The sequence below is a fragment of the Microbulbifer discodermiae genome, from assembly GCF_040742695.1.
In the GTDB taxonomy this organism is placed as follows: Bacteria; Pseudomonadota; Gammaproteobacteria; order Pseudomonadales; family Cellvibrionaceae; genus Microbulbifer.
In genome coordinates, this window is the sequence record NZ_JBFLAB010000021.1 from 1 (window position 1) to 56,291 (window position 56,291).

General features: G+C 55.8%; 58 protein-coding genes and 1 tRNA gene (1 of these 59 running past the window's edge). 7 read left to right on the top strand and 52 right to left on the bottom strand.

The window, feature by feature from the left end; translation table 11 throughout:
• Nucleotides 1-312: 312 nt before the first annotated feature.
• The 3 genes from AB1S50_RS09460 to AB1S50_RS09470 form a co-directional block, all read right to left on the bottom strand.
• The gene (locus AB1S50_RS09460) at nt 313-2,964 is read right to left on the bottom strand and encodes a TonB-dependent receptor (protein WP_367150370.1); all 2,652 of its coding nucleotides are present in this window, start codon (nt 2,962-2,964) and stop codon (nt 313-315) included.
• A 477-nt stretch (nt 2,965-3,441) separates the two neighbouring features.
• Nucleotides 3,442-4,026: a MarC family protein gene (locus AB1S50_RS09465; protein WP_367150371.1), complete on the bottom strand. Its 585-nt coding sequence runs from the start codon at nt 4,024-4,026 to the stop codon at nt 3,442-3,444.
• 273 nt (nt 4,027-4,299) lie between these two features.
• Entirely contained in the window at nt 4,300-5,199 is a 900-nt protein-coding gene (locus AB1S50_RS09470) for an AraC family transcriptional regulator (RefSeq protein WP_367150372.1), read from the bottom strand.
• Between the two features lie 134 nt (nt 5,200-5,333).
• On the opposite strand from AB1S50_RS09470, the gene AB1S50_RS09475 reads away from it, so the two are divergent.
• Entirely contained in the window at nt 5,334-5,720 is a 387-nt protein-coding gene (locus AB1S50_RS09475; protein WP_367150373.1) for a hypothetical protein, read from the top strand.
• A gap of 594 nt (nt 5,721-6,314) precedes the next feature.
• On the opposite strand, the gene AB1S50_RS09480 is transcribed toward AB1S50_RS09475, so the two are convergent.
• The 27 genes from AB1S50_RS09480 to AB1S50_RS09610 all read right to left on the bottom strand — a co-directional run bounded on the left by AB1S50_RS09480 (nt 6,315) and on the right by AB1S50_RS09610 (nt 32,936).
• A complete protein-coding gene (locus AB1S50_RS09480) occupies nt 6,315-7,478 on the bottom strand; it encodes a metallophosphoesterase (protein WP_367150374.1) in 1,164 nt (387 codons plus the stop codon).
• A 24-nt stretch (nt 7,479-7,502) separates the two neighbouring features.
• A complete protein-coding gene (locus AB1S50_RS09485; protein ID WP_367150375.1) occupies nt 7,503-8,051 on the bottom strand; it encodes an HAAS signaling domain-containing protein in 549 nt (182 codons plus the stop codon).
• Nucleotide 8,052: 1 nt separating this feature from the next.
• Nucleotides 8,053-8,412: a PadR family transcriptional regulator gene (locus tag AB1S50_RS09490; RefSeq protein ID WP_367150376.1), complete on the bottom strand. Its 360-nt coding sequence runs from the start codon at nt 8,410-8,412 to the stop codon at nt 8,053-8,055.
• Between the two features lie 595 nt (nt 8,413-9,007).
• Nucleotides 9,008-10,060: a tyrosine-type recombinase/integrase gene (locus AB1S50_RS09495; protein ID WP_367150377.1), complete on the bottom strand. Its 1,053-nt coding sequence runs from the start codon at nt 10,058-10,060 to the stop codon at nt 9,008-9,010.
• A 210-nt stretch (nt 10,061-10,270) separates the two neighbouring features.
• Complete coding sequence (locus tag AB1S50_RS09500; RefSeq protein ID WP_367150378.1) at nt 10,271-10,627, bottom strand: MarR family winged helix-turn-helix transcriptional regulator; 357 nt, start codon at nt 10,625-10,627, stop codon at nt 10,271-10,273.
• Between the two features lie 679 nt (nt 10,628-11,306).
• The gene (locus AB1S50_RS09505; RefSeq protein ID WP_367150379.1) at nt 11,307-11,828 is read right to left on the bottom strand and encodes a hypothetical protein; all 522 of its coding nucleotides are present in this window, start codon (nt 11,826-11,828) and stop codon (nt 11,307-11,309) included.
• A gap of 68 nt (nt 11,829-11,896) precedes the next feature.
• Complete coding sequence (locus tag AB1S50_RS09510; RefSeq protein WP_367150380.1) at nt 11,897-13,285, bottom strand: DUF3560 domain-containing protein; 1,389 nt, start codon at nt 13,283-13,285, stop codon at nt 11,897-11,899.
• Between the two features lie 239 nt (nt 13,286-13,524).
• Nucleotides 13,525-13,719, bottom strand: a complete 195-nt coding sequence (locus AB1S50_RS09515; protein WP_367150381.1) for a hypothetical protein — start codon at nt 13,717-13,719, stop codon at nt 13,525-13,527.
• 541 nt (nt 13,720-14,260) lie between these two features.
• Nucleotides 14,261-14,347 (bottom strand) — tRNA-Leu (locus tag AB1S50_RS09520).
• Nucleotides 14,348-14,409: 62 nt separating this feature from the next.
• Entirely contained in the window at nt 14,410-14,619 is a 210-nt protein-coding gene (locus tag AB1S50_RS09525) for a hypothetical protein (RefSeq protein ID WP_367150382.1), read from the bottom strand.
• A gap of 182 nt (nt 14,620-14,801) precedes the next feature.
• Nucleotides 14,802-16,469 (bottom strand): phage terminase large subunit, encoded by a 1,668-nt coding sequence (terL, locus tag AB1S50_RS09530; protein ID WP_367150383.1) that lies wholly within the window; start codon nt 16,467-16,469, stop codon nt 14,802-14,804.
• Between the two features lie 215 nt (nt 16,470-16,684).
• On the bottom strand, nt 16,685-16,909 hold the full coding sequence (locus tag AB1S50_RS09535) for a hypothetical protein (protein WP_367150384.1): 225 nt from the start codon (nt 16,907-16,909) through the stop codon (nt 16,685-16,687).
• A gap of 2 nt (nt 16,910-16,911) precedes the next feature.
• Nucleotides 16,912-17,157, bottom strand: a complete 246-nt coding sequence (locus tag AB1S50_RS09540) for a hypothetical protein (RefSeq protein WP_367150385.1) — start codon at nt 17,155-17,157, stop codon at nt 16,912-16,914.
• Nucleotides 17,150-17,392, bottom strand: coding sequence for a hypothetical protein (locus AB1S50_RS09545; protein WP_367150387.1), 243 nt, complete (start codon nt 17,390-17,392; stop codon nt 17,150-17,152). Before AB1S50_RS09545 ends, AB1S50_RS09540 begins: the two co-directional genes overlap by 8 nt.
• A gap of 15 nt (nt 17,393-17,407) precedes the next feature.
• Nucleotides 17,408-17,656, bottom strand: a complete 249-nt coding sequence (locus tag AB1S50_RS09550; RefSeq protein WP_367150450.1) for a hypothetical protein — start codon at nt 17,654-17,656, stop codon at nt 17,408-17,410.
• On the bottom strand, nt 17,646-18,296 hold the full coding sequence (locus AB1S50_RS09555; RefSeq protein WP_367150388.1) for a 2OG-Fe(II) oxygenase: 651 nt from the start codon (nt 18,294-18,296) through the stop codon (nt 17,646-17,648). The genes AB1S50_RS09550 and AB1S50_RS09555 overlap by 11 nt, the downstream gene beginning before the upstream one ends.
• Nucleotides 18,293-18,592 (bottom strand): hypothetical protein, encoded by a 300-nt coding sequence (locus AB1S50_RS09560; protein WP_367150390.1) that lies wholly within the window; start codon nt 18,590-18,592, stop codon nt 18,293-18,295. The genes AB1S50_RS09555 and AB1S50_RS09560 overlap by 4 nt, the downstream gene beginning before the upstream one ends.
• A complete protein-coding gene (locus AB1S50_RS09565; protein ID WP_367150392.1) occupies nt 18,592-20,868 on the bottom strand; it encodes a tail fiber domain-containing protein in 2,277 nt (758 codons plus the stop codon). Before AB1S50_RS09565 ends, AB1S50_RS09560 begins: the two co-directional genes overlap by 1 nt.
• A 12-nt stretch (nt 20,869-20,880) precedes the next feature.
• On the bottom strand, nt 20,881-21,072 hold the full coding sequence (locus AB1S50_RS09570) for a hypothetical protein (RefSeq protein WP_367150393.1): 192 nt from the start codon (nt 21,070-21,072) through the stop codon (nt 20,881-20,883).
• Between the two features lie 10 nt (nt 21,073-21,082).
• Complete coding sequence (locus AB1S50_RS09575; protein WP_367150394.1) at nt 21,083-21,553, bottom strand: hypothetical protein; 471 nt, start codon at nt 21,551-21,553, stop codon at nt 21,083-21,085.
• A gap of 1 nt (nt 21,554) precedes the next feature.
• Entirely contained in the window at nt 21,555-24,035 is a 2,481-nt protein-coding gene (locus tag AB1S50_RS09580; RefSeq protein ID WP_367150396.1) for a phage tail fiber domain-containing protein, read from the bottom strand.
• A gap of 36 nt (nt 24,036-24,071) precedes the next feature.
• Nucleotides 24,072-27,497 carry a hypothetical protein gene (locus AB1S50_RS09585; protein ID WP_367150397.1) on the bottom strand — a complete coding sequence of 1,142 codons (3,426 nt, stop codon included), beginning with the start codon at nt 27,495-27,497 and terminating at the stop codon, nt 24,072-24,074.
• Between the two features lie 8 nt (nt 27,498-27,505).
• On the bottom strand, nt 27,506-29,167 hold the full coding sequence (locus AB1S50_RS09590) for a hypothetical protein (RefSeq protein ID WP_367150398.1): 1,662 nt from the start codon (nt 29,165-29,167) through the stop codon (nt 27,506-27,508).
• A 10-nt stretch (nt 29,168-29,177) separates the two neighbouring features.
• Nucleotides 29,178-29,660, bottom strand: coding sequence for a virion core protein, T7 gp14 family (locus tag AB1S50_RS09595; protein ID WP_367150399.1), 483 nt, complete (start codon nt 29,658-29,660; stop codon nt 29,178-29,180).
• A gap of 2 nt (nt 29,661-29,662) precedes the next feature.
• The gene (locus AB1S50_RS09600; RefSeq protein WP_367150401.1) at nt 29,663-30,127 is read right to left on the bottom strand and encodes a phage protein Gp13 family protein; all 465 of its coding nucleotides are present in this window, start codon (nt 30,125-30,127) and stop codon (nt 29,663-29,665) included.
• The gene (locus AB1S50_RS09605) at nt 30,124-32,334 is read right to left on the bottom strand and encodes a phage nozzle protein (RefSeq protein ID WP_367150402.1); all 2,211 of its coding nucleotides are present in this window, start codon (nt 32,332-32,334) and stop codon (nt 30,124-30,126) included. The genes AB1S50_RS09600 and AB1S50_RS09605 overlap by 4 nt, the downstream gene beginning before the upstream one ends.
• Before the next feature lie 2 nt (nt 32,335-32,336).
• Complete coding sequence (locus AB1S50_RS09610; protein WP_367150403.1) at nt 32,337-32,936, bottom strand: hypothetical protein; 600 nt, start codon at nt 32,934-32,936, stop codon at nt 32,337-32,339.
• Between the two features lie 39 nt (nt 32,937-32,975).
• Here AB1S50_RS09610 and AB1S50_RS09615 point away from each other — a divergent pair, with 39 nt between their 5' ends.
• On the top strand, nt 32,976-33,275 hold the full coding sequence (locus AB1S50_RS09615; protein WP_367150448.1) for a transposase: 300 nt from the start codon (nt 32,976-32,978) through the stop codon (nt 33,273-33,275).
• A gap of 161 nt (nt 33,276-33,436) precedes the next feature.
• Nucleotides 33,437-33,994 carry a hypothetical protein gene (locus AB1S50_RS09620; protein ID WP_367150404.1) on the top strand — a complete coding sequence of 186 codons (558 nt, stop codon included), beginning with the start codon at nt 33,437-33,439 and terminating at the stop codon, nt 33,992-33,994.
• Nucleotides 33,995-34,241: 247 nt separating this feature from the next.
• Here AB1S50_RS09620 and AB1S50_RS09625 read toward each other — a convergent pair whose 3' ends face one another.
• The 5 genes from AB1S50_RS09625 to AB1S50_RS09645 all read right to left on the bottom strand — a co-directional run bounded on the left by AB1S50_RS09625 (nt 34,242) and on the right by AB1S50_RS09645 (nt 38,404).
• Nucleotides 34,242-35,198, bottom strand: coding sequence for a major capsid protein (locus tag AB1S50_RS09625; protein WP_367150405.1), 957 nt, complete (start codon nt 35,196-35,198; stop codon nt 34,242-34,244).
• 217 nt (nt 35,199-35,415) lie between these two features.
• Nucleotides 35,416-36,321 carry a capsid assembly protein gene (locus AB1S50_RS09630; RefSeq protein WP_367150406.1) on the bottom strand — a complete coding sequence of 302 codons (906 nt, stop codon included), beginning with the start codon at nt 36,319-36,321 and terminating at the stop codon, nt 35,416-35,418.
• Nucleotides 36,321-36,575, bottom strand: coding sequence for a hypothetical protein (locus AB1S50_RS09635; protein WP_367150407.1), 255 nt, complete (start codon nt 36,573-36,575; stop codon nt 36,321-36,323). Before AB1S50_RS09635 ends, AB1S50_RS09630 begins: the two co-directional genes overlap by 1 nt.
• Nucleotides 36,568-38,091: a portal protein gene (locus AB1S50_RS09640; protein ID WP_367150408.1), complete on the bottom strand. Its 1,524-nt coding sequence runs from the start codon at nt 38,089-38,091 to the stop codon at nt 36,568-36,570. The genes AB1S50_RS09635 and AB1S50_RS09640 overlap by 8 nt, the downstream gene beginning before the upstream one ends.
• 10 nt (nt 38,092-38,101) lie before the next feature.
• Nucleotides 38,102-38,404 (bottom strand): hypothetical protein, encoded by a 303-nt coding sequence (locus AB1S50_RS09645; RefSeq protein ID WP_367150409.1) that lies wholly within the window; start codon nt 38,402-38,404, stop codon nt 38,102-38,104.
• Nucleotides 38,405-38,563: 159 nt separating this feature from the next.
• On the opposite strand from AB1S50_RS09645, the gene AB1S50_RS09650 reads away from it, so the two are divergent.
• Nucleotides 38,564-39,613, top strand: coding sequence for a hypothetical protein (locus AB1S50_RS09650; protein ID WP_367150410.1), 1,050 nt, complete (start codon nt 38,564-38,566; stop codon nt 39,611-39,613).
• Nucleotides 39,614-40,001: 388 nt separating this feature from the next.
• On the opposite strand, the gene AB1S50_RS09655 is transcribed toward AB1S50_RS09650, so the two are convergent.
• The 17 genes from AB1S50_RS09655 to AB1S50_RS09735 all read right to left on the bottom strand — a co-directional run bounded on the left by AB1S50_RS09655 (nt 40,002) and on the right by AB1S50_RS09735 (nt 52,461).
• On the bottom strand, nt 40,002-40,778 hold the full coding sequence (locus AB1S50_RS09655; RefSeq protein ID WP_367150411.1) for a hypothetical protein: 777 nt from the start codon (nt 40,776-40,778) through the stop codon (nt 40,002-40,004).
• Between the two features lie 178 nt (nt 40,779-40,956).
• Complete coding sequence (locus AB1S50_RS09660; RefSeq protein ID WP_367150413.1) at nt 40,957-41,424, bottom strand: hypothetical protein; 468 nt, start codon at nt 41,422-41,424, stop codon at nt 40,957-40,959.
• Nucleotides 41,421-41,864 (bottom strand): 3TM-type holin, encoded by a 444-nt coding sequence (locus AB1S50_RS09665; protein WP_367150414.1) that lies wholly within the window; start codon nt 41,862-41,864, stop codon nt 41,421-41,423. The genes AB1S50_RS09660 and AB1S50_RS09665 overlap by 4 nt, the downstream gene beginning before the upstream one ends.
• The gene (locus AB1S50_RS09670; protein ID WP_367150415.1) at nt 41,864-42,307 is read right to left on the bottom strand and encodes a GIY-YIG nuclease family protein; all 444 of its coding nucleotides are present in this window, start codon (nt 42,305-42,307) and stop codon (nt 41,864-41,866) included. Before AB1S50_RS09670 ends, AB1S50_RS09665 begins: the two co-directional genes overlap by 1 nt.
• A 16-nt stretch (nt 42,308-42,323) precedes the next feature.
• The gene (locus AB1S50_RS09675) at nt 42,324-44,297 is read right to left on the bottom strand and encodes a DNA polymerase (protein ID WP_367150416.1); all 1,974 of its coding nucleotides are present in this window, start codon (nt 44,295-44,297) and stop codon (nt 42,324-42,326) included.
• A 75-nt stretch (nt 44,298-44,372) separates the two neighbouring features.
• Nucleotides 44,373-44,588 carry a hypothetical protein gene (locus AB1S50_RS09680; protein ID WP_367150417.1) on the bottom strand — a complete coding sequence of 72 codons (216 nt, stop codon included), beginning with the start codon at nt 44,586-44,588 and terminating at the stop codon, nt 44,373-44,375.
• Nucleotides 44,589-44,629: 41 nt separating this feature from the next.
• Nucleotides 44,630-45,124 (bottom strand): dATP/dGTP diphosphohydrolase domain-containing protein, encoded by a 495-nt coding sequence (locus AB1S50_RS09685; protein WP_367150418.1) that lies wholly within the window; start codon nt 45,122-45,124, stop codon nt 44,630-44,632.
• Entirely contained in the window at nt 45,121-45,267 is a 147-nt protein-coding gene (locus AB1S50_RS09690) for a hypothetical protein (RefSeq protein WP_367150419.1), read from the bottom strand. Before AB1S50_RS09690 ends, AB1S50_RS09685 begins: the two co-directional genes overlap by 4 nt.
• A complete protein-coding gene (locus AB1S50_RS09695) occupies nt 45,264-45,440 on the bottom strand; it encodes a hypothetical protein (protein WP_367150420.1) in 177 nt (58 codons plus the stop codon). The genes AB1S50_RS09690 and AB1S50_RS09695 overlap by 4 nt, the downstream gene beginning before the upstream one ends.
• Complete coding sequence (locus AB1S50_RS09700; protein ID WP_367150421.1) at nt 45,440-45,655, bottom strand: hypothetical protein; 216 nt, start codon at nt 45,653-45,655, stop codon at nt 45,440-45,442. The genes AB1S50_RS09695 and AB1S50_RS09700 overlap by 1 nt, the downstream gene beginning before the upstream one ends.
• Nucleotides 45,656-45,892: 237 nt before the next feature.
• The gene (locus AB1S50_RS09705) at nt 45,893-47,539 is read right to left on the bottom strand and encodes a toprim domain-containing protein (RefSeq protein ID WP_367150422.1); all 1,647 of its coding nucleotides are present in this window, start codon (nt 47,537-47,539) and stop codon (nt 45,893-45,895) included.
• Nucleotides 47,540-47,834: 295 nt separating this feature from the next.
• A complete protein-coding gene (locus AB1S50_RS09710; protein ID WP_367150423.1) occupies nt 47,835-48,260 on the bottom strand; it encodes an N-acetylmuramoyl-L-alanine amidase in 426 nt (141 codons plus the stop codon).
• On the bottom strand, nt 48,241-48,783 hold the full coding sequence (locus tag AB1S50_RS09715; protein ID WP_367150424.1) for a RusA family crossover junction endodeoxyribonuclease: 543 nt from the start codon (nt 48,781-48,783) through the stop codon (nt 48,241-48,243). Before AB1S50_RS09715 ends, AB1S50_RS09710 begins: the two co-directional genes overlap by 20 nt.
• Nucleotides 48,668-49,324 (bottom strand): ssDNA-binding protein, encoded by a 657-nt coding sequence (locus tag AB1S50_RS09720; protein WP_367150425.1) that lies wholly within the window; start codon nt 49,322-49,324, stop codon nt 48,668-48,670. Before AB1S50_RS09720 ends, AB1S50_RS09715 begins: the two co-directional genes overlap by 116 nt.
• Entirely contained in the window at nt 49,324-49,488 is a 165-nt protein-coding gene (locus AB1S50_RS09725; protein WP_367150426.1) for a hypothetical protein, read from the bottom strand. The genes AB1S50_RS09720 and AB1S50_RS09725 overlap by 1 nt, the downstream gene beginning before the upstream one ends.
• A 316-nt stretch (nt 49,489-49,804) precedes the next feature.
• Entirely contained in the window at nt 49,805-49,972 is a 168-nt protein-coding gene (locus AB1S50_RS09730; RefSeq protein ID WP_367150427.1) for a hypothetical protein, read from the bottom strand.
• A gap of 29 nt (nt 49,973-50,001) precedes the next feature.
• On the bottom strand, nt 50,002-52,461 hold the full coding sequence (locus tag AB1S50_RS09735) for a DNA-directed RNA polymerase (protein ID WP_367150428.1): 2,460 nt from the start codon (nt 52,459-52,461) through the stop codon (nt 50,002-50,004).
• Between the two features lie 423 nt (nt 52,462-52,884).
• Here AB1S50_RS09735 and queA point away from each other — a divergent pair, with 423 nt between their 5' ends.
• The 3 genes from queA to secD all read left to right on the top strand — a co-directional run.
• On the top strand, nt 52,885-53,931 hold the full coding sequence (gene queA, locus AB1S50_RS09740) for a tRNA preQ1(34) S-adenosylmethionine ribosyltransferase-isomerase QueA (RefSeq protein ID WP_367150429.1): 1,047 nt from the start codon (nt 52,885-52,887) through the stop codon (nt 53,929-53,931).
• A gap of 147 nt (nt 53,932-54,078) precedes the next feature.
• Complete coding sequence (tgt, locus tag AB1S50_RS09745; protein ID WP_367150449.1) at nt 54,079-55,197, top strand: tRNA guanosine(34) transglycosylase Tgt; 1,119 nt, start codon at nt 54,079-54,081, stop codon at nt 55,195-55,197.
• Nucleotides 55,198-55,386: 189 nt separating this feature from the next.
• Nucleotides 55,387-56,291, top strand: partial view of a protein translocase subunit SecD gene (gene secD / locus AB1S50_RS09750; RefSeq protein ID WP_367150430.1) — the 5' portion only. It continues 964 nt past the right edge of the window; the window shows 905 of its 1,869 coding nt (coding positions 1-905); it begins with the start codon at nt 55,387-55,389; the stop codon falls past the right edge of the window.

Sequence of the window (56,291 nt, forward strand, 5' to 3'; positions counted from 1 at the left end):
CCCTGCTGAAGCGAGGTGCTGCGAATCCAGCTTTCCAGGGTCGCTGCATCATGAGCGGTAATTGTAAAAACGTCCGGAGTATCCATGGGGCAAGTATACATGAAATCAAATCACGTAACCTTATTTTCCGCATAGCCCACTAGGTTGCTGCGCAATGCCAGCGCTAAGCACTGAATTTAAGGCTATCTTACATAATTGCGAGGGATTTCAAGGACTCTGTACATAGCTACGGATGCTTTAGATTGGCCGGTTTATAAACAAAGAAAAAGGGGCGCTAAAGCGCCCCTTTAGTTGACGATTGCTGCAAGTTGTCTAGAACTCGTAACTCACGCCAGCCCATGCATAGCGGCCTCTGAAGTCATAGGCGCTGTTCCAGTCGCCGAAGCCGGAGACATCTTCAGGCTCTTCGTCGGTGACATTATCAATACCTGCGGACAAACGCACCGCATCGGTTACAGTCCAACCTGCATTGAGGTCGAGATAGGTTACGGCGTCTATCGGCCGGAATGAACTTTCCCCATCGCTCAGATACCGGATATCAGTACCAACCTGCCAATCGTTGCCGTACCAAGTGGCACTGGCGAGGCCTCGCCAGTCTACATACAGGCCGCTGGTTGTGCCGACGAAGTTGACCAAATCAGTCTCAGTGCCGGATTGTTCATTGAACTCCTCGTACTCCAGCAGGTGCGTGGCCTGAGCACGCAGATCCAGCTGTCCTGCGTTGAAGTAGAAGCTCTTGGACACATCCAGGTCGATACCGCGGGTATCAGTTCGGCCAATGTTCAATTGCGCACCTTCGAGCTGGATAATCTGGTTGCCAGCACCGCGGGTAACAAATTGACAGGCGTCGGCAATCCCCTCCCGATAACAGTCGTCGAGAATACGCTGTAAATCGGGGGAGGTGATGGTATCGTCGATATGAATATCAAAATAATCCAGTGTGACAGACAGATCTTCTACAAAGCCCGGTGTCCACACTATACCCGCAGTGAAGGTTTTGGCTTCTTCTGGTTGGAGATCTTCGTTGCCGCCGATATTGGTCGGTACCTGGTTACCGGCCTGGGTGAACCCAGGATTAACAGCTGAGCAGTTGGCACCCTGACCTTCGCCATTGGCCGGACTGGTATCACAAGGATCGATCAGGAATTCAAAACTTTGAGCCGTACCGCTGAACAGCTCGTAAATGCCAGGTGCACGAAAGGCGGTGGAGTAGCTGGCACGAAAACGCAGATCTTCGATTGGCGCATATACCAGCCCAAACTTCCCGGTGGTTTCGCCGCCAAAAGTGCTGTAGTCAGAGTAGCGCACTGCTACATCTGCTGACAGCTCCTTCGCGAACCTGGCATCCTCAAAGATCGGTAGGTTGAACTCTGCAAACACCTCAGAAACATTGTAATCGCCGCCAGTGGCATCCTGCTGGTTACCAAAAGTATCGCCGCTTTGGGTTTCCGGGCTCGGATTGAACTCTCCGGACTCTTTCCGGTACTCCAAGCCAGTGGCAAAACCCAGTGCGCCGCCCTGGAACTGTATCGACTCAATGTCACCGGACAGGGATGCCCCAACATTGATCAGTTCATATTCGTTGTCTTCGCGGTCGTTGTAGCGGAAGTAATCGATAATCTCGGGGCTTATTCCTCCGGCAAGCTGGACGTCCAACCCTGCCTCGCCACTTAGGACTTCATCCAGTCGAGCCCTGTTATAGGAGTTGCCGATGGAGTTTTCACCCTCATTTCTGCCATAGCTGGCGAATGAGTCCCAGTTCCAGCCATTGGCCAGATCACCACGGAGACCGCCTACGAAGCGGTAGGTATCAGTGGTTTGTTCTGAGTTGCGGGTGCCGCCGGTTACCGGCCGGATACGAAAGTCGTTGAACCCTTCAACCCAACTGTTGCCAGGGAAGGGGTTCACTGCGTCATCAGGATTGCTTCCATTGGCCACCCAGGCATTGAATGCTTCCTGCCATGTACTTTCCAATTGGTTCTGAATCTCGACTGGCAGGTGTTGCTCCGGATTTATGACAAGGCCCGTGCTGGAAAGCATTGGTTGTGCGGCCAATTGCTGGTTGGTGGTTTTGTTGGTGTAACTGAATTCACCGTAGGCCTCAACCGAATCAGTCAGAGAATAATTACCAGACAAGCTGAAACTGGTGCGATCCAGGGCACCGGATAGCCACATAAATTGGCCAATATTGTAGGGCGAATAGGGGTTCAGACTGGTGCCATCGTCACCGACAGAAAAGTTGCCGTAATTGGTAAAAATATTGCCGTTAGGGGCTATAGAGCTAAACAGACTGGCCCACTCGCGGTCGTTATAAGTGATTTCATCCCGTGTGCTATGAGTGATGTTGCCAATTATGTTGCCGCGCTCACCTTCGTTCCCGAACGTAATCGAGAGTTCGCCATTCTCGCCGCCACCCTCTTCAGTAACGCCGCCACGGGCACTTATGCGTACGCCATCATATGAATCTTTCATGACCACATTGATGACACCCGCTACTGCGTCCGAACCATATACCGCGGAAGCACCATCGGTGAGGACTTCGATGCGATCTATCATGTCCACTGGGATATTGTTCATATCCACTGCGGAACTGACACCCGAAGCAGACGACACGAAACGGCGCCCATTGACCAGAACCAGAGTGCGTGCAGAACCCAAATTACGCAGATCGACAAATGCTAGACCCAGGCCGCCGTTGTTGTCGTTCGCATTGATTCCGGCGTTGCCCAGGGAGGGCAATTCGTTCAACAGCTCATCGATGGTGCCGACACCGGACCGTTGAATCGCCTCAGAGTCAACCACTGTGATCGGCCCAGTAGTAGATAGAGGGTCACGTGCGATGCGCGAACCGGTTACTACAACTTCTTCCACAGCAGGTCCAGAAGTAGAGTTTTGAGCCATCACACCGGTAGCGGTCACAGTGCTAAGAGTTGCGACAGCAACGCTCAATTTGGTTTTGATCATACTGCGTCCTTATTAAACTTAAATAAATTTAAATTAAATTGTGCTTATGAAGTATTTATCGCGGATGCGGACTTTAATGCATTAAGGGTAAATAAGGAACTAAACTGACTATATTGCGGTCAACTTACGAACACCAAGCTGGATAAAAATTAAACTAAACGGTCATTTTGCGTTCTTAACTAGGTAGATTTATCCTACTTTTTGTATCTAGCAGTTAATTTTTTACAAAAAAAGGTGAATTTTGTGACAATACATTTATATTGAAGTGAGTGAAGGAGGTGAGGTTAAAAATTGATCTATTTGTCTATTTATTAATCTATTTCTAAGCATCTGCAACAATAAATACAATAGGCCAATACAACTGGCTGTCAGTGGCACAAATCCATTGGGTGTTAGTTACACCTGGGGGCAGGAAGAAAGTATCTATGGGGGCCTTTCGCCTCTGCTCAGTGGAATGGACGTGGTTGTGGGAGGGAATCAGGCAAGGGACTCTTTTACCCCATCGAGAAATAGTTGCACCGCCAGCATCACCAGCACCATGCCCATCAGGCGCTCTACCGCGATTAATCCTCGGCCACCCAGCAGTCGTGCCAGGGGTGCCGAAGCCAGCAGAATAAGTGCCGATACCGTCCAGGCTCCCAGCAGCGCCAGGGTCCATTCGAGCAGCCGCTCCCCCTCGCTGTTGGTCATCAGCATCAGGATTGCCATGGTGGACGGCCCCGCCACCAGGGGCACTGCCAGGGGTACGAAGAAAGGTTCACCCTCCAACCGTTCGCCCATGATGCCCCCTTCGGAGGGGAATACCATGCGGATGGCGATCAGAAACAGAATGATGGCGCCCGCTATACGAATGGCTTCCTGTGAAAGGCCGAGCCAGGCCAGCAGAAACTGCCCGCCATACAGGAAAACCAGCAGCACCAGTAGCGCAAAGATCAGTTCACGCATAATGACGTAGGGCTGGCGCTTGGGGGGGACACTCTTCAGTGCCGCCAGGAATATGGGGATATTGCCCAGCGGATCCATGACGAACAGCAAAGTGAGAAAGGCAGTTAGAGTATCCATTTATCCATCAACTTGAGAAGGTGCCGGCGGTAATGCCCCGGTTTCCTGGCAGGCGAAATTGCGCCCCGACCGGTAGTGTTCCAATTTTAACAGACCACAGGGTCCGGCGTGGTGCCGTAAGCTAAGGTTCACCCGCCCCCAGGTGGAGCGAGATCTGGTTGGCCATAAGCGTCAGGCCTGCAGTGTGGAAAGTATTGATGTACCGTGCCCGCTCGGCAGCCTTGACCATAGGTTCCGCCACGCCCAGGGCAATGGTCTTCAGGCTACCTGTCGCTATTCACACTCCCGCTTGCGATATTGGCCCGGCGAGCATCCTGTCACCTGCTTGAACGCCTTGCGAAAGGCGGCCTCGGATTGATAGCCAGCCTGCCCTGCAATATCCGCAATGCTGCGCTGACTGGTCAGCAGAATCTGCTGGGCATCGCGCATACGCCACTGTGTAAGGTATTGCATGGGCGTGATATTGACCAAGTCGCGGAACCGATTGACAAACGCCGTCCTTCCCATGGCAACGGCTTGGGCCAGAGAGTCCAGTGTCCAGGGTTGCTGCGGCTCATTGTGAATCAGGTTGAGGGCCTTGCCGATTTTCGGGTCTGCCAGGGCGCCCAACAGGCCCCGTTGCTCGGCCTGGTGCATTTGCAGGCGTAAAACCTCGATAAACAGCAGGTAGGCCAGGTGATTTGCAGCTGCGAAACAGCCCATTTCCCTTGTCTGAAGTTCGTTGATCAAGAGGCCGACAATGGTACGGATCTGCGGCTGGGAACTCTGAACCCCAAAATCGAGAATCACCGCCGGCGGCATGGCATCCAGTAATGGCCAGGCAATTCGGCTGCTGAACTCAAAGAAACCACAAACCATATTGGCGGAAACCGCCTGGCCCTGGTCGATCGGTTGATTGGCTTTGTCCTCCGGGGGCTCTTTTGACTCGCTGGACACCACATGTTGATGGTCGTAGGGAAACAGCACCAAGTCACCAGCCGTCAGCAGGGTCGGCTCCTGGCCGGGCCGATGCAGCCAGGCCTTGCCCACCGTCAGTAAATGGAAGGGCATCCGACGCGACCCCGAGGTATCGATTGCCCAGTGGCCGCAGAAGTCCCCATGGGCATAGACATCTACCTTCAACCCCAGGCCCTGCAGGATCCTGCTCAGGGCGTCCCTATCATCAAGGTACATAATAGCTCTCGAAATCGTACGATTTGACCGAAAAAGTGAACAAAATAGCATTTTAAGTTCATATGATCCTACTTTATAGTCCACTCTGCAACCTGGTTGCCAACACTGACTATCTGTATTTGGAGGAACTAAGCATGACAATCAGAAAGATCTTTGCCCTGTGTGTCCTGGCTAGCGGCCTATTGATGGCTGCGGTCGGCTATGCCGGCACACCGCAAAAAAACAGCGAAGGCGTGACTGTGATTCATCTTGATGAATACAACGGCTATTTCGAAGCCAAGGAAACCGTCGCTGGTTTGGAGGCTGGTGAGTACGAATTTGTTGTCACCAACAAAGCTAATAAACTGGTAGGATTTCAAATCCAAAACTACAAGACACACGCCCAACTGGACATGTTCCCACTGGAGCCAGGCGAGACACGCAGATCGCGGGTTACCATCACCGAGCAAGGGGTTCGTTTCCGTTGCCCCATCAACCCCACGCCTTGGTATGACCTGGACGTTGTCAAAGCGGCGAAATAATCCTAAAGCATATCTAGGGCCTGTTCACACTAACTGAGATAGCCCTACTGCTACTGGTTTTGTGGCCTGCAAGGCAGGAATTGCGCAGTGTGGTGGGTCCACATAAGCAATTTCTAACGCCGCAGGGCGCGAAACCAGCGGCAGTCCTTCGGGTTGTGCTGGAAAAGACGCCACTCTTCGTTGCTCGTCGCTCATTTGGAAAAACCAAACCGCGCTCCTCTTGCCTCGATTGGCCTCTTTTCTGTCACAACAGGGCCAATTCAGTGGTGTGAACAGGCCCAAGTGCAGATTCAATTCAGAGTATATCGAGATGCCGGTCCGGGTGGCTGGCATCTCGAGAATAATCGGAGGTTCCCTGGTTGCCGGCTACAGGATAGAACCCCCGCAAGAACAGGGTGACAATGCGTCGGGCTGTTGGCTCACATTCCCGCAACTGGAGGCTGTAAAGAGGGTGAATTAATATGAAACCCTATTTTTAGAAGTACTACAAAGTCTTTTTTCCCGATAGGGATCGCCAGGAATTTTTTCAATCAATTCAATTTTTCTGGTCCAAAACTTCCAGCTTCCCACATTAATTTATTTCAGGTTCCCAGTTTAAATAGCTTTTGCTTCACCATTTTCCAGCAACCTGAAATACTGCCCGTTTTTGATCAGTAGACCTTCGCTTTTCCGGATGGGGAAACTGACTACATAGTCCTTTGGATGTTTTACATCAATTGCCAGAACCTTGTTCTTGTATAAGGCTGTGACTTTGCTTTGCAGTGTATGGCCAACGACCACCGCATTGGCGCCTACGGCTTCCAAACCCTGCTCAATCTCCCGCTGTGATAAGTCGTCCTTAAAGTAACCTCGATACCAGGCTGGCCCGGTTGTGCTGGATCTCAAAAAAGATTCCATAGTCTCAACAACTGGCGTGTAATATAGATCTCTATAACTTTCGCGGACAAGGTTATTGATTTCCTGCAGGGAAAGATCGAATTCCGCTAAACGGGGATGAATGCCGCCATGTGTAAAAGCAATCCCATTAATCACCTCCAGAACATTTTTTGATGCCATCCAGCGGCCCAAAAATGAGTTTTCATCGAACAGGTGATACTGTTGTTTGCCCAGCATGCCTGCAATATAAAAATATTTTTTATTCGCAGACTGATAATTACCCTGTAGACTTTTTATTTCATGATTTCCGATTATAAAATGTACCTTTCCTCCGGCCAGTTTGGCAGACTGCTCTAACTTATAGATCCCCCAAAGGACTTGGGTTGTGGAGGCGCCGCGATCCACAAAATCGCCGACAAGCACAAGGTGACCCTGGCCAAAAGTCCAGTTTAATTGTTTGTCCGCCACACCGTGAGTCACCAAAAAATTCCTGAAAGCGCTGAAATTGCTTTCAATATCCGATATGGCGACTATAGGCTCGCCGTCATCATAAGTTATTTCTGGGGTTATGATTTCAGGGTCAATAGTGACAATAAATTCACTGGTGTCTAATGGAAATGGAACAGAAAAACTGAGTGATCCATATTCGGTATTAAATGTTTTATCGGTATAAAATCCATTTTCTTTACTGCCTTTTATTCTTTTGGCAAACGGTAGATTGTTTTCATAAAAGACATGGACTTCCCCGTCCAGTTTATAGGCAAGTTTATCTTCAGATAAGTGAGCATCGGCGCCAATATACAGTCCGAATCCAACCGCGCATAGAAATAGTAAGGTAAAGGTAATTCCAAAGTGTTTTAAGTTGGTGATAATAACAGACACAGATTAATTCCTTTTATTGTTGGTTTAAATGTGCATTTTCAATATGCGAGAAATCCTGGAGGTTAAATAGAATGTCGAAAAGCCAATCAAAATAGCAGTGGAAGTCACCCATACAGTGCCTAAATCTTGGGCTGATTGGTCAGCTTGGCTAAATGAGATTATTAAACTGTTGCCATGTTCCGCAATCCAAACGCTAAAAATGGAGGGACTGATTAATTTGACCATTGCGGCTGTAATAAGGGCGATGCTGATGCCAAATCCAACACTGACGATTAAATAGTAGATACTCTTGCTAATCCCTTTCCTGATTCCCGACAGAGGTTTTAACCCTTTTGGAGGAGCAGCACCTGTAGTAACATGCTCTATATATCCTGCTGCCAAATCCCTTGGAGTGCCCAGTCTAGCTAAAATCAATTCAATTTCTGTATTATCAGATTTTTCCTGTAGATCGAGAGAGTCATAGATATGACTTTCGATTTCCCGAACTACTTCCAGGGCTTGAATCTCACTTATTCTGGATAAGTAAATTTCCAATTCGGATAAGTAATCATGTATTAGTTTGTTTCGCGCCATATTATTTCCTTTTATCCTTTAACTCACACTGTTTAAATAGCTTGTTAATATCTTTAACAGATCGTAGCCACCGGCTTTGAAGTCCATCCAGCTTGTCTCGCCCTGCAGCGGATAATCGATAGTATTTGCGTGGTCTGGACTCACCTTCTTGCAGCCAATAGCTTTCAATAACACCTTCACGCTTTAGGCGATCAAGGAGGGGGTACAAGGTTCCTTCGGTAATCTTCATGGTTTCAAATTGATGAAGGCTATGAAGAAGCTGAAGGCCAAACTGGGCTTCGTGGCCAAGCAGAGCCAAGATCACCATTTCCAGTGTCCCCTTACGGAACTGCACATTCCATTTATGTTCGATAGGCTCCAAATTGTATTCCTTCTATGTATTGTCAAGTAATCTTGTACTGCAAGGTTACCTTGTAATGCATTTTGATCTGAAGTGCAAGCAAATTCTGGGTTCATGAAACTTGGCGCCGATCCTACCCATCCCCAATGGGTGCTTTTTAGTCGGCGATCCTTTTGAGCAGGTCTACTTATTGGCATCTATCCGGAAGTGGAGATGTCAAAATAAAGCTTTATGCGTCAAAACATTGATCGATTATCACAAGGTAATAATAAAGAAGGAGTGGATGGCGAGTGGTCGTGGGGTGCAGCGTCTTCGAGCAAATGCTAAACCGCTCCGCGACTTCGGCAATGCTATGGATTAGTTTAGACAGGCTGTTGAAAAATACTTTTTCAACAGCCTGCAGACTTGATCTGACAGTCCGTATTAAGGCATTCGCGATTATGCGTTGACACTTTGTTGGCATTTTGGCGGGATTTTCAAAGAGTAAGGTTAAGGCATAAATCGCTAACCCCTTGATTTTACTGGTACCAGAGGCCGGACTCGAACCGGCACGGGTTTTACCCCAACGGATTTTGAATCCGCCGTAAGTGCGACAAGAGATATTTAATTTATTGATTTATATAGTTTTTCTTCTTGGAAACTGTGCCACATTCTTGTCAGTGTGACCAGTAGTTGACACTCCGAAACTATCTGTGCCATCTAAAAGGGCTGTGAGGTGGTCTAGTGAGGAATCCGCGAGGTGCGCGTAGCGCTCCGTGACGGTTACCGAGCTGTGCCCCAGCCACTCCCGCACTTCATGAATCTTGGCTCCACGTTGGATCAACCGGGAAGCGCAAGTGTGCCGCATGGTGTGGAATGTGACGCCGGTAAGGCCAGCTACTTTCAGAACACGACGGAACCGAGAGTTGAGCTGGTCCGTGTTGAACATGCCGCCCAGTCGATTCTGATCAGCGATTAACCTGGCCGCTGCCAATGCCCGGGCAGTGAGAGGCACACGCCGATGCTTTGGCTTCTCAACCCGTGATTTGGTATCGAGGAAGAGTACGCTGTTTTCACTCACCACATTCGGTTGCATGTTGAGCGCCTCCCCCAGTCGAGCACCCGTGTCGATCAGGAACACCAGCAATGCCCGGATGAGTACCGCGTCCCGTTCGACTAGGATGTCGCAACGGGCGAGCATGCGCTCTTCTTCTTCTGGCGACAGCCAGCGAAGCTTTTTGTTGTTCTCCGGTTGGAGGGGGATGGGCGGTGCGGCTTGAATCTTGCCCAGCTTAGCGGCCTCGTTGAGGGCCTTGGATATAGACGCGAGGCGGCGGTTGATGGTGGCAGGTTTGAGGTCACGCTTGCGCATCAGGCCGACAAACTCAGAGAGCAGCGCATAGTCGATCTCGGCAAGCTTATAGTGTCCCATGTCCGCAGACACCAGTTTCACCACGGAGGCCTTCGACTTCCAACCCTTCTGGTGCTGCCAGTGCTGCGTGTAGCAGTGCTTTAAGGCATCATTGAGGGTCCAGTCTGATAGCCCCCCGCTTTTGTTTGACAAGAAGTCTTGAGCACGCCGCTCGGCTTCGTGCTTGTCTCGGGTGCCCAAGCTCTTCCGTTTCCGCTTCCCGAGCGCATCACGGTAGTCGAGCAACCAGATTCCATTGTCTCTCTGCGTTAGTTTCATACGATCTCCCTTTCTGCACGTAATATTCGCGCCCGACTATTCGCCAGTGCGCTGTGTTTCCCTGGGGTTGTGCCTGTGAATATCAGCGGACATCCAGGCCTATTTAATCGATAGTGCCCCCCGTTAGTGCGGCGGTATGTCCAACCGCGAGAAGCAGCCCACTTGAGCAGCTCCTTAACTTCTCTTTTCTTTGACATTGTGCGTTGGCTTTCATTTTGCGGCCGCCACAATCTCAGTCAGCGCTTTCACACCTTTACGACTTAACTGAACAAATTTGCGGCGACGATCTTCAGGATCTATATGCGTTTCGAGAAGCCCGAGACCTGAACTCTTGCCTCTGCCGTGCTCCCCTAACGAGGCAACCGCCCGGCTAACGCCGGACGTCGAGAGGCCGAGCGCTTCTGCTATTTCGCGACTGTCCGCAGGGCTTTCGTATGCGTCACGAACCGCGACCAAGAGCAGCACCTTCAACTGGTGCAGGCTCATGTCCTCATGTTTTGTGACTTTCCCGATGGTCCCCACTAGATCTAGTAAGTTGTTCAGCTTTTGGCGCTGCTGTGAGTTCACGCTTTGTCTCCATTGAGATTTCTATGTGGCAGAATGGGACACCTATTACCACTGTGTCAAACGTCCCACCTTGAGCATTATGCTCCTGATAGTGCTCGAAGTAAAAGAGGGGGGTTCCCCTCCTCAGTTCTGTATAGATTTGCATAGTTCTTCGCTCTTCAGATGTCGCATACTAGCGACTGACATATACCCCTTATGAGGGGCCGATACTGCGCCGTGTCCATGTTCGAGGGCGGGTCAGGATCCTAATGACCGTCTGTCTGCGGGCACAACGTCGTGATATTTATCACATTATCGGAAAATTCATCCTCCTGCACGTTCTGTATATGGCCGACCACTGATAAAAAATGATGAATTGTGGTAATGCGTTGCGGTCGGCTTGCGTACTTAGAGGAAGGCGGATAGCTGACCTATTCGCAATAACTGTGGTGGCATGACGGACACCCGGTAATGCGCTGGGTAGGGTATCGAGGGCCAAACACTACTGTTAGATCGGCTCGGCAGAATCTGCAACGGCCGTCGGTTGGTGCAAAATCAATGTACTGTCTTGCCTGCAACTTGCGCCGCTCTGCAAGCAGGAAATCTCGAAACTTCTTAAAGGTTGGCAGCATGGCTTACTCCTTTTAGTTGGTGTGTTTAGTCTGCGGGTTGATACTGGCCCATAAAGGCTGAAAATTCGTTATCGGTTTATGCGGACGATCTTTGTCCGCACTTTGGCCAGTGCGAAGATGTCATTAGGCAGAGTTTCGATCTCCTCCGCGGCATCGTGTTGGAAAGTGTCTGGAACCAGTGCGACCAACGCGCCGCCGCTGTATAGCAGCGAGAGGGCGGCGTCTACGTGCTGGCGAACCTTTCTAAATGGTGGGTTCATCAGTACGCCGGAAAAGTTTACACGAGCGCCTTTCGCGTATTCTAAGAAATCGCCGCAGATGATTTCCACAGGTTCACCTTCTAAGCGCCGCAAGAGGGCGCTCTTTAGTGAGCTGTGGCGTTCAATTGCTACGATTTGCTCCGCAGGGTGGCCCTTTTCAAGCAGTGCCGCAACTAACGCACCGGTGCCCGCACTGGGCTCCAGGATTCGACCGGCAGGGATGTCTAGGTACTCCGCCATACGGGACGCAACGAGGGCAGGGGTGATGTGACACTCTGTCGTCGCGTCCACCGCGATAGGCTCGACGTTTGGGAGATCGAGAGCGCCCACTTGGGGCGCCTCCCTACGTCTGACCGGAATAAATGCCGGTTTATTTGGGCGGGTATATACGGAGGCCTTCACGCTACCGCCCCCGCCTTATGCTTGACCGCGTCGCTCTCCGGAATAGCGTGCTTTTTGGAGTCGGTAAGTAGGATTGCAACAAGAGTTGTGCTGCCTCGTTCACTCATTACCATTGCTGTGCGGAACCGGAACTGCCCGCAGGTAGAGAGCCTAACGCCTTTGTAACCATGGGCAATCTTTGCATGTTCGGACTTTGCCATCGGCCGTACTTCGTACTCTATGACCCGTCCGTACATGGCCGCCTCTATGCTCTTAACGTCCAAATTTAACAGGGGTGGCTTGGCTGATCTCTTTTTCTCTGGCACCGTATAGCCCACAGCTTGCATTAGGTCACACCACCCATCATCGCTAAGGGTGATTTCTAAGCCTTCGCCGAGGTGGACAGGCAGCGGGCTTGCACACTTCAAGGTGAAACCGTCCACGGTTCGTGTTGCTTTTGGTGTATCAGCTCCGTGGGTACGTGCAAAGGCCTGCAAAGTCGTTGCTTTTAAATCTCCGTCAAAGCGGGCGACTTCACCCAATCGCGAACGCTCAAAGGCGAGGCGGTTCAAGGTGTGCTGAATGTAGCGGCTGGTTGTTTGGCTATTCAGAATGCGTGCATGGTATGTGAGGCAAAGTTGTAGGGCTTCATCGTGGCTCAATTCTTCGTCGAGCAGGGCGCCACACATGGACCAATTCTTTTCAGTTTTAAACGGTGCGGCGCAGCAGTAACCACTCTTAAACGACATGCCCACGTAATGTTGGACTGTCTCGCGCCAGTTGGCCGGCTCTAGCTCTTCGCGTTTAGCTTCTATTCGCTGCCATAATCCCAGGCACGTGAAAGCGTCATTTAATGTGCGTTGGTGCGTTCGCAGCTCTTTGAGCAGGGTGTCAATGCGGCGAGCGATTACGAAAGGGTCGCTTTTCATATTCGCGAAGCGCTCCACACCCTGTGCTCGGTAGTTCCAATAATGCGCGGTTTCTTGAGCCTTTACCGCCCGCTGACGGTTACGCTCCAATTTTTCTTTGTCTTTGCGTGCCTTTTTCTCGCTGTGATGCCCTATTAGAATCGGCTGGCCCATCGCAAAGCGTTCACTGATGGAAGCAGCGGCGGCGGCAAATCCTCGGGCGTCAGCAGTACGCCTAACTGCTAGGCCTTCTAATCGTTCGGCTTTCATCTGCGCTCGCTCGGCTAGGGTCAGCTCTTCCGGTTCAATCTCACCGGCCAGCTCAACGCACAAGTCTTCACGGGCGGGCGACCACTTAGGGGCAACAAATAGCTCTTGCTTTGGCGCCCATTTAAAGCCTGCTTCTTTGACCCGTGCATATAGCTCATCATCTAGCCGTCTAGCGGGGTAGAGCCGTAGCTTGTTATCCTCAGCTGAATAGGTTGCGGTCATAGTCATAGAATTTACCCTCCTATGGGCATGGTTGGTTTAATCGGGCACCCTCCGGAGAAGGCGCCCTGTTAAATCAACCTTTGATAGCGAGCGCGGCACAGGTGATAGCCACACCCCAAGCAAAAAAGATCATGCGACCAGCCTCCGAACAGGGATTGCCAGAACCCAGCCAGCAGCGATACATAAAGCAAATATTCCCAATATGTCAGCGCTCCCGGTAAGTCAACTAATGGATTTAAAAAAAATTAGGCACGACCACCCAACAGTATCACTCGCTGCTGTTGCTTCAGTACGGATAATTGCTGGTTAGTCCTGAGTATCTCCGTCGGAGTGCCGGCACCCATCAAGCTCATTTCGCAATGGTGAATCTGCCAGCCAATAATCTCGAGAATTTCATCTTTGGAGCAGAGGCCGGCGCGATAGTCCTCAATAGTTAACATGATGTCACCTTTTAAGTGGTTGCGGTTTCGTCCATCGTCAGGACTCTTCAGTGGCAGTGATGCCTGCCAGACCGCGTCAAATTGTTAAAGAACAGCGCCGCTCAGGGGCCGGTAAACTCAGGCGTGTAGCCGTGTTGTTGATGGGCACTATCTGTCATTCTTCCCGGTATGTCAACTAATAATTTTGAGAAGAATTAAAAAATTTCAGGATGGCAGCACTCGGCCAGCCCCATGCAGTCGACATAGAGACAACTGCTAGTGACTATTAGTGGTCTGAGACGGCTGACAAAAAAACAGATAGGTTGGCAGGGGAGCGGAACCGGAGGGGCGGGCAGGGCGGAAGCGGTAGGCGCCCGCAAAAAGGCGGGAATAGGATACTCAATCCCCCGGTAACCCCCACCCAATAAGGGATAGAGCGCGCGGTGTGACATAAAGTGTGACGGGCGGAACCAGGCCCGGCCACTGCAAGGGGCACGGGGGGGCGGCGGGGACGGTATACGTAAAGTCCCGGTCTCGGATTTTTGTATCAAAATATTTGGGGTGGTGCCCGGGGTCGGACTCGAACCGACATGAAGTTGCCTTCGGTGGATTTTGAATCCACTGCGTCTACCAATTTCGCCACCCGGGCCTCGGGAGGGAGGTGCACTTTACACGCTCTCTCCGTGAATCGCAACGGGACCAGAAAGGGGGCTATTCGGCCCTTTCCTGCTGGGCCTTCTTCTGCTCTGTGATCTTGCGGTAAGCATCCTGCTCCCCCAGCTCCCGGCAGGCTTTGCCATAGTACTTGAAGAACAGCACCACCAGGAGGGTGAGCGAGATCCTGAAGCCCCAATCAGGTGGCATCAGGTACAGGGGGGCCAGCAGTAGGCCGATGTATAAGGGAGCCTTCACCCACTTCATGTTGTCTCACCGACAGATTATATGGAGGGGAGGGGGTGGGTATCCCCCTCTGCTACAGTCCACTTCAAGGCCGCAATGCCGTCCCCTGAGAATAAGGTACCACTAACGGGGAGTGGAACTTTAAGTTAACTATAAGTGACCTTTAAGGTATCTGTCATGGGCTTCGCCCCCGTTAGTGGTACTTAATTCCAACGACGGCGGTCGTGTCGCCCTGACAGTGCCCTGCAGTTCTTCTGATGAGCGCGGAGCGCTTCTTCCAGCAGGCGGGCCTTGCGCTTGTCTTCAGCCTTCTTAACGTCCCTTGCGACCGACTGGGTGAAATACCCCACGGCCTCTGCAAGGACGTCGATGCGGTCGTCCTGGGGCAGGGAGCCGCGCTCCCGGGTGAGGAAGGCCAGCTGGTAGAAGCCGTTATACACTCTCGCCCTGTCACCGGCCTCCTTGATGGGAATGGTGTCGAGCTGACGTTCAACGATGGTCTTGTCGACGATCAGCCGGTGCGCATTCAGGACAGGCTCGAGCTTGTCGATGATGCGCGCTTCCTTCTGGCCGGCAACCTTGTACTCCTCCAGGTGGCAGGGGTAGACGTCGTTGAGAACCGGGGAGAAGAGGGCATTGAACATGCCATCTCCATAGTTGCTCTCGACGTGTACGGCGTTGACGCTCTCGGACTTTGCGATCTCGGCAAGGGTCTTGAGCACAGATTCGTCATAGCCGCCCATAAGGCCGCCCCAGCGGCGCAGGAAGAGCATGCCGTGGAGGGACTTCACGGCCGCATAGGCGGTCTCGTCGCGCCCACGACCGGCGGGGTCGATGAACAGTACGCTGCCCTCGAAGTCTGCGAAGGCCTCGGCCACATGCATGGGGGAGAAGAAGCGGTCTCCATTCATGCCGACGTTGGGCATCCCTTCCAGCATCTGTGCCCTGCCGGACGCCCAGACCACTTTGGTGGGTGCTGAGTCCATGGCGACGTCCATGATGATCAGGTCGCGGAGCTTCAGCGGGAAGCGGTTGGCATCGGACAGGGTGGTGTCCAGCATGAACTGCAACAGGAAGCCGGACTTGCCGTATTCCGCCTCGCGCTCCTGAAGATCCTCTTCGGTAAACCGTCGAGGGTCCACGGGGTCGCCTTCAGATGCCTCACCGTTTGTCAGCCGGTCAAGCACCTGTGGTGCCAGGCGGCCGTTGTAGGCATCGATCTGTTCTCTACCGGGGTACCGTGCGGGCCAGATACGGATGTTGTAGCCGCGCTCTTCAAAGCCGTTGTAAATGGTCTGGATGGACTGTGGGGTGCCAAGACCGATCGAGTGACCTCCCGGCACCAGGATGGCGCCGCCCATTTCACGGGCGCGCAGGTCGAGCTTCTCACGCTTGCCTTCGGTGTCCGAGTTGTTGGGGATCTCGATGTCATCAAAGACAATCTTCGTGGCGCGGCCGCCGGTCATCTGACCACCGACACCCACCGCTCGAACGGAAGGGGCCTGTGCGGGACGGGCGGGGCCGACATCAAAGGCCTGCACAGCGTCACGCTGTCCGGCACTGGTGTTGGGTGTCAGCCACTGCAGCAAGTCAATGGTTGCGATGAGCTGCTTGGTGAAGGTGGCGAACTCAATCGCCTTGTATTCGGATGCGGATACCACCATGACTTTTTCGTCAGGGTTTCGCATCAGGCACCACAGTACAAAGGCGGATGTGATCCAGGATTTTCCGACACCGCGGAAGGCCATCACGATGCGCCGTTTAGGTCCGTGTTGCAGGTACTCTGCAATTTCGTACTGAGCCTGGGTTGGCTCGGGCAGTCCAAGTTGTTTCCACAACCAGTATAGAAACACACGAAAGTCATCGTGCATTCGAGCGTGGGTTCTGGTCTTCACCCAACTCGGGTATCTCTTTTTCGCCATAGCATAGATGTGGCTGCGTGAGCCGCTCGGGGTTGGGGGATCGAGGAAGGAGGAATATGATGGGATGGGCCGATCTCACAGCGCCTGAGAAGCGCTTACAGGAGGCCGCCGCTTTTTATTTCCTGGTGTGCATCACCTGGGGCAGCGGTAGTCGAACATGGCCATCATCCGTAAGGGTTCCCCCTGGCGCCGGGCTTGTAGTACTGATTCTTGCGACGGCCGGTGTCCACCTTCAGGTGCTTTGCGGCCATCTGGGTTGAAGTCCAGGGCCGCCACCCCGTTTCCTTCTCGACCGTTGAGGCGATAGGGGATATGGCGGAAAGCTTGTTCTCGACTTTGGCGTGGTGCTTCAGGGGCATCACTGTGAGGTCTTTTAAAAGCTGACACATAGTTAGCCTCCGATCGGGACGACGTTATCGTCAAATGTGGGGAGTTCCTTATCGAGCAGGTCGGTACTGTCACCGGGCGTGATGGCCCGGTCGACGCCGTTGTCTTTGAGGAACTTGTTTACCTGGGCGAACAGGGCGGGTGGAATTCCTTCACCTGCTTCCTTGTAGCGTCGCACTTCAGCCAACAGGGCCGCTGCCTGTGTACCGTGCAGTTCATCGAGCAGGTCTGCAGGTGCGCGTTTACTCATCGCGGGTCTCCTTTTCGAGCCATTTGAGGCGCTCGTTGAGCACCGCAATGGTGGTGTTGGTTTCTTGCAGGGTTTCCATCAGCTCCTTCTGGTCATCCTGTGCCTCTTCGAGGAAGGCGATGCGTTCATCCTGAACACCGTTGTGGTACCAATTCTTGAGGACAGCGCCGCCGCCCCCGATCAGGGCAGCACCAAGTACAGTGGCTGTCATTTTCTCTGTCAGGGAGGTCAGCATGTTTCCATATTCTCCTTATGATTCCGTTGGCGAACCGAGCGGTGCCATTGCCGTGATCATTTCCTGGAACTGAGCGGCAACTGCGCTGACACGTTCGGGCGTGGCGGTGTCGCTATTGTGGGCCTGTAGAACAGCCTCGATCATCTGCATATTCAGTGCACCGAGGAAGTCGCGGAAGGCTTGCTCCTCGTGGGCTGTCTCCAGGACGAAGTTGATGGTCAAGGGTGCGTACTGCTGCACCGACCGCTCTGCGCTAACAGGCATGCGTGTCCCTCCGTTTGAGATGGTAATAGGGGTGGTGGTCCGGATAGTGGACCCAGACGGGTATGCTGTATTTGGTACCGCCGACCACCATGTTGGACGCGTGCGGGTAGGTGTCGCCACTGGGGAACATTACCGCGCGGCCGGGTTTGTTGGTGATCGTAAGGCCGTGGTCGGGGAACTGCAGGTCGCCGCCGAGGGACTCGTTCAAATAGAAGAGCACAGTGAATAGCCGGTTGTGACCTTTATGGATGCGTCGAATGTCCGTATGTCGCGCGAACTGCTGGCCGACTTCGTAGCGCACCACATAGGGCTCTTCGATTGACCAGCCAGGCGGCACTTCACAGACGTTATGATCCCACCAGGTGGTGATGGATTTTACGGTGTCCCGAACGGTGCCTATCGCAGCTTCCAGTTGTGGGTGCTGACTCAGGGTGGAAATCATACAATTCCGCAGATAGCTCCGCGTCGAGAGCAGCTCCCGGGTGCGCTGGGGGTCACCGTTAGCGCGGCTGCCGTGAACTACCTCCGCATGGCGCCACTTGTCGCTGTGCTTGACAGCTTCTACGATCGATTGGCACACGCCGGGTGGCAGGGCACTATCGAACACGAAGATGTCAGGGCCGACTCTAAGCGGCGTCATGGGATATGTGTCCCACTTACGCCAATACCGCCAACGCCAACACCGCCGACACTGACTACACCTACTGGCGGGGAGCCGGGGCCGATTGACTTGTCACCGATGAGGGTTCGGATCTCGACACCACTCTGCAGGAAGCCGGTGCCCGTATCCGCATAGTTACTTTGAGTGGAACCGGGAGGGGCATAGCGGGAACTGAAAGCGATGCCCTGATAATAGTACTTCGACACGGCACAACCAGAGCCGCGGTACCAGTCGGTCTCCGCATCGACACCGTTGTTGTAAAAGTAAAGGGCCATTAGCGGCGGGCCTCCAGGTGCTTGATGCGCTGCTCCTGAAGCTGGTTTTGCTTCCAGAGGATGGCGATCACGTTGATGTAGTTGATTCCGCTCACATCACCATTGGCATTGAGGGCAACGAGAGAACCTTTATGGGGCTCCGACTTCAGCACGTCATCGGCAATAAACCCGTAGTGGGTACCGGCCACCCATCCCTCATACTCTCTCTTCCACTGGTACTGCTGTGGGAGAATATTCGGGTCATCAAGCAGGGCGATCACATCGAACTGCAGGGGCTTTATCGCTGTCTTGTGGCGGCGGGCGGAGGTGGCGTTGAAGGTGGTGGAGGCAAGTTGTCCGGTAAGGGTGCCGCCAGTGCTGGTGGTAATGAATTTCTGGCTGTTGTTGTAGCGCAAAGCGACCCCGCCATTGCGGATGCACTGAACCCAAAGATCTTCGAGACCTCCACTGATGCTGGTCTGATAAAGCTGAAGCTGGCCGCCGTCGGTACGAAATGTTGCACCGCCCTCTGAGTTGTATGCGGTAGTGCCCCGGACTGCACCGGTGCCTGAACTGCGAATGTAGGGGCCGGAAATGTCATCGAAATACACACGGCCATTCACCTCAAGAGCCCCCGAGACGAAACCGCCAGAAGAACCTATACCGCCTTTCAGGGAGCCGTTCTGGTAGACATAAAAGCCTTCCCCAATTCTGGAGTTGGTATCCGCGTGGGAACCCCGGACCCAGGCGAGACCATATAGCGCCGTGGCATTCCAGCCGGCTCCCGGCGCACCGCCGTCGAACGAAGTACTCATTCCCCATATGGTTTGTGCCCAATTGGAGCTGGAACCGGTACCGTAAAGTCCATAGGCTCCCGTGTAGGCCTGGCCTGTACGGTAATATGACGCTGCTTGTACTGCGCTGTCGGTGTCGATTAGGCCTGTAATATCGAGCTGATTCGTGCAGACGAATTTGCTGGTACATAGAACATCGCCGTTGGTGGCTGTGAGTTGGATATTTGCCAAATCGGCTACGATATAGAGGTGATCATTGGTAGATGACGCATGGCCGATGTAGCCAGTACGTGTATTTCCGGTATTGCGATAAAGGCCGATATAATTGGAGGTGCCGGTAACGGTATTTTGCAGCTTAACTGATTCGCCATTTTGAGTGATGGTGGCCTTGTTACCGGTGATGCTGCCCTGTACCCGCATCTCGCCGTTTACGGCAAAGCCGTAGGACTGGGCCGCGCCCCTCCAAGTGCCGTTATGGTAAAGCTCCCCATAGGATGCGGTACCCGTATTGCGCACACTAAGGCCTGAGTAACGGGAACCATTATCCAGTTCTGTCTGGAGGTAAATCTCGCCACCATGAGACAGGTTGCGGATGTACATTACGTCATCCGGGGTGTCGGACCACAAATCGATATAACCATTGTTGTTGGTATCAAATTCCAGGTCGAAACCAACCCCGGTATCGCGGCCGTAGGTGCGGGTACCGCCGATCAGGGTACGGAATTTGTGAGCGCCGTTATGTCGCGCCTGAAAGTACGTTTCAGAGGCAGCCCCAATTCCGGCAGCCACTACTTGCAGGGAACCGGCACCGTTGGTCACCCGCAAATACATATCCTGATCGGCGGTTTCGTTATCGAGGTAAAAGCTGGCGTTGCCGGTGTAGTTCAGTTCTCCGTGCAGGCTAAGGCTACCCGCCAGGCTGCCTCCAGAGAGCGGTAGATAGTTGTGGCTGTGGGCGATGGGCGCATAAAGGGCGGGATCAAACGTCGCGGCATCGATGGCAGCCTGTACCGCTTCATCCCGGGCAACCAATGTTTCGTCTTTGGCAGCGGTGACGATGGAGAGATCACTTGCGGTTTGCTGGGCGGCGTTAACGGCGTTATTGGACTGGGCGACCGCAACGACGCGCGCATCGACAGCCGCGTCACGGGCGGCTTCACTGAGCACTTGTGCCTGTTGGGCGGCGATGCGTGCGGCCGCCGCAAGGTTCGCCTGTGCGATGGCAATGTCTGCCTGCGAGGTGGCCGTGGCCGCGTGCCCGGAAGCTGTCTGTTCGTGCCCGGCAGCACCGCTGATCAAATCGTTGACGTTCGCTGCGAGGCGGGCCGGGGATTCCACCTGGTAGGCAGCGCCCGTCCAGTCCGTTAAGGGATACCTGCCGTCACCATTGGTTCCACCATTCGCGGAACCAGCAAGCCAGTTCGCGTACTCGACACTGAAGCCCTGCCAATGCTCGATGAGCTGGGCCATCTTCTGTGCGAGCTGTGCATTGGTGAAAGCCATAGTGGCTCCTGTTTATTCTGAAGGGGCTTCGGACTTCTCTGCTTCTGCAGTTTCCTGTGCTTCTTTCTCTGCCTGGTCAAAGGCCTGTAAGGTGAAGGTCGCTTGGCGGATGCTGTCTTCTACCTGCTTGAGCTGCTGGGTAAGGGCGTTTTGTTGAAGAGCCAGTTGCTGCAATTGCTGCTTGAGTTGTTCTTTAATTCCCATGGGGATCTCCTCAGAGGGTAAAGGTAGGTATGGTGTTGCGGAGTTCATCCGCGGTGGGCAGGTCACGTTCGCCAGCTTTCCAGGCATCCAGTACCTGATTTACCGCTTCCCATGCCAGCGAGCGCCAACGGCGGAAGGCGGTGCCTTCTTGCTGGTACTGGGAAACTGCATCCTCTTCGGCATAGGTGATGGCGGTGGTCAGGTCGGCGTAACCATATTCGCGCGCTTTTGCGTCGAGGTCTTCCTGTACCGCTTCGCGCAGATGGGCTTCCGTTTCCTCAAGGGTGTAGGTGGGCGGCACCTTATAGAAAGTGCTGGTATCCGGGCTGTAATGGGTGCAGGAATCCGTAAGGGCCTGCTGCCACTCACTGTAGGAAATTTCCACAGCGGGTTGTGGAATGCTGCCCTCGGGATAAATATCCGTTGGGCAGAAGGCTACCTCGAAGGTCTCGGGGTCGTAGTGGGCAAAGTACTTGATCATGTCAATATCCAACGCCAAGGATGCACACACCCACGTTTGCCCCGGTATTACCCCAGCGCACGGTATAGGAAGTGCGAGAGGAGGCCGGAGTTTTGTAGGTGCCCTGCGCGTAGCGGGTGGTTGTCGTATTGCTGGAGCCAGTGACCCATATGCCCGTGCAGGCAGAGGGGAAGGCAACCGGCCAACTGGCGGAATATGAGGTGTCTTTGGCTGTCCAGGCTTTCCAGGACCACTGAATGATCATGCCGGTATCCTTGTCCCGCCAGTAGCCGTTGGAGGATTTGGACAGAGTGTTCTCCACAAAACCCGGTGCCTCACCTTTAAAGTAGGAGCAGTAGAGTGAGGAGGCCGACCCGGCATGGCGTGTCAGTTTCAGGTAGTAGACTTCCGAGCCGTTGGCAGGGGCGTTGTCGTCTACGAAGCCATCGTCAATCGAGATGCTATAGCCAGAGAAGAACTCCCGGTTACTGGAGTCTTCGCCGTCTACTGAGCTATAGGCAGTGCCCACGTAGCGTTTGCTGAAGATGACAGTGCCGGACGCGCTGTTGCGGCGCACCTGGACTGTCCAATCCGGTGCTGTGTAAGAGACCAGGGTTGAGCCCGATCTGTGATAGGAAGCGGACAGCTTGAACGACAGGGCGATACGTCCTGCAATATTGGTGGACACGGAGAAACTCTTTGACCCACCGCTGGAGATGTTTCCTGCCGAGGCGCTGCCGGAGGCGGCGGCCCCGGAGTAATAGGGGTTGATGGCCTTCTTGACTTCTTCAGCAATCGCGTAGGAATTACTGACGAAGTTCTCGCCCGCCGTGCCGTTCACCGTTGCCTTGGGTTTGCCTCCCTCGAGTTTGATCTCGAAGACGGCATCCCCGGTGACCGAATCGGTGATCAGCAGGGGTGTATTGCTCTCCGGGTTGAAGACGGTGCGGGTGAGGCCCGCATTGCTGTCGATCGCCAGGTGACGGGCAAGGATGGAACCGGCTGCAATCTTTTCTGCATTGATTGCGTTCGCGCTGATCTTGTCGGCACTGATCGCGCCCTGCACCAGCTTGACGCCGCTGAGGGAGCCATTGACCAGAAGGTCCCCATCGACCTGCACGGTGCCGCGCATGTTGATTTTGCCGTTGATAATTTCGAAGGGCACATACTCGGCTTCGTTAGGGTCTCCGGAAGGGTCGACCACGGCGAAGCGGTCGGCGAGAATTGCGAAGTTGCCGGACTTGCCATCGTTGTTCTGAACGAAACCGGTCACGTAACCGTTCACATTCAGGGACACGCCGTACTTGGCTTCCAGCTTTGGAATGTCGACGGTCTGCAATGTCTGGATGGCGGTGAAGTTATCGCCATCCGCAGCAGTCAGGGCGGACAGCCGCTCCGCGAACGTCTCGGTACCGGAGACCTTTACCTTTGAGGTGTCGAGGATGAAGGCAGTCCCCGCACCATTCTCTGCACCGATAAGGGAGATCGTAGATGCCAACGCGCCATCGGCATCCGCCCGCGCTGTCTGCTCGCTCGTGATCTGGGACTGGAGGGCGCCGTCCGCGGCTGAGAGTTGGCTGAAGCGGTTAGCGAGGGTATCACCGGCCTCGCTGTCGAGCTTGACGGTGGCGCTGTCGATGATGAAGGCGGTCTGGTCTGCATTTTGTACTCCCAAGAGGCCGAGTGTGGAAGCGAGGGCGGTGTCTGCCGTGGAGCGGGCCAGTGCTTCCTGGACAATTGCAGCGGCATTACCTGCAACATCTGTTTGCAGGACATTGATGTCCGCTACTGCCTGGCCGATGCGGGGATCTTCAATGGACACCCATTGGGCGGAATCGCTGTCGTAGATGTAGGGTTTGTTGTTCTCATCGGAGTCATACCAACGGGCGCCGTCTGGAATTGGGTCGGGGACACCGCCCACACCGGGCACAGGCGCTTCGTCCTGTACGTAGACGACGGCGGCCACACCCTGGGCAAGGGTGTTGACCTGAATCTGCAGACTCTCGCCGAGGGTAATGATCGCCTCGGCATTGAGGTCGATGTCGTTGATACGCTGGCGCAGGGTATCTGCCGCCGCGTCCTCAATCATGCGATTGACCAGGGCGGTGATCACTTCATCGGGCTCGGTGGCGGTGATCTCTGTACCATCGGCGAGTCCGATCAGCGTATCGTTGATGAGTTTGTTGAAGTGGTCCGCGTATTCCTGCGAGAGGTAGAAATTGTGCAGGTATGCGGTGTCGAGATCCTTCTCGCGCAGCACCGAACCGTCGGTGAAGTCGACAAGAATATGATTTGGAGAAGACTCCCGGCGAATCTCCACGGCCGAGCCCTGGGTCGGCGCAGTGTCGAGCGTGACTTTGTTTCCGGAGATGGAATAGTGCAACGCACGGATCTGCAGCAGGCCATCCAGGTACACTTTGACATGTCTGATGTCGAGGTACGGAAAGGCGAAAGTAAATTCTGTTTGGAGACCGTCTGCCTCAAACAATTGTCGAGTGTTCATGGGGACTCCGGAAAAGGAAAGCCCCCACGGCGGGGGCTAGGTGGATACGTCGCCTATGAGCTTGGCGAACTGATCGTGCTTGATTTCCCTGAAGCGCTCGAGGTTCTCGGGTTTGGCGATGAACTGCATGGCCGCCGCGCGGCGTGCCTGATTGATGACTTTCTTCATCATGAACACGCGCATTGCATCATTGGCTTCCCTATACCGAGGTGTTTCCACCAGGGCACCGAGGAAGTCCTCGAGGTTCCTGTGATTGCCCAGCCGGACTTTGCCAACCAGGCCCGTCATTTCCGAGTACTCTGCAGCGGTGAGCTGGAGCTGGCCTCCAGCCAGTGCCTTGCGCATCGGGCGGATGTCGAAGTCGAGACGGGCCAGCTCTTTGTCGAGGGGGGATTCCGCCGCGGGGGAAACTGCAAAGGGATTCACAATGGCCCACTTGGCGTTCTCCCAAGACACCAGACGGCCGATAGCATCGTGACGCCGGGGTACATCCCGATTTAGTACGGGGAGCTGTGCGTTGAGCGCATCTGTGAAGGTCCAGGCTTCCCGGGCGAAAGACTCTTCGCCATCGGCCAGGGCACGGCCGGTTGACTTGAAGAGTTGGGGAATCAGCTTGCCGAACTCACCGGCAGAGAACTTCGCCAGTGCGCGGTCGACCGCCGCAGGCTTGTTGGAGGAGAAGCCTTCGAACAGCTCAAAGAGGTCGGACATGGACTTCGCCCACGTCTTGTTGGTGACGTTGTTGAAGAAGCCTGCCAGTGCGCCCTGCATCAACGCGAAGGTCTGTTCTTCGTCTGTCGAGTGCTCTGCATGCATTTTTGCGTCCGCGACCATACCCAGCCACATCCCGAGGGGGTCGAGCCGGTTGAACTGGTACCACTCAGCGCCGATGCGGATGGAGTAGTCGAGCACGCCCGTGGCCTTTTCCGAGGACTCGTAAGGCACCTTGCCGACCACCTGTATGGGTGAGTCGAGTTCAGTGCCCGTGAAGGCCATAAAGCCGGCCATGGCGGCGACGCCCGTGGTCATCCGTGTGAGCGCTTCGGCGCGCTCTGCCGGGGAACCATTCATCACCAATTCACGGTGTTCCTTCACGATGAGGCCCAGCGGTGTGCGGTCGATGATGCCCTGACGCAGGATGTTCATAGGTGTGCGGAAGAAGGGCGCGATCAGCAGCTTCACAAAGGTGTTGGTGTTGATCATCTTCTCCATGGCAGCGCCGAAGTCAGTTTTCGGGGTTTCCTGAAAGGAGACCAGGCGAGACTTCTCGACGGCGCCGCGGCGGATGTCCCGAGCCATGGGTGCCTGGTTCGCGGGGTCCAGCAAGCGGTGCATGGTCCTGTCAACGAAGCGTTCATACTTTCTGGTGCCCGCCTCCAGGCCCTGCTTCCGGGCCAGCTCGTCCGCTTTGCGGTAGGCCTGTACGGACAGCTCTGCGTTGCGGTTGATGGCCTTGAAGAACTCATCGCCCGTAATAAGCATACGCCCGGGTGTGCGGATAATATGCCCCAGGGCGTTGACGGTGGCCGCGAGTGCGCCCTCGCCGTCCATGCTAATCGCCTGGCGGGTCTGGAACTCTATACGCTGGCGCTTATCGGAAACCGGTGCGCCGTCTTTCCATGCCTGGCGGGCGAGCTTGAAGGCTTCGCCCAGGGAGGAAACTTTCCGCATCAGGTCGATCTTGGCTTCACGTAAACCACGGGGGTCACCGCGCAGTGCACGTCCGGTGCCCGCGAGGAGGCGATCACCGGTGTAGATAAAAGTATTCAGTGTGTTGGATACGGCATTGACGATATGGGTCTTTGGTGACGACAGCATCGCGTTGATGATGTACTCCACAAAGATGTTCTTCAGGCGCTCGCCCCGCGATGCCTGCCGCACTGCTTCATTAATATCCTCGAGGGACTTCCCGTCGAGCAAGTCATCCATATACTTGTTGAAGTCTTTTGGATTCTTGGTGCCCAGTGCGCGGGAGAGGTCGTCGAACTCCTTGAAGCCTTCCGAAGCTTCGTTCTTCATCAGCTTCATGGCATTCAGTGCACGGGCGATTTCCGTCTGCGCACCTTTCACCTGCGCCTGCAGGGCACCGTGAAGTTGTACCTGCTGCATGAAGCTGGCACGGGCCTGCAGGTCTCCTGGGTTTGCTTTTGCGACCTGGCGGAGGCGGTCGAGTTCGCGGACGGAAGCCAGCATGACGCGCTGGGCCGCATGCATCCGCGCCGCGATACCTACATCACCGCGGACGTCCTTGAAGAGTTCATGCACCTGTTCACCGGACGTGCCCACCAGGTTAGCGAGGCGTTTGGTCTGGACATGCGACTGTACGCCACCTTTCGTTAACTTGATGTGATCTGCCAGCACCTCTGAGGTGGTGTCCAGCAGGGTCTTGAGGGCGGAAGCGTTGTCGATGTTGTCCCAGTTAATGGTGTCGAGGTTGAAGTCCTCTTCGAGTGCTTTGGTGGCACCCGCTTCATCACCCGCATCGATCAGGTCATTGAACCGCCTTGCCTGTGCGGGCGTCAGGGTCAGTGAATCGCGCAGGGACTCGCGCAGTGTTACTGGTGCTGCCTGCTCGGCTTCAGCTTCGACTTTTGCGTCGTCAGTCTTTGCCGTCGCTGTACTTTCATCGACCGGCCGCGCGGTGGCTGCATCATCCACCACGCCGGCCGCAGGTACCGGAGTATCGAATACCACCTCTGTGGTCATCGCGTCGGCTGCTTCGTGGGCCTTTTCGACCGCTTTGCGGCCCTTGATGTGCCGTGCGGTCTTGAGGACGGCCTCGACGAGTCCACCGAGGAAGACGCCTTCCAGTCCGTTCTTCAGTCGATTGATTGCATCGTCGTCGTCCGGATCAGTGGCGAGAAAAGTCAGCGCGGAATCTTTGGCTTCGGGGTTCAACTCTTCAATCAGGTTCGAGAGGTTGCCCTCGTTAGGGTCAAACAGGGTGTAGTCGATGACAAAGCCCGCAGAGGTGGCAGCGCTAAACGATTGCAACTGGCCGGTCTTGGCGAGGCGACTGTAGGGTACAAGGAATGTCATGATCCCGCGCGCGGCGCCGCCCGCCAGTGACTCGTTTGCCGGGGCAAGCTCCTCTGCAGAGGCACGGAAGTCCCCCTGGAACTCTTCCCAGCGACGGGAGGCTTCCGCGCCTGCCGCTTCCGGGGCCAGGTCTTCACGGATGCCGACCACCATCGAGTGGAAGTTACGCACAGGGGGCAGCTCGTAAAAAGCATCCGCCAGGAACAGTCCGCCTTCGGATGTGAGATCTACGGCAGCGCCCCAGACGGCTCGACCGGTTTCTTTCCAGAAACCCGGACCTTCCTGTTCAGCCTTGCGGATCTCTTCGAGTTCAGCGGTATGGGCATGGAAGTCTTCCACCGCCCTCTGCCGGGATTCCACCCTGGCCATGAGGAGGTCGGCCGGTGAAGGTGCGACAACCTCGTCAGTATCTTTGACTTCCATTGAATGCCTCATTGGTTCTGGAGGAGAATCGCGTTGACCTCATCTTTCGTCAGCTCGTTGGCCATAATGGCGGCGTGCAGCCGCTCTTCGATTTCGTGCGGGCGCAGGCTGGCGAACACGTCACGGTAGGAGCCACGGCCCGCCGCGAGGCTCTTCAGGTCTTCTGTTTTGACCAGCTCATGCTTGAGCGTGAAGGCGTTCTGCGAATCGGAGAAGGTGGCAGCGCCGGTCTTGGCGACCATCTCGTCGAACTTTGCGTAGATCTGTTCGGTGGCCCCTGCTGGGTCCATGCCCTGTTGGATCACCAGATCGTTGTACATGGCCCCGGCCTGGAACTGGATGTGCTGCATCTTGGGGTCGACTCCGCCCATTGCATTCATGATCGGGTTGTAACGCTTGGCAACTTCAGAGCGGTAGGTGGTGACAACCGCGCTGTTGCCGCGCCTGGCACCTTCGCGGATCTGGCGAATGGTTGCCATCATGTCACTGAGGGTCGCATTCGATTGCTTACCGGTACCGAGATAACCCTCTTCGTGTGCGCGCAGCACATCGCTGAGTGTTGCATCGCGGCTGTAGACAGCATTCCAGAGCTGCGCGGTGTAGGGCACATTCTGCGAGCGCGCGTCGTTCTCATTCAACTGGCTGCGGCCGTGGCTGATGGCGGAGGAGAAATCCGAGAAGGAGGCTTCGGGGTTGTCTTTCAGGGCGACCAGTTCCGCAGAGTAGTCGAGTCCGGCAATCTTCTTCTCAGCAATGGCGAGTTGCAGTTCAAACAACTGGTCCCGGTACATTTCCTTCTGCGCAGCCTCCCTGTCGGCCAACATGCGGGCACCCTGCCGGGTTGCCGCTGCGATGGCGGTACGGTGCTGTGCGAGGAGTTTGGAATCTTTGATGCCGGAGGGCACACCGTTCATTATGACGGGTACCTGCTCGATCATTTCCGGTTCGCCGCGGTTGATCGCCAAGTCATACAGCATCTGCCAGAAGGCTTCTTTCTTCTCCGCCCCATCAAAGAATGTACCGGTCTGGTCGAACAGCTTCTGGTAATCGAGCGGCGCATCCGGGTCGAGACCCCGATCGGCGTCGAGGTCGGCTTCGATATTCGCCATGATCTTGGTGCGCTGCTCCTCCTTGATTTTGACAATCTGCATTTGCCGGTGCTTGCCGATCAGATCCGTCTCCAGCTGCAGCATCTTGGGCGCGAGGGTCTGGGCATAGGCGGAGTCGGCCAACTGTTCGATACCCTTAAAGCGCTCTTGCAGGTGTTCATTGATGATCTCCTGCACCTTCTCTTCGGGCAGGTTCTCCCAGTCAGCACCGCGGAGAATTTCCGGCAACTCTGCGGCCGCCTGGTTTGCATCGAACTCAGCGTCCAAAGCGTCCCATGCGCGGTTGTAACCCGCTTGCGCATTGTCTTCATCGCGCGCCAGGTTGCCCTGTCCGCGCTCTGCGAGGGCCTGGCGGGCGCCTTTCTGGTTCTGGTCGAACTTGTAGTCGGTGACGGCCTCTGCGCCTGCGTTGAAGGCGTTCTGCAGGGCGCGCGCCGCACGTACATTCCTGTCGTAACCGCCCGCGGCAAAGAAGCGACGGTTAGTTTGCAACTGAACAGGGGTGGATGAGACATCCACGCCCTGCCGAGCGGTCTTGCGTCGCTGTGTCTGGCGAGCCATTGGCTGCTCCTTACGATGTCTTGCCGGCATTGGCGGCGTCCATACGCCTGCCCGTGTTGTAGCCGCTGGTGGCCGCGGTGGCGATCTGGAGACCGGCCTCTACGCCGCTGATGTCGCGGATCTGGGATCTGCCTGTTGCCAGGCGGTCATCGACACCACGCTGTTGGAAGTACAGGTTCTTGGCCGCCTGCGCGGTAGCCATGTCCTGATCCTGCACGGATTGATTCATCATGGCGGCAAACGACTGTCCCATTGCACCGGACTCGCCGGCTGCGACACGGGCGCGGGCGCGGGACTCCCGAGCGGCTTTAATGCGCGCCCCGAGTTCCTCCTCAGTTGCCGCAATGTTCTCGAGGCGTTCGCTTTCCGCCTGCGCCTCCATTGCACTGGCCTGAGCCTTTGCGGATTGGTGCTGTGAATAGGCGGAGACGGTAGCGGTAGTCGCCGTCATTGCCATCATGATTGCGGTTGTTGCGGAGACTGGCTCACACATGGTCAGGCCTCCGATGCATACTGGATAAAGGGGGTGCCGCCTGCGCCGAACTTTTCGAAGCGATTGACGGGGACGAAACCGAGCACTTCCAGCCACTTGAGGGTGACCTGGTTGTCGGCGTCGATGAAATTGGTGAGGTAGCGGTACCGTGAGTGCATGAGTACAAGCGATGCCCGGCACTGCCGCATAAAGTCGCGGCGATGTTTGCGGATGTCGTCGCTGGCGAGGAGCCAGATGCCCCCGATCTGCGGGGTGAGCCCGTTGGCGCCGAACATGGCGACCGGGATTCCCTCCAAGAGCGCGCACCAGCACATATCGGTATCACTCACTTGGATGGACTCCAATAGCGCAGCGAGCGGTGCCTGGCCGCTGGTGCGTGAGATCTCGCGAACGTCACACTCGCGGAGCCTGGGCGCCAGCAGCCGGGCTTCAACTTCAGATGCCGGTACGACGGTGAATCGATTCATCCCATACTCCGTGAGCGGTTATGCCAGAGCGCCTCCCATTCACAGGAGGAGAACTTGGCTTGTAAATGTGAGGGGTTCTTGAGAATAACGACAGCCTCCTTACTGTTGCCCGAAACGTCGAACGTATAGGCACCAGAGTGGAAGCTGACAGAGCCGAGTTGGAGCGACTCCTCCCCGACTGTGCGACCGGTGAAGGAAGACAGTCCGGATGGCACTATGGAAGTTTCCACAGAGGAATACAGTTCACCGTAGGGTTGCACTTCGGTCTCGAAGTAGCCCGCATCCTGGTAATAGACGGTGAATGTACGAAGCTGCAGGCGGCCGGTGGTGATGGCCTGTTCCTTCCGGTCGACCATAAACTGCTCGGAGAACTGGTACTCGGAGTCGTACCCGAGACCCACGACGGGTTTAAAGCTACGAACGTCGCCGGGAATGGCGATCTCGGCGTTACCGGCAGAGATCGGGTAGGTATAAGTGTCGGTCTGGGCAAGCCTGCCAACGGAGTCGGAACCTGTGGTGTATACCACTCTCATGGAGTCGCGGTCGCAGTTGCCGGTGTTCCACGGCAGGGTGATAACGGTGCGGTTATTGCCCGCTTCGAAACGCATGTCTCCGGGTCGCACCTCATAGCGCCGATCGAGCAGGATGTCGAAGTCGAGACCGGCCACGGTGGCGGAGTCGTCCAGGTCACAGCGCTCGAGATAGGTACCGTCAGTGCGGCGGATCAATGCGTAGAGGTTGTTTTCGATCACATCGATGGACAGCAGGCGGTCGTTTGGGTCCAACTCCCAGTGCCCCCAAGCGCTCTGCAGTTTCTGGTCGCCGGACCAGTAGAACTTATAGGCGTAGATGTGATTCTTGTGTCCGGGCTCGGAGCTGATCCCGAAGATCACGTCTTCGTTACCATTGCCTGCAATCTTGAAGAGGTTGCGGGGAAGGTAGCGGGGAGCATGGGCCGTTACATCGGCTGCGTCATTCGACAGGGAATCTTCCGAGACAAAGTACTCGCGCATCTTGGAGTAGGGGCCGGAGCGGGTCACAAAGTACACGTCGGTGCCTATGCCGATCGGGCGGACGCCCCTGTCCATTTCATAGTTGGTGGCCACATCGATGGATACGGAAGTGGGTGTCAGGAGGTCGGTCACATTCAGGGAGAACTGCGTCTGGTCCGCGAACAGCATGAGCCCGTTGTTGAATGGGACAGCGTATTCGAGCAGGGAGACTTTGGTGGTGGTGCTGGCAACGTCTACGACATCGCTATCCAGCAGGGTGGTAACCGTATTGCGCCAGAAGTTGCCGTAATCTCCAGCCCCGGAGAAAACGACATTCTCGTCAGTGAGAAAGCCGAGCCGGTTCTTCCAATAGAACACATCGTTGATGGTGCGGCCAACGAAGGTGGGCGGAGGGTTGGTCTCCTCGTCCCCAAACCGCCGGCCATCCCATCCAAAGGTGGTCAGGTCGAAATCGCCGTTGGACTGGCGCACAAGCGCCCAGGGCATGGTGAGTTCGTCAAGGGTGTCATTGGCGCCCGGGCCGTAAGTCTCCTCCCATACGCCACCGACCCGACGGACATAGTAACCGCCAAAATTGTTCTCATCATATCCGGCCACTTTATAGAGCGCGCCGTTAGAGGGTGGGGAGGGGTCGGACGCCTTGGGCAGGTCACTGAAGGTGTTGACCGTGCCGGTGAGCGTGCCGCGGCCGTAAGTGCTGTAAGTGCGGCTGGCCGGCAGTGCCCGCCAGGTGTTCGGGCGGTACCACGAGCTGTAGTTCGGCGGCTGAGTGATGGGAGTGTCCTTGATCCTGACCTTCTTTTCCTTGTTGACCACAAAGGTGTAGTCGGCGATGGACACGAGGGAGAAGGAGGCGTTGGCGTTGCCGGACACGTTGAGGTACGCCTTCCCCTGGGGGAAGTTCACGGTCTTTTCTGCGCCAGTATTCGCGTCGTAGACTTTGAGATCACCGTCAGTGATTACGACGACATACCGCTCGCCCACGTCGCGATTGATCGTGTGTACGAAAGCCGTTGAAATGTCGGCGGTGGTGACTTTGGCGACGTGCTGGAAGGGTGGCCGCTTCTTGAGACCATCAGCAACAGTCGCGTAACAGTTGACCATACGCTCCGCCTGGGCAGGCTGGCGCAGGGTGGCAGGCTGCTGCGACACGCCCTGGAAGAGTGCCGGAATATGGCGGGAGACTAGGGACATGATTAGAACCGGGTGGGGTTATAGTGGCGTTGCGCGGTGGGGTCGTCACCGATCAGGTTGTAGCGTTTGCTGCGCTTTTCCATGCGCTTGAAGGCCGCGTATTGTTCGCGCTCGACTTCCTGGGTGTACTCGTACAGCAGGCGGGAACCAACGATGTTGGTCTGGAAGATTCTGCCGGCGCGGGCGGTGATGTAACTGCGCGCGGCCTGGGGGATCTCTTCAAAATTGAAACCCCAGATGATATTGCATTCCGCTACGCGCCCGATCTCGAAGGTGCGGTTCCTGCGGTCATACAGTTTGGGGACGTTTTGCTCCCAGCGCATCACAAAGTCATCGGCCTGTGATACGGGGTCAACCCAGAGGGCATTGTCGGGGATGAGGATCTCGCCGTTGACGTCCGGGTTGAGCAGATAATCTGTGTCGGTGTTGAAGCTCCAGCCTTTGGACAGGACGTCGCGCAGGCAGGTGTCGACATTGAGTACCGCGCGCGCCGCATCGCTGGGCAGCGGGCCGGTAATGGTATTTACGGGTGACTGGCCGATGCTGCCGAGCAGGGCATTCACTGCATCGAGCTTCGTCATGACAGCGGTTGGGACAGTCATAAGAAAACCTTATTCGAAAAAAACCGAGGCCGGAGGCTAATTAAATTAGCGGGCCGGAAAGTGTATCTGATACTGGAAAACTTGAGGGTGTACCATTCTAAGTTTTTCAAGGAAGGGTTGAACAATCATGCAGAAGAAATCGATGTTTTCCATTTGCCATTCTGTTCTCTTTGGTTGAATCCAGGTGAGTATCTAAATTGTTATTTTAAGACTGGTGCGTATGGAGGGAATCCGGCTCAAGAAAGGAAATCACTGAATAATAAAATTAATTCACTCATGGAAATGCTGCACCGGAAATATAGGCAATTCGTAACCTATTTAGAGCGTAAAAATAATTAATATACAGCGTAATCTAATTTATTTAAATTATTGTCGGGCTAACGCTGATTCAATAATCAGCGGCTGTTGACATTATATCAGTGCTGTGTGAGTCTCCAATGTAGCTATCGTGGTTAATGGCTAAATTTCTAGGAATGATTTAAAAGTAAAAAGGAAATATCGTGAAATTCAAGTCTTTAGTTTTACTTGTGCTGGGCGCAATTAATAGCTCGATCGTTATTGCAGGTGATGAACCTGTGAATTGTGCGACGCAGACAACATATACCACTTATTGGTATGGTCCTGCTAACTGTACTATACCTCCTGGTGATTTGTTAGTTCATTACTCTGATAAATCTTATGTGCCATCTCTAGTACTTAGAAAAAATGGTTTTAAATGTACCGCTTTTTTTCCATATTCAGGAACTGAAGAGAATGTAGAAACAATATGTGATTACACCCCAAAAGCGACTATTAGAATTCGTCCGGACCCCACCGACACGACCTACAAATATGCTGATGTGTGGGGGACCGATAGAGATGGCAGTATTGTTTCTCAGGAGCTTTGGGTAGACGGCGTAAAGCAAAATGGTTCCAGTGTTTTATTGATGGGAGATATTGGAGATACCTTCACTGTAACTGCGCGGGTTCGTGATAATGACGGGTATACTGATGAAGCCTCTCAAGGTGTAACGCTTAGAGGAGAAAACCCCAGTCCCTGTGGTGATCATGAGTGTTGATTCAACAGTTTTTTTTATGGTAATTTGTATAAACCCTAATTTTCTGCGGAGTTAATACCTTGCCAGCAGGGCGCGGAGTCTGCTGGCAAGGCGCCGGTTTTCGAATCTGAGTTTTTTTTTTGTTTCGGATTGGCTTTAATGTCCCAACCATATTTAATCGATGCCCTTCTTATTCTGAAATAAGAAATCCTTATTCGAAAAAAACCGAGGCCGGAGGTTAGTCCAGCCCCGGTTTGACGGGTTGAGATTAGACCGGGTTACCGGTGCGGATCTCGAAGGCGCACTTGTTGCGCAGCGCGCCGTGGCCGACCGCGTACTTGGCGACCATCAGAGTGCCCTGACGGCGGATGTCGTACTCGGACTCCATGCCCAGACCCAGGAGCTGCACAGTCGCGGCGGCTTCTTCAGTGAAGACGACGCCGGTAGTGGTGCCCATGTTGACCTGATATTTGGCCGGGATGTCGGCATTGGCCGAATCATTTGCGCCCCACGGCAGGTTGTTGGACTTGACCACGTTGACGCCGCCAATCATGGAGAAGGAGCCCTTGGAGTAAGAGCCGTCGCCGTCCACGTCGCGGTTGAGGATCAGAGTCGGCTCCTGCGCGAGCAGGTACCATTGGGCGGGCTTGAGGGCAGCGTTCACCCTCTGGGTATCGACGGGTACGTCCTTCTCTTCCATCGCCTGCTTGCCGGCCCAGATAGAACCGGCCAGGGAGGTTGCGGAAGTGTCAGAGTCGGCATCGTTCAGGGTGCCGCCGCCCTGGTCACCGGAGAAGAGGGCACCACCACGCGCGGCCAGCACCAGATTACGGGCAATGTTTTTGTCGTAATCGCGTGCCAGTGCCAGGCCCAGTTCGCGCGAGTATGGCGCGCGGACATCGTAGTGGTTGGCGGCTTCATCGATGTTGGCGATGAACGCATCGGAGATCAGCAGGTCGTCGATGGTGATGGTCACCTCGTTGTGTGCGATCTGCTTGCCGACGATCTCTTCACCCGGAGTGTGGTAGCCGGAGTTAGCGCGGAAGGTGGCGGCGAACTGGGCGGACTTGCCACTGGAGATGACTCGCTGGCGGGTCAGCTCCTTGAGGATGGTGCTGGTTTCGAAAGCGGTGAGAACTTCACCTGAGAAGACTTTCAGGAACAGCGCCTTGGCGTCACCGGTAAGATTGGCCTGACCGAGACGGGAGACAGTTGCATTTGCCATTGCAGCAATACCTATTTGAGGTTGGAAAGGATCAGGGGAGAATTACCGCGTTTGCTACTGTGCTCCGATTGTCACCCTCGGGTGAGTCTTTGCGTTCGCTACTTGGTAGGGAATGTGTCGAATGATCAGGCCGTCACATTGCGAAGAGGGCGCCCGCCCGGCATTGCACCGGGCAGGACTTGATCGCAGGAGGAGAGAGCTGCGAAGGGAGGGACTGTTAGCCAAACAGGTCGATGCCGGCCCTGGAGGCGCGCTCGATCTTCTGCTGGACTTCTGCGCGATAGGCAGGGTCTTTGGCGTAACGGGGGTCAGCCATCGCCTGAGTTAATTCATGCGAGGACTTGAAGTGCCCGCCAGTGACCGTGTTGTTGGACTGACCGGAGATGTTCACGCTCGGGTCGATGTCGGCGTTGGCGGTATATTTTTGCGCCAGTGCCTCAGCGCCAGCCTTTACGATTGCAGGATTGGTTGAAGTGAGCTGCACGTTCAGGGCCTGGATCTCACTCGGCTCCAGGTTGGCAGCGGCCCATTCAGTCGCCCGGGTGTAACTCTCGCGGGTACCGTCAAAGGCGGAGAATGCGGCGTTCTCAATGGAACCAACAAGGGCTTGCTGTCCGGCGATATAGTTGTCGACCATCTCGCGGGGCATGCCAGCCTTCTCGAGGGCGCTGTAGGTTTCAGTGGTGAGTTCACCCTTCTCGGCAAACTCTGCCTGGGCGGCCTCGACCGGATTGGAGAGGCCGGACTCGCCGCCTGTACCTTTATCTGCCTTATCGCCTTCACCGCCCTGGGCGTCATCCTTCTGGGATTCGTTTGAGGATTGCTTGCGCAGAGCGGCTTCGGCGTCCTGCTGCGCCTTCAGGAGCGCGGCGACATTGACCTCGCCCTTGTCCGCATCCCAGAACTTTTCCGGAATGTCATCGGGGCGTTGGGGCTTGTCACCTTCTTTATTACCTGGCTCCTGACCGGGGGCCATGGAAATGTCCTCCCCGGTCTGGGAATTACTGGACGTGATCGAGGTCACGCCCTCTGCGGCTTTTGCAGCCATGGCGGCGTCGTGTTCCGACTGCGCCTTGGCCTGGTCCGGATTCGGCTCCCCGCCGATGTTCAGTGAGTCAGGCATTACTTGGCCGCCTTGGTTTCGAACTGCTTCTTCCACTCGGCCTCAGTCAGTACCTTGACCTTGCAGTCTTTGTGCTTGAAGGCGGGGGTATATTCGGCATGTTCCTGGACGTTGCCATTGGCCATGATCTTGCGCTTTACGACGACGCCATCTTTGCGTTCAACGTAGGCTTCGCCTTGCACATGGTTGGGTTCGGGACGCACGGCGCCCTGGGGTACGGCGTATTCTGGTCCGGAGGGTTTTGCATTAGCCATTGGGTATCTCCTCGGTCATTGAACTTGCAAGTGCACCAGCCAACTGTCCGGCAACAGGTCCGGCAGCTTTATCGACGACACTGCCCACCACGGCATCGTCCTCCTCCCGCTCCATTTGTTGTGGAGATTTCTGGATGTCTTCGATGTCGATGTTGTGATGCGTCGCCATGAGCTGTGCAACTTTGGTATGGTCGAATTGGGCCATGAAGCCTTCACCAAACAGCTCTTTGCCATCTGCGAAGTATTCACGGTATTTGTTGAGTTCGTGTCCCCGGCCGAGGGCATCGAAGCCGGTGATCACGACAGGCTCCAGTGCTGCGTCAGGCAGGGTGGGCATCTGTTGTGCCTTCCGCATCTGCGCCATCAGGCGCTTGACGATGGGGAGCTGGAGTTCCTGTGAGAGAACGGTGTAGACACCGCCCAGTACATCCTCGAGTTCCTGTGCCTGCATCCGGATCTCTTCTGCCGTGACACGTTCAGCATTGCGCACAGTGCCAGTGGTCAGGAGGAAAGCGTGGGACAGGCGGAGGGTGAGATCATCGGCGGTGGACTTTGCCACCTGGAAGTCGGGAAACTTCTCAACCTGCAGGGTCTCAATATCGTCCCGGTTGCCCTCGACAAACTCCCCGGACTCGGCCCGGTTCAGGGCTTCGAGATCTGTGGTGGAGTTGGGTTTTTCCAAAAAGATAATCTTTGCGGCGGCGGCAGCGAACTGGACGATGGACTTTGAGAGACCTTCCAGTGAGCGCAAGTCGCCCATGTACTCTTCGACGTGGCCGCGGCCATAGTCTTCGTTTTCGATTGCGCCCCAGCGCAGGGGAATGTACGGACACTCATCGTAACTGGTGCGGCCATCGGACCCGGGGACAACTTTGTCCTCTATCTGCTGGTCCCATACGGCCTTGTCACTTTCCTTGCGGATATAGGTGTAGACCTCAAGGTTGTCGTCGGACGTGAGGTCTACCTCAATGTCCATCTTGCCGATCAGTGCCTGGTCCAGCGTCGCTGGGTGCACGGATTCCTTGATCACTATCTCCCGCCAGTACCCCATGGCATCCCGCAGGACACAGAAGTTGGTCAGGCGGAACATGCGGGCACCGCCGGTGGCCGGCATGTGCAGGAGAGCGTTACCGGTGGTGATCAGGTTTCGCAGGGTGGCGTGAAGTGCAACGCGGAGGTTGCCCCGCTCGACGAGCCGCATTGCGCGGTTCTCTATCTTGCGGAGTTCCTCTTGGATTTCGGTATCGTCGGCTATCTCGGCGAGGACGTCATCCGGAATCATCATCCGGAAGAAAGGGTTGCCTGTGGGGAGCAGGGCCATCGCCAGTTTGGAGGCGAGGTTGTTCACACCCCGGGCGCCCAGCGACTGGTAGGGCTGGGGCAGGGTGGAGTTCTCGTTGTGCCCCTCGGGCGGGAGCAGGGCGGGGATGGTGAGGTCTGCGGCATCGCGTGCGCGCTGGAGGATGGCGTCACGGGAACCGTTGAGCTTCTCCCAACGTGCTTTTGCGGTCGCCATTCAGTGGCTCCTAGTGGAGGTGGGTACGGATACCTTGCAGCCCACGATAGCCTCGGTAGGCGCGCGGTCTGGGTTTGGGGGAAATAGACGGGAGAGGGGTTGTGACCCTGGGCGATGCCGGCTGTGGTTGGGCGATCGCGGGGGCGGGGCCACCGAGGTCTATGCGCAGGGAGGAGCGCCCCTTGCGAAGCTGATCAACCGTGGATGACTGGCCGATGGAACCATCGAGGTACGGGTTCCGCAACCACTCCGGCTTGTCCTCGTCGGGGTCACGAGGCTTGGGAGCCTTTGGAACTTTTGGGGGTTTGCACATTGTCCGGTTCTCTGTAGAGTGCGGCGTAAATCGTTACAAGTGTTGAAATATGCGCGAATTTCTACAATTTCACAGGTGGCGGCCAAAGAGATGTAAATTCAGAAGCTACCGAATAAATGGTTGGAACTCTTTCAGAACTAATAAATCACGGAGAATAAGATGGAAGAAGCAGTTAACGAAGAAACCATGCTTGAGCAGGCAACCTCCAGCCTATTAAGAATTCAAGAGTTTGATGCTAAAAATTTACCGAGATTTGGCGAGCTTGAACGTACCCTAAATTTTCCGGATGTCGTTGAACCGGTAAAAAGGTTAATCGAACTTTATCGGCGCCTAGCAGTGGAAGCTCTGGAAGATTTTCCATATTCTATTCAAGAGAAGGTAAAGGAACATTGTGACAATGCTTATAAAAGGTTTGAGGATGTTATCAATTTTGAGCCGGCGGAGTATGAATCACCATCCGTAGAGCTTGGTCGATATGTGATGAAAATTATGGGTATTTATGATTCTACTTTTACAAGTTTACATCCCTATATATCCTACTCCCTTCATAGATCTACGGACCTTTCAAGCTCAGCTGCAGCAACCCGCTCCGTACTCAAATCCTTCGAAATGGAAACTAAAAATATCAAAAAGGACTTACTTAAAACGCAGGAGGAGGCAGCGAATATACTTCTAAATATTAGGAATATTGCTGCCGAGGAGGGCGTGACTCAGCAGGCTATTTATTTTAAAGAAGAGTCAGAAGGTCATGACAGCCAGGCAGCAAGCTGGAGGACGGGGGTTTTTGTAGTAGCTTCTTTATTTGCCACCTTCGCCATTACGTCCATATTTCTCCATAAGTGGACATGGTTAGCGCCTACAACTACCTTTGAGACAGCGCAGTTGGTGACCAGTAAGCTGGTTATCTTTGGGGTGCTCGCCTATTTGTTAATTATATCTGTAAGGAATTATCTGAATCATAAACACAACTCAATCGTCAACAAGCACAGGCAGAATGCTTTAATGACCTATAAAGCCATGGTTGAGGCAACGGACGATGCTGGAAGCCGGGAAGCCATCTTAATTCAGGCCGCCGCTTGTATTTATAATCCGCAAGCTACAGGATATGCGTCGGCAGGTTCTGACGCAGCAGCGGTGTCCGGTAAATCCATGGTTGAAATATTGAGTAAGCCTGTGATGCAAGCCGCAACAGGTTCCGGCAAATCCTAAAGAGAAAACTGGTACAGAATCGATGCCAGATTGTGTTCCAACTCCGTCGCCTGTGTTGACTTGTGTACAGTTGTCACTGCTCATAGCTTACCAGGGGCTTTCCTGGTGGCGATCTTCTCGGTGGCGGCCAGGAGCGCGCGCAGTTTCTGTACAAGATCAACCTGTCCGGCATATCGGATATGGTCTTCGATAGACTCGCCGTTCTGAATGCAGCGCGGGGGGTATCGTTTCTCCAGCTCCTCAATAAGGGCCGGGATGTCCGCAGGCAGGGGTTTCATAGTTACCTTTAAGTCCCTTAGGGATACGAGGGTTCTCGTTAGTGGTACCAAATTCCCGCCACCGGCCCCTAAGGGCTGGAGACGGGAGGGCTGGAGGCGGGAAAGCAGGGTTAGCCAAGTAGACGCTCGGGCCGCCAGAGCCTGACCTTCTTGGTCTTGAAGTTATAGCTGCTCGCCCAGAGGATGTGCGCCAGACGGGCCTGAAGCAGGGCATCCTCCTCGGTCTTGCCTTTGGAGGCATAGCCTTCGACCACGATGCCCCACAGCCGGTTAGCCTCTGCCTCGTGAACCTCCCTGACAAACCGGGACTTAGGGCCGATACCCCGACAGCCCGGGTATCCGTCAGTGGCATCCCCTGTGAGGGTCTGCTCCATCAGGAACCGGTAGGCATGTAATGGCTCGATGAGCCGGGGCTTGTCCTTGTCGTGGCGGGGGTTGAACAGGTAACCGGGCACCGTTTTCATGTCCTTGTCTTCGGACACGATGATGGTAGGCCCCTGCACGAAGCGATCGCCGGAGGTCTGAAGGATGCCCATGATGTCATCGGCCTCCAGACGGGGGCGTTTGAAGGAGCGGTACTCGTGTTCGAGGTACTCCTTCACCCAGGACAGAAGCTCCGGCTTTACCACGTTCTGGCGGTTGCCCTTGTAGCTGGGGTCGAGCTGCTTGCGGAAGTTTACGTCCGGATCAGACAGGCAGATGATCACTTTGTTGGTGTCGAGCTTGTCGCACAGCTCTCCTATGACTTCATCCACATCCCGACGGGCGCGGTTGTGGTCGACGACCTTGCCGCATCCTGTGTCCCCGAAGTCGAACTTCTTTTCGTTACGGGATGCGGCCTGGTAGGCGATGATGTCCGCGTCGATGAGGAGGGTTGGATCTTTCAATCGATCTTACCTGTGCGGAGACCCCGCCATAGGGCACTGTAGACCGTACGCCACGCGTCAGCTTCTTGAGCGACCGACAGGATAACGAGGACAAAGGGCGTGATGAACATCCAAACGAACGACCAGATGCGGCAGAACCACGGCTTCTCTTGGGCCAATTTGCGTAATTTATCCAACATCACGACGCCTCCCTGATCTGCTTCTCAAGACCGTCCCGCTGCTGACAGGCAACACGCAACGCTTCCGCCGCACGCTTCTGCCTTTCCGACAGATCCTCAATATGCGACAAGACCCGCTCATGGTCGGCCTTCAGGGCCTCGACGTCGACTTCAGGCTTGATGCGATACTCCCAATCCGGCCACCAGAGGGGGTCAACTTCCTTCCAGTCCCCGAACCGCTGCCTCCCTTCAATCACCAGGGAGTCATCTTCAGCCCACTGCTTGATCAACTCTGCGTGGGGGCGGGGTCGCTGTTCCAGAACAAAGCAGTCGGTCACATACATAAGGTTGTGGCCCGCCTCAGCTACTTTGATATAGGTACCACGGTTGAAAACTTCGGAAACCGTAACCACTGTATCAACGGCCATCGAAGAGTACGGGTTGTCTACTCTGCGAACCTTATCGCCAACTTTAAATTTACCCATCATTTACTACTCCCTGCGGACCACTTCTCGAAGCCGCGAACACCCATATAGGTGAGGGCCGGAGAGGCGAGAATGAGAAAGATCTGCCACTGGAAATCCGGAGCCTGGAGTCCCCATGCTTCCGGTAGAACTGGAATCAGACTGGTCGCGAACGCATAAGCGGCGGTGATGTACCACGATTGTCTGGCAATCTTCGGTCGAGTGCGCTTGGTGTACAGGTCGGTCTGGTGAAGTTCGGCCTGAATGGTTTCTTGCTGGGACTCGAACTGGTCGCGCTCGACTTGCAGCATCAAGGTGCGGTAGTCGTGGGACCGTTTGGACATCGCCATGCGGAACTCATGCTCGAGCTGGATGGCTTTGTCTTTGTCGGTGATGAACTCACTGATCAATGATGCGCCGCGATCGACAATCTTGTCCCACATGGCGGAGAAGGGGTTCTTCATCAGATAACCTCCCTGAGTTTGTACAGAATTTCCCGTGCTTCCATTACCGGTAACGCAAACCATTCACCGCTACGCCTGACGTCTTCCATGCGGGTGTGCATTTCGATCTCTGCAAAGTGGCAGTCAGCGAAGTACACAGCCTCGCGCAGTTGGAACTGGCGGTGGGGGCAGGCAGTCTGGAAACTGTTAAGGCGGGAGTGGGGATCACACGCGCGGCCGATCTTTACGTAACCGGGCCAGCTGGGGTGATCAATGATATAAACGAAACCCTCTGTACGCTTGGCGATGAACTGTTCAGCTCTGCCGGCAGATGTGCCGGCGTCGTACAGATGCCGTGCCAGGTCGCGATAACGGCGGCGGGTTTCCGGCTCCAGCCTGGCGACTGCGGCACGGCCACCCACCATCCCCTCCTGGAGGCGGCGGATGCCGTTGCGGCGACGCACGGTGGCTGGGTTTTCTTTAGTGTGTTTCCTTCCATGACGTGCCGATGTCATAGTCACCAGCGAGCGGGCAGCGAAAGTGGAAATGCTCACCCGCGAGGCGGATTGAGTCTGCTGCGATACGTCCAACCCCATCTGCTTCCTCCTTCAGGACTGATAACTGGACTTCATCGTGGACATTGAGTAGGGGAACTACATCGAGTCCCTCCCGTTTGAATGCCTCGAACATGAGCACGAGAGCTTTCTTCATGATGATTGCGCCTGCCGATTGGCAGAGTGAATTGAGCGCTGCATGCATGGAGCGGACGGGGATCTTGCGGCCATCGAGACCCTTGAGGTAACCACGCTTTGCACTCTCCTTAACCTTCCCGGTCAACTTGGCGAGGGCTGGGAGACCTTCCATGAGGGCGGCACGGGAGCGGCGACCAATGGCGGTGATCTTCTGATCGCGTTTCTTTCCAGAGGGGAACTTGGCGTAGAAGCGGAGCAGCTTATCTTCAGGCCACTCGGACAGAACAATACAGCCGAGGTTGAAGTCGCCACTGCCGTACAGCATCCCGTAGAAGTGGGTCTTGGCAGTGTCTCGTTTGATCAGGCCGACAGCTTTCTGATTGCGGGTGTGCATGTCAGTGCCGTCCTCCTTCTTCCCGTTGAGGACAACCTCGACGTAGGCACCGTTATCGAAACGGGCCATGAAGTGCGCCAGTACGCGCAGCTCCAGGGCGTCGGCATCGCAGCCCACAATGACCCGGCCTTCGTCGGCAATAAATGCAGCGCGACATGGCTCGCCGTACATGGCGTGGTTGGCAGGTACTTGCGCCAGGTTCGGGTCGGAGTGCGTCATGCGGCCGGTCACGGCTCCGAGCTGATTCACACGGCCATAGATGCGTCCACCTTTCTCTTTCTTGAGCCACGCCTTGCCGCCGGTTGCGATCTGGGACAGACGCTTCTGTACGGTCATGTACTCGGTGATCAGCCTGGCTTCCTCGAAGGGCAGCGAGCCGAGCACCTCTTCATCGATCTTTACCTGACCGGTGGCGGTGAACTCCGTGGGCGCCCACCCGTATTTGTCCTGAAGATTGCGGGCGATGTGCACGCGACTGCCTGGGTTAAAATCGACGAGCTTGATCCTGGAGTAGGGCGCGCCTTGGGTGAGGTCGGCGCGCAGCCTGTCCTTGTAGCGGATGGTCTTCTTGGGGATGGCAGTCTTTGCGCCGTTACGGACGTAGAAAGGCTTGAAGGCTTGCGTGCACTGGTCGTATAGCTCAATGTTGCGCTTGGTGAGTTCCTTCACCAGTGCTTCCAGGCCCGGACGATCGATACGGATGCCGACGCGCTCCTGCCAGGTGATGTACTTGGCGACCTCCATCTCCAACCAGATGGCCTGCTCGGAGAAAGTCTTACCTTCGAGATACTCAATCAATGCGAGGTTGGCGACAACATCCTGCATACAGTAGTCGTCCATCTCCCTGGTGAACGGGATGGTTGCCCACGTGTGCTTCCTGCCGGTTCGCGGGTCGATGAACTGGCCGGGTTTGAAGTCGCTCTTAGCCTCACCCCCGAGACGGACACCCCACTCCCACAGTGAGTGCGAACCTACGCGGAATCCCTTGTCGGGAAGTTTCCCCTTTCGCATCGCGCGGAAGTCGCGATCTTTCAGGTCGGGGAAGTTCAGCATCGAGGCGATCTTGGAGTCGTACTGTGTTTGGGGCCACTGTACTTCTCCCGGGTAAACCGCTTCGACGGCGGGCAGGTCGTAGCCGATGATGTTATGTCCTGCTACGCACTCCGCGGAGGACAGTAATTTGAAGGCATCGGCGAGGGTTCCGTCCCGGGGGGTGGGGACGTCGGTGTAAGACCCGTCGAGGTCTTGATAAAAAGCATGGTCGGTGAAGCGGTACTTGCGTCCGGTAGCCCGATCAACCGCATTGATGCAGTGCAACTTTGTGATGGTATCGAGCAGACCATCACTCTCGATGTCGAATACAAGCATCGCTTCTCCAGGAATTAGGGGACGGGGGCCGGGGCAATATCCCGACTTTTACTGGCTAAACCCCGCCGAAGGTGGTTAGGCGTTGCCGATAAGGTCTTCGATCAGGTCTGCAGCGGCTCGGGCAGCTCTGGCGTCGACGCCACAGGCGATACGCTCACTACGCAGCTTTGCTACCTTCGCGGCAAGCTTCTCTTCACGCAGGATCTGCGCGTGCGCGTGTTCGCGCAGATGAGCAACCGTGCCGGTGAAATCTTTGAGGATGGTGGCGGTTGTCTTACGGGAAAATGCCATGGGTTCTCCTTGGGGAGTTTTGGCCTGGTTAAGCAGGGGCTCTACAGCTTTGCTTTCAGAACCTGCCGACTCGATTGCGACCACTCATCGGGCGTACAGTCGTCGATACTGTTGCGGGTCTCAGTGATCATCACTGGCTCCTCGTCCGGTAGCGCCCTGTCGAGGCCGCGATAGAAGTCCTGTATGTCTGCGTGGGCCAGTTCGGGCGTAGGCGGTACATGGAAAATATCCACACCCTTGTCGAATAACCGCTGGAGATTCGCGAGGGCGCGCCAGGCAAGCTTGGTTGCCGCCATGATCCCATCCGGATCACGGTGGGTTTCCTCTACGGCAATGTCAGCGAGATGGCGGAGCAGTGAGTCCAACTCTTCAGTGGATTTTGATTTATCCCAGTGCACCGGGGTGCCCGGATTGTGTTGCTCATTGGCGATGCGGCTGGATTCGCCAACCGCTGCCAGCGCGTGGGGGAAATAACGGAACAGGCCTTGGAACATCAAGAGACCTTTCCGGGTGGTGTTGTCTGTGGGCAGGCTCATTGACTGGCCTCATGAATTTCATGGGCTAAATCCATACCGTCCCAGTTATCCAGTCCGGCCGCTTCCAAACAACTGAGCCAGTCATCGCGTTCGCGCAAGCGGTCAAGCTCTGACTTGCGGATTTCGATCATCTCTTCCATCATTTCAGCTTCCACAAGATGATCGCGGAGATGAGCAGCAATACCACGTTGACGCCAAAGGCGATAACAGCGGGGAGGAGCACCATCTTCCAACTAAGAGTTGACATGAAGGAGACGCCAGCCAGTTTTAGCAAGGCCGTTAGCAGCGACCATGCATAACAAAGTTTCGTCAGCATTAGCGGGTCCACCGTGCACGTTTACGTTTGCCTTTCTGGGAAAGGCGGTTATAGGCATTGCGAACTACCGGGCGGTAGAAGTTGCGTTCACTCTCGCGGTCGAACCTGTGGCCGGCTGATAGGTGAATCGGGTTCGCATACGCGGGCGAGCCAACCCCGCAAGCGGCAATAGTGGCGGCCATGATGTGGGCAGCGAGCAGTGATTTACCATTCATAGAAATACTCCTTGGTGATCTCTGTGTAGCCTTCCTCGAACTGGCGCTTGGGACTCCAAGAGACATATACTTGATTTGTCCCTTTTCCATAAATAACGACGTAACCCTCATCACTCGGATCTTCGTCCGCAGGGATCTGCCAACCTCGGTATATGTTGTAGTCACCCCTCGACATTGGCTCCGCGTGTACTTTCTTGTGACAGCGGTAACGCTTTAAGTTATTGAACTGAAGCTCCATCAGTATTCCTCCTCCTCTTCATTTTTGAATCCGTGCTTATCGGCTGACCCCTTCTCCGGCAAGTCGCACTCGTGCAGAAGGCCGGTGTTCAGGTCATACTGCAGCCCGAATTTCAGGCCCGCGGCGTCTCCCGTGTAGCGATCTTTCAGTACACGGAAAATGGTCGGGTCACTGGATTGCTTGTTGCGCTCAATGCCGAACATGAAGTGCGACCAATACGCAATGGAGCGGGAGCCACGGAATTGGTTTTCATATACCCGTCCCCCTTCCTCGTGCGGTTTACCTACTGAAGGCGTGGTGAGGTGGGAGATGTAGTAGATGGTGATGTCCAGCTCCTGACAGAGCGCGGACAGTTCGGCCATGATCTTGTCGATGGCCTTGCGTTCGTCGTCATCAACGGCAGCGGCGAGGGCGGTGAGGTGGTCGAGGAAAATATCCTTGATCCCGCAAGCGACTGCCATGTAGCGGATGCGTTGTTTGATGGTATCCCATCCCATAGAGCCGAAGTGGTCGTACAAGAAGACCTTGCCGGACATCCCTTGCAGTGTCGCCTTCAAGAGTTCCCGGTCGTAATCCACCCCAGGGACGTGAACACGCTGCCGCATCTTCATGCCCGCAAGGGTCTTTGCAGTGAGCTTCGCCGGCTCCTCAAGAAAGATTCCGCCGATCGGGAGACCTTCAGTCTCATTAACGAACGTCGCAATCTGCTTGAAGATTGTTGACTTGCCACAACCAGTGCCCCCGCCGAACCCGTACAGTTCCCCACGTCGACGTCCATAAGTCTTGTCAGTGAGTGAGGGCCAGGGCCAGGGAAGACCAACCTCGATTGGGCTGGATGCCTCCTCACAGAGGGCGGCGATGTCGACCACACCATCGGGGCGAAACGCCTTGGCATTCCACATCGCGTCGATAACTTCCTTGCCATAACCCTCAAGGAGACATTCATTCGGGTCTTTCTTTGGAAGTCTGGCGATGTACGCCTTGCCCGGACTAAGAAGCTCCGCGCATTCAAGTGCGGCAGTCTGTCCGGGCTCATCCATGTCAAACATGAAGATGACTTTCTCGAATTGCTCAAGCCACTCGATTTCCTGTGCGATAGTTTTGGAGGCTCCCTGCGCTCCATTCGGTACGGAAACGACAGGCCACTTGTTATTCTGTAATTGCGAAACAGTCAGCGTGTCGATTTCGCCTTCAGTGATAACGACCTGCTTGCCGCCGTCGCGCCACAGGTGCTGACCATAAAGGCCAATGCCCTTGACAGCCCCGAGGAAGCGGAAATCTTTATTCTTGAAGCGGAGTTTCTGTGCCCGGACGGTGCCTTTCTGGTACTGGGCGATATGTACGGTCTGCCCATTAAATTTGCCAATTGCGTACCCGAAGAACTTGCAGGTTTCTTCTGTGATACCACGCACGGCGAGACGCCGGTATTCGAACTCTTTGACCATCGCGCGGCTGCTGCAGCGCTTTTTATTCCGCGCAGTGGTGCCCGGATCGTCGTCAACGACTTCGGTCTTGCTCTGGACGGTGTAGCCACAGGCGAAGCAGTGTGCGCCGCCTTCGACATACTTGACGAGGTTATCGCCAGACTGGTCAGCGCCTCGTTCGCGGCATTGAGGGCACGGTACCTTTTCGAGAACGTCTCCCACGTAATACCCTCCATCCAGTTTTCACACGGTCTTTACAATCGAAAAGACGCTTTTTGATGTAAGGCGTCAGTCGGTTCCTATCGTGGCGGCCTTCGGAGCAGGTGCCATCGACGTGAGCAGCCTCGACAAGTGCGAGTTGCATGATGCTTCGGGTTGGGAGTGTGCGCCTCACTCTGCGGCAGTGGCGGGCCACGCAGGAGCGGAACTGTCTGTTACCCATGCTGTTTCTCCATGTTGAACATTCAGAAGCGCCCCCAAAGAGGCGACGGTTTATCTCTGTCCTAGTGGTACCTAATTACCTGGCCCACCATTCCCGGACATCGAAGCAGGGGCAGGCTTTGTTCGCACCAAGATCCCTGTGGCCGAGTACTTCAGCTTCAGGGTGATGGGTCTTGTAGTACTCCAAGATGTTGCGGAGCGTGTCGAACTGCTCGAGGGTGAAGTTGTTCTGGGGAGTCTTGCCGTCTTCGGCCAAACCACCTACGAGGCAGAAGCCCAGACTGAGGTGGTTAAAGCCCCGAGCGTGGGCACCGGGCCTGTCATCGGGTCGGCCCTGCTTCAGGACACCATCACGCTCAATGACATAGTGATAACCGATGCCCGCCCAACCTCTGCGGCGGTGCCAAAGCTCGATGTCTTCAGCGGTTACCTCTTGGGACGGCCGGGTGGCAGAGCAGTGAACCACCAGGTAATCCACTGATTTAATCGGCTTCCAATTCATAAGGCTCAATCCAAATGCTGGTGTGCGGAGTTTCTCCGGATTCGACAAAGCGCTTGGACGCCTGGAGGTCGACGATCAGGTCGTCATCCGCCCAGTAACCTTTCTTGGTGATCGCGTCGAAGATGGCTTTGCAGTAATTGTCGATGTCACCCAGCGGGTTGATGCGCTTGGTGGTCTTTGGTCTGTGGCAGACGAACTCAACGTCGACATGGACGTTGCCTGTGAAGGGGGCGGTATGGGCTGGTATCGCTTCATCCAGCAGGGCCATGTAGTTCTTGTAGGTGGCGGAGTAATAGGTACCCCAACGTGTAACTCTCGGCCGACTAGCGACTACCGGTCTCGCATATAGAAAAAGCCCCACTCGGTTTTCCAAGCAGAGCTTTTTGGTAGGGGCGCAGATTTCCGGCTTAGAACTCTTCTTCTTCACCTTCGTCCGCGCTGCTGTCTGTTTCGTCAGTGAAACCTTTCTCGCTGGCAGGGGACTCGTAGCCCTCCTCTTCGCCGAAGCTATAGCTTCCGGCATCGCGATCGCCACCGCCTTGAACCAGCTCGATGATCTGTACTGCCTTCAGGCGCAGACTAACGCCGACTTCCTTGGTACTTTCCATGAAGTACGGGAACAGTTCTAGCGAGAGCTTCGCAGTGGAACCGGACCACACGCTAATCTCTTCCTGAATCGGATTTGCTTTTGCATCGAAGAGGAATGGCTTTTGCTTCCAGCTTTTGGTCTTGGTCTTCACGACGGCCTTGAGCTTGGCGCGGAAGATCATGCGGCCGGTCTCTTCACCCTCGTGATCACACTCTTCCTCGTAGAAGTCAGCCATCTTGGCCTTCTTCAACTTGGCGGGCTTGATGTCATCGGGGTTTTCTTTGATGTATCCGTCGCGAACCTCCTCCAACTTTGCAACAAACTCGTCGAAACCTTTGCCAGCTTCGAGCGCGAACTTGGTGTGATATTCGCCATCGGGCTTTACGTACTTGGTGTCCGGCTCAAACAGACGCGGGAATATCAGACTGACGACCGGGGTGGTGGTCGTCGGGTAGCGTGGCTTTTTACTCGCCATTAATTCAGTTCTCCATTTTCAAATTTATCGGCCAGGGCGTCAGGGCAGATACCGGCAGCGGCGAGCGCCATCGCTGTATCTGTCGCGATGAGTCCCATCTCCTCCCACTCCGCTCGAGCGCGTGAGACATTAGGGTTCATGGTTTCCTCGTGGGTCAGATTCATCTGCTCCGTCCTATCTCACTGATTGCGTATTCGTGAATTGCCCGCATCTGGGCAGCGAAGGGAGAGTCGAGGTCGTTAATCATCTTTTCGGATGTGACGATCAGCTCTCGCATGTCGAGTCCGGTTGCCTTTGCGGTCGCCGCCAGTGCCAACGCGATGCCCCGGATCTGCACTGCAGGATCATCCTGAGTGCGGGTGAGGCAGCGGAAGGCGGACTGACGGAGACGCTCGGGATTAGCACCGAAGGCAAGCCGATCTCGGAGGGTCCGGGTTGACTCCATAAATCCTCGAAGTTCTATGCTTGTGTTAGTGGTACCTAAATGCCGGACAGACGCTCCACCGTGGTGGTCCGCGTAAACAGCGCGGCGTTGGGGCAAACCTTTCGCTCAAGTTCGAGTGCACGAAGAGCGGCGTCGAAGTCAGTGAACTCGACCTCGACACCTGCGTAGCCTTTGAGAATCCATGTGACTTCTTTATGCTTCATTCGGTCAATGATCCCGGTATGTCAATTAATTAGGCGAAGAAAAAATCGGCTTCCATGACCTCGGAGAGGTCGAGGTCGCCTTGGGCAGGCGGCGGTGGTACCTGGTCAGCCTTGTCGGGTGGCAGCATGTCGATCATCTGCTGCCTGAAGCGCTCGAGCTGGTTAGTGGAGTACAGTTCAACGAACTGCTCGCGGATTGCGAAGTTCATGTCGTCCACATGGCAGGCATGCACACCGAACGAATCATGGATCATTGCGAAGGAGTCCGTGACGTTAGCCTCAACCAGTCGATTGACGGTCATGCGGAGGTGCGTGGCGTCATTGCCGTGGATGTAGTTCGGTGCGATTGCAGCTTTGTGTTTGCGCGGATCTTGATGCACTGATTCAACGCGGAGTTGAATCTTCATCTGCATACCGCCGAACCACACTTTGAAGCGCTTGCCGTTGGTCTTCACATACCGGTGCTGAATTGGAAGTCCATCGTGTGTCGTCCACAGTGGCGGCATGTCGAGATCCGTCACAGGCTTGACGGCATCCTTCATCCAGTCCATTGCGAGGGCTGCACGCTTTACGGTGGCTCGGATGGAAGCCTCCACGACAGGCGCGATCGCACTTGCCGCTTCGTAATCCGTCCAGCCGGGCAAGTAAGTGTCGGTCTGGCTGTCTTCAGCCATCTTTCGGCAGGCGGCATTGATCTGATCGCGCATCCCCCGCGCCGTTACCGAGTAGGCGAACGTCATACAGGGCTGTTTGGTGAGCTTGCGTTTTACCTTGCCGCGCCAAGAGATCAGGCACTGTTCATCCGGCTTGGCATTGAGCAGCAACTCTTCGGTCTTGTCAGCCACGCGGATGTATATGTCTGCCGGCTTATCGGATGGCACCAGGTTCACAGCGGCCCCGCCTTCCGGATCTTTCAGCATCGCGGAGTAGTGCTGCAGTCCCGAGCAGCTCCCGTCCATAGGAATTGGGAGGTGCGAGATATGGTCAACACCGTCGATCACGTAACCGGCGTACTCAATACACGCAGCCAGGGCACACCACTTTGATTTGGCGTCAGCCTCCAACCAGAAGCGCCTACCGTCCAGTGGATTGAGAGCCGAGTCGAGAAGCTGCTCGTGGTGCTCCTGAACCCACTGCACTCGCGCGGGGAAGTCAACCTTATCGATGCCAAAGGTATTGGCGATGTGAACGTGCAGCCAAAACGCGCCACTCTCACCCAGTGGTTTGCCATCAGCAAAATGCAGCAGCGCCTTGCCCAGGGAGTCCGCTTGCGGATGCATGCCCGATACCATGCTGTAGATGCGTCCACGGAAATCGAGAACGTGCGGGAAGTAGATCGCTTCTTCGTCCCTGACATCCTTCGCCATGGACAGCTTGCCGGAGATGTCGACACGCTTCGCAATCATCTTGGCGTTTTTCTCGTGGGCTTTTGCAGCCTCAACGCGCCAGTCGTTAAACCGTGTGCGCATCTCAACGGGCATATCGTCGGGCTTCATGTCTGCCGGGATGTCAGCAGGCCGCTCGGGTACGTATACCAGTTCCTGATCCGGAAGCAGGCCGTGGAGTGTGTCGTTACCTGCCCAGGCTTCAGCGAGAACATCGTAGACAGCGGTGTTCACTTTCCAGCGCGTGTTCTGAATCGCATTAACCGCGGCGTAGACTTTTGGCATCTCGACGGAGAACATATCGTCACGCATCTGGGCGGTGACACCGCCAACGAAGTCCGCCCGGTTCTCCCGAGTGAGGTACCCGCCGCTGATAGGGGATGTCCATGGCTTGGGCGGATGTACCATTGGCAGATAACGCGGCTCCATCAGCTCGCAGCGCTCATGCATGCGCGCCAGCCAATCGTTGGCCGCTTCCGTTGGCGCGAGAATATAGTGCGTGTTGTTGCGGCCTTCCGAAACCAGAACCTGCTTCGCCAGTCCGGTGGTGCTGATGAAGATCTCGATCAGCTTCATGCCCAAGTGCAGCTTGTCACCCTGACTCCATTCCAGACCGGAAACACCACCGACATCTGCTGCCAGTCGCATGATCGCGCGGCGGTGATGCTCGGTGCTCCACTTCTTGGCCTTCCGCTCCATGTGAGTGCTGAGGTTCGGCTCTGCAGCGCGCAGTTCATCGAACTGGTAGTGCTCGCCGAGGAGCGAAGCCAACGCCATGGCAACTTTGGTGACCTTCTCGTTGTTCACTGCGGCGTTGATCAATCGGCGCGCTGTAATGAAAGCGACCGGCTCATCCTGGAGTTGCTGAAGGTAGCGCACCGCGAGCGCGGGACGTCCACGTCCGGCCTTGCCTGTCTCGACAGCTACAACCATCTCACGGATGGCGTTTGCTACAGGCTCGATCGAGCGACGAAGCAGCGCCTGACCTGGCTTCAAATCAGTTGCTTCTTTTGATTGGACGGCCGCCCGGTACCGAGCGACACCGGCGTCGACTTGAAGTTGTTCGCGTTTGAGTTGACGTTGATAAAGAGTCTCATCGTGCATGAGTTACGCTCCGAGTTGGCTGAAAAGGAACTTGGCCCTGTGCTAGTGGTACCTATTTCGAATTAGGTGACAGGGCGGGACTAATGGGGCGAGAAGAGGGCAGGCGCAGGGGCCTGCCCAGGCTTGGGTAATGAGGGACTATCTGGGAATTGTGACAAACCGGGACGGTTTGGGCATAAGAAAGGCCGTCACAGGGACAGCCTAACTATTTGATCTTAAAGGGATTTCAAAGGATTTTGAATCCGTCGTGTCTACCAATTTCACCACTCTGGCACAGGTGCCGAGGTATTGGGAGGCGCCTCGGCGAGGGGGACGATTATAGCGATGGCCTGAAAGCGGTCAACTGGATTTGGCGGCGGGGCGCCTTTCCGTTACCCTTCGCGCCCCAAACTACTGACATAGCGGAACGCCTAGACTCTAGCCATGCGCCGCCAGGACTTCCATTTTGACCTCCCCGATGAGCTGATCGCCCGGACCCCCACCGAGGAGCGGCGCGGCAGCCGTCTGCTGTGCCTGAACGGGGGCACGGGAGGGCTGCAACACCGCCGCTTTGCCGACTTGCCGGAACTGGTAAAACCGGGTGACCTGTTGGTGTTCAATGATACCCGCGTAATCCCGGCAAGGCTGTTTGGGCGCAAGGCCAGTGGTGGCAAGGTGGAGATCCTGGTGGAGCGAGTGCTGGACAGGCGCCGCGCTCTGGTCCATATCCGCTCCAGCAAATCCCCCAGGCCCGGTAGCGCCATTCTGCTGGAGGACGATACCGCAATACAGATGCTGGCCCGGGAAGGCGCGCTGTTCGAACTGGAGTTCCCGGCGGAGGGGGTGCTGCCGGTGTTGGAGCGGCTGGGCCATATGCCCCTGCCCCCCTATATTGACCGGCCGGACGATGACTCGGACAAGGAGCGCTACCAGACGGTGTACAGCCGCCATGCGGGCGCGGTGGCGGCACCCACCGCCGGTTTGCACTTCGATGAGGCGATGCTGACGGCATTGCGAAGCAAGGGGGTGGAAACGGCCTTTGTCACCCTGCATGTGGGTGCGGGCACCTTCCAGCCGGTGCGGGTGGACAACATTTTTGAGCACCGGATGCACAGCGAAGTGTTGCGGGTGTCGGAGTCTGTGTGTCGCGCGGTAGCGGATTGCCGGGCGCGGGGCGGGGCTGTGATCGCGGTGGGCACTACCAGTGTGCGCGCCCTGGAGAGTGCCGCGGCCGGTGGCCAACTGGCGCCTATGGTGGGTGAAACCGACATTTTTATCTATCCGGGTTACCGTTTCCAAGTGGTGGACCGGCTGATTACCAATTTCCACCTGCCGGAATCGACCCTGCTGATGCTGGTGAGTGCTTTTGCCGGCTATAGCCATACCATGGATGCCTATCGGCAGGCGGTGCAGCAAAAATACCGCTTCTTTAGTTACGGCGACGCTATGCTGATCGATCGCAACGACGACGTGCGGGGGCTGGATGACTAGGGCCTGTTCACACTAACTGAGTTGGCCCTAGCCGGGCAGGCGTGGGGCGGCGGAGTTTCTGCGGACCGTTTAACCGTTGTTTTGCCCCCAAATTTTGACCACCGAGGATTGTTGATGAGCGGTTCCACATCTCGCGCAGAGTGTTTTATGCAGTTCGAACTGGACGCTGCCGACGGCAATGCCCGCCGCGGCCGGTTGCGCTTTCCGCGCGGGGTGGTGGAGACGCCGGCGTTTATGCCGGTGGGGACCTACGGTACCGTGAAAGGTATGTTGCCGCGGGACCTGGAGGCCATCGGTGCACAGATTATTTTGGGTAACACTTTTCACCTGATGCTGCGCCCGGGCACGAAAGTGGTGGCGGAACACGGTGATCTGCATGATTTTATGCAGTGGCGCGGCCCGATTCTGACGGACTCCGGCGGCTTTCAGGTGTTCAGCCTGGGGGATCTGCGCAAGATTTCGGAGGAGGGGGTTTCCTTCCGCTCGCCCGTGGACGGCAGCCCGGTGTTTCTCACCCCGGAGGGGTCCATAGAGGTGCAGCGGGAGCTGGGCTCGGATATCGTCATGATTTTTGACGAGTGCACACCCTATCCGGCCACTGCGGATGCCGCGCGCAAATCCATGGAGTTGTCCCTGCGTTGGGCGGAGCGCTGCAAGAATGCCCACGGTGATGGAGCTTCGGCGCTGTTTGGCATAGTGCAGGGTGGCATGTATCCGGAGTTGCGCGATGTGTCGCTGCGCGGTCTGGAGGCGATAGGTTTTGACGGCTACGCCATCGGCGGCCTGTCGGTGGGCGAGCCCAAAGAAGAGATGCTTGCGGTACTGGATCACCTGGTTCAGCGGATGCCGGCGGACAAGCCGCGCTATCTGATGGGCGTGGGTAAGCCGGAGGATATTGTCGAGGCGGTGCGCCGGGGTGTGGATATGTTCGACTGTGTGATGCCCACCCGCAACGCGCGCAACGGCCATCTGTTCACATTCGAGGGAGTGGTAAAAATCCGCAATGCCCGGTATCGCCACGATACGGGACCACTGGAGACCGGCTGCGACTGCTATACCTGTGAACACTTCTCCCGCGCCTATCTGCACCACCTGGATCGCTGTGGTGAGATGCTGGGTGCACAGCTCAATACCATTCACAATCTGCGCCACTACCAGCGGCTGATGGAGCGGCTGCGCGATGCCATCGCGGCCGGGGAGCTGGAGACCTGTGTGGAGGACTTCTACCGGCGCCTGGGGCGCGAGGTGCCGCCACTGGCATCCTGAGGGCAAGGGGGGCAGCCGGCGCGGCCGTTTGCGGATGGGTGCGCATTGTACCCCCGCGTTATCCCCGTATAATCGGCGCAGATTCCGGACGGGTGCGGCCGTCTTGCCACTGTGTGGCCAGGCCCCGGCACCGCCCGAAATTGCCAAGTTTTATGGCCCGGCAGGGTCGACCAGAACAATGAGAGCAGCATGAATCGCTACCCACTGTGGAAATATCTGTTGATTGTCGTGGTTGTGGCACTCGGCTTCCTGTACGCCGCGCCCAACCTGTACAAACCCGATCCGGCGGTGCAGATCTCCGGCCAGTCCAGTGCCCTGACTATAGGCCCGGCCGTGCTGGCCAAGGCGCAGGAGGCGCTGGATGCGGCCGGGATCGAGTATTTTGGCGGTGAGGTGGGCCAGAAATCGGTGTTGTTGCGGCTCACTGCCATCGAGGAACAGTTGCCGGCCAAACGCGCGATTCAGGATGCGCTGGGCCACAGCGATTACGTGGTGGCCCTGAACCTGGCTTCCACTACTCCCGAGTGGCTGCGCAACCTGGGTGCCAGCCCCATGAAGTTGGGCCTGGATCTGGCGGGCGGTGTGCATTTCCTGCTGGAGGTGGACACGGACACCATAGTGCGGACCAACCTGGATGGTTACGCCCAGGACCTGAAGGCCAAGCTGCGCGCTGCCAAGGCGCGCTATCGCAGTGTGGACTTGGTGGACAACCGTGAAATCGTTGCCCGCTTCCGCACCGAGGAGCTGCGCGACCTGGCCATGTCCACCATACGCCGGGAGTTTCCCCAGCTGCAGCTGACGGAGTCCGGTGGGGGCGACAACCTGGAGATCCGTGCCTCCCTGTCGGAGCTGGAAATCAAGCAGCTGGAAGACTATGCGGTAACCCAGAACCTCACCACCCTACGCAACCGGGTCAATGAGCTGGGCGTGGCCGAGCCGATCGTGCAGCGCCAGGGGCGCAATCGCATCGTGGTGGAGCTGCCGGGCGTGCAGGACACTGCCGAGGCCAAGCGTATCATCGGCAAGACCGCCAATCTGGAATTCCGTATGGAGGCGCGGCCCAATACGCTGGTGACCGACAAGGAGTACTTCGA

What these genes read in the sequence shown, in the direction of transcription:
- AB1S50_RS09540 (WP_367150385.1), bottom strand. Translation starts at nt 17,157, where the DNA reads ATGAGTAAACGCGCACCTGCAGACCTGCTCGATGAACTGCACGGTACA.
- AB1S50_RS09485 (WP_367150375.1), bottom strand. Translation starts at nt 8,051, where the DNA reads ATGGCGCGAAACAAACTAATACATGATTACTTATCCGAATTGGAAATT.
- AB1S50_RS09525 (WP_367150382.1), bottom strand. Translation starts at nt 14,619, where the DNA reads ATGAAGTGGGTGAAGGCTCCCTTATACATCGGCCTACTGCTGGCCCCC.
- AB1S50_RS09515 (WP_367150381.1), bottom strand. Translation starts at nt 13,719, where the DNA reads ATGTTAACTATTGAGGACTATCGCGCCGGCCTCTGCTCCAAAGATGAA.
- AB1S50_RS09680 (WP_367150417.1), bottom strand. Translation starts at nt 44,588, where the DNA reads ATGGCATTTTCCCGTAAGACAACCGCCACCATCCTCAAAGATTTCACC.
- AB1S50_RS09605 (WP_367150402.1), bottom strand. Translation starts at nt 32,334, where the DNA reads ATGTCCCTAGTCTCCCGCCATATTCCGGCACTCTTCCAGGGCGTGTCG.
- AB1S50_RS09650 (WP_367150410.1), top strand. Translation starts at nt 38,564, where the DNA reads ATGGAAGAAGCAGTTAACGAAGAAACCATGCTTGAGCAGGCAACCTCC.
- AB1S50_RS09595 (WP_367150399.1), bottom strand. Translation starts at nt 29,660, where the DNA reads ATGTGTGAGCCAGTCTCCGCAACAACCGCAATCATGATGGCAATGACG.
- AB1S50_RS09635 (WP_367150407.1), bottom strand. Translation starts at nt 36,575, where the DNA reads ATGGCTAATGCAAAACCCTCCGGACCAGAATACGCCGTACCCCAGGGC.
- AB1S50_RS09630 (WP_367150406.1), bottom strand. Translation starts at nt 36,321, where the DNA reads ATGCCTGACTCACTGAACATCGGCGGGGAGCCGAATCCGGACCAGGCC.
- AB1S50_RS09575 (WP_367150394.1), bottom strand. Translation starts at nt 21,553, where the DNA reads ATGATCAAGTACTTTGCCCACTACGACCCCGAGACCTTCGAGGTAGCC.
- AB1S50_RS09700 (WP_367150421.1), bottom strand. Translation starts at nt 45,655, where the DNA reads ATGAATGGTAAATCACTGCTCGCTGCCCACATCATGGCCGCCACTATT.
- AB1S50_RS09460 (WP_367150370.1), bottom strand. Translation starts at nt 2,964, where the DNA reads ATGATCAAAACCAAATTGAGCGTTGCTGTCGCAACTCTTAGCACTGTG.
- AB1S50_RS09685 (WP_367150418.1), bottom strand. Translation starts at nt 45,124, where the DNA reads ATGAGCCTGCCCACAGACAACACCACCCGGAAAGGTCTCTTGATGTTC.
- AB1S50_RS09675 (WP_367150416.1), bottom strand. Translation starts at nt 44,297, where the DNA reads ATGCTTGTATTCGACATCGAGAGTGATGGTCTGCTCGATACCATCACA.
- AB1S50_RS09665 (WP_367150414.1), bottom strand. Translation starts at nt 41,864, where the DNA reads ATGAAGAACCCCTTCTCCGCCATGTGGGACAAGATTGTCGATCGCGGC.
- AB1S50_RS09690 (WP_367150419.1), bottom strand. Translation starts at nt 45,267, where the DNA reads ATGATGGAAGAGATGATCGAAATCCGCAAGTCAGAGCTTGACCGCTTG.
- AB1S50_RS09495 (WP_367150377.1), bottom strand. Translation starts at nt 10,060, where the DNA reads ATGAAACTAACGCAGAGAGACAATGGAATCTGGTTGCTCGACTACCGT.
- AB1S50_RS09465 (WP_367150371.1), bottom strand. Translation starts at nt 4,026, where the DNA reads ATGGATACTCTAACTGCCTTTCTCACTTTGCTGTTCGTCATGGATCCG.
- AB1S50_RS09715 (WP_367150424.1), bottom strand. Translation starts at nt 48,783, where the DNA reads ATGCCGGAAGCTATAGCTTCGGCGAAGAGGAGGGCTACGAGTCCCCTG.
- AB1S50_RS09470 (WP_367150372.1), bottom strand. Translation starts at nt 5,199, where the DNA reads ATGTACCTTGATGATAGGGACGCCCTGAGCAGGATCCTGCAGGGCCTG.
- AB1S50_RS09580 (WP_367150396.1), bottom strand. Translation starts at nt 24,035, where the DNA reads ATGAACACTCGACAATTGTTTGAGGCAGACGGTCTCCAAACAGAATTT.
- AB1S50_RS09730 (WP_367150427.1), bottom strand. Translation starts at nt 49,972, where the DNA reads ATGAAGCATAAAGAAGTCACATGGATTCTCAAAGGCTACGCAGGTGTC.
- terL (WP_367150383.1), bottom strand. Translation starts at nt 16,469, where the DNA reads ATGCACGATGACTTTCGTGTGTTTCTATACTGGTTGTGGAAACAACTT.
- AB1S50_RS09600 (WP_367150401.1), bottom strand. Translation starts at nt 30,127, where the DNA reads ATGAATCGATTCACCGTCGTACCGGCATCTGAAGTTGAAGCCCGGCTG.
- AB1S50_RS09735 (WP_367150428.1), bottom strand. Translation starts at nt 52,461, where the DNA reads ATGCACGATGAGACTCTTTATCAACGTCAACTCAAACGCGAACAACTT.
- AB1S50_RS09645 (WP_367150409.1), bottom strand. Translation starts at nt 38,404, where the DNA reads ATGTGCAAACCCCCAAAAGTTCCAAAGGCTCCCAAGCCTCGTGACCCC.
- AB1S50_RS09560 (WP_367150390.1), bottom strand. Translation starts at nt 18,592, where the DNA reads ATGGCCCTTTACTTTTACAACAACGGTGTCGATGCGGAGACCGACTGG.
- AB1S50_RS09610 (WP_367150403.1), bottom strand. Translation starts at nt 32,936, where the DNA reads ATGACTGTCCCAACCGCTGTCATGACGAAGCTCGATGCAGTGAATGCC.
- AB1S50_RS09570 (WP_367150393.1), bottom strand. Translation starts at nt 21,072, where the DNA reads ATGGGAATTAAAGAACAACTCAAGCAGCAATTGCAGCAACTGGCTCTT.
- AB1S50_RS09720 (WP_367150425.1), bottom strand. Translation starts at nt 49,324, where the DNA reads ATGGCGAGTAAAAAGCCACGCTACCCGACGACCACCACCCCGGTCGTC.
- AB1S50_RS09555 (WP_367150388.1), bottom strand. Translation starts at nt 18,296, where the DNA reads ATGACGCCGCTTAGAGTCGGCCCTGACATCTTCGTGTTCGATAGTGCC.
- AB1S50_RS09475 (WP_367150373.1), top strand. Translation starts at nt 5,334, where the DNA reads ATGACAATCAGAAAGATCTTTGCCCTGTGTGTCCTGGCTAGCGGCCTA.
- tgt (WP_367150449.1), top strand. Translation starts at nt 54,079, where the DNA reads ATGCAGTTCGAACTGGACGCTGCCGACGGCAATGCCCGCCGCGGCCGG.
- AB1S50_RS09625 (WP_367150405.1), bottom strand. Translation starts at nt 35,198, where the DNA reads ATGGCAAATGCAACTGTCTCCCGTCTCGGTCAGGCCAATCTTACCGGT.
- queA (WP_367150429.1), top strand. Translation starts at nt 52,885, where the DNA reads ATGCGCCGCCAGGACTTCCATTTTGACCTCCCCGATGAGCTGATCGCC.
- AB1S50_RS09695 (WP_367150420.1), bottom strand. Translation starts at nt 45,440, where the DNA reads ATGCTGACGAAACTTTGTTATGCATGGTCGCTGCTAACGGCCTTGCTA.
- AB1S50_RS09710 (WP_367150423.1), bottom strand. Translation starts at nt 48,260, where the DNA reads ATGAATTGGAAGCCGATTAAATCAGTGGATTACCTGGTGGTTCACTGC.
- AB1S50_RS09565 (WP_367150392.1), bottom strand. Translation starts at nt 20,868, where the DNA reads ATGGCTTTCACCAATGCACAGCTCGCACAGAAGATGGCCCAGCTCATC.
- AB1S50_RS09590 (WP_367150398.1), bottom strand. Translation starts at nt 29,167, where the DNA reads ATGGCTCGCCAGACACAGCGACGCAAGACCGCTCGGCAGGGCGTGGAT.
- AB1S50_RS09660 (WP_367150413.1), bottom strand. Translation starts at nt 41,424, where the DNA reads ATGATGGGTAAATTTAAAGTTGGCGATAAGGTTCGCAGAGTAGACAAC.
- AB1S50_RS09550 (WP_367150450.1), bottom strand. Translation starts at nt 17,656, where the DNA reads ATGCCTGTTAGCGCAGAGCGGTCGGTGCAGCAGTACGCACCCTTGACC.
- AB1S50_RS09535 (WP_367150384.1), bottom strand. Translation starts at nt 16,909, where the DNA reads ATGTGTCAGCTTTTAAAAGACCTCACAGTGATGCCCCTGAAGCACCAC.
- AB1S50_RS09585 (WP_367150397.1), bottom strand. Translation starts at nt 27,497, where the DNA reads ATGGAAGTCAAAGATACTGACGAGGTTGTCGCACCTTCACCGGCCGAC.
- AB1S50_RS09545 (WP_367150387.1), bottom strand. Translation starts at nt 17,392, where the DNA reads ATGCTGACCTCCCTGACAGAGAAAATGACAGCCACTGTACTTGGTGCT.
- AB1S50_RS09725 (WP_367150426.1), bottom strand. Translation starts at nt 49,488, where the DNA reads ATGAATCTGACCCACGAGGAAACCATGAACCCTAATGTCTCACGCGCT.
- AB1S50_RS09510 (WP_367150380.1), bottom strand. Translation starts at nt 13,285, where the DNA reads ATGACTATGACCGCAACCTATTCAGCTGAGGATAACAAGCTACGGCTC.
- AB1S50_RS09640 (WP_367150408.1), bottom strand. Translation starts at nt 38,091, where the DNA reads ATGGCGACCGCAAAAGCACGTTGGGAGAAGCTCAACGGTTCCCGTGAC.